This window comes from Propionivibrio sp., from assembly GCF_029255185.1.
Taxonomy (GTDB): domain Bacteria; phylum Pseudomonadota; class Gammaproteobacteria; order Burkholderiales; family Rhodocyclaceae; genus Propionivibrio.
In genome coordinates this window covers 1-48603 of the sequence record NZ_JAPUVO010000069.1, presented here as the reverse complement: position 1 = coordinate 48603, position 48603 = coordinate 1, and the positions used below count along the sequence as shown (strand labels likewise).

The 48603-nt window shown below is 57.3% G+C and carries 44 protein-coding genes, 1 tRNA gene and 1 pseudogene; 15 read left to right on the top strand and 31 right to left on the bottom strand.

Translation table 11 applies throughout. The features are described from left to right. Positions 1-223 precede the first annotated feature (223 nt). A complete protein-coding gene (locus tag Q1J43_RS03510) occupies positions 224-481 on the top strand; it encodes a hypothetical protein (protein WP_301100962.1) in 258 nt (85 codons plus the stop codon). 7 nt (positions 482-488) lie between these two features. Here the strand turns inward: Q1J43_RS03510 and accD are convergent, their stop codons facing one another. From accD to Q1J43_RS03410, 20 genes and pseudogenes are all read right to left on the bottom strand, one after another. Then, complete coding sequence (gene accD, locus Q1J43_RS03505; protein WP_301100961.1) at positions 489-1361, bottom strand: acetyl-CoA carboxylase, carboxyltransferase subunit beta; 873 nt, start codon at positions 1359-1361, stop codon at positions 489-491. Beyond that, positions 1358-2191 (bottom strand): tryptophan synthase subunit alpha, encoded by an 834-nt coding sequence (gene trpA / locus Q1J43_RS03500; RefSeq protein ID WP_301100960.1) that lies wholly within the window; start codon positions 2189-2191, stop codon positions 1358-1360. Before trpA ends, accD begins: the two co-directional genes overlap by 4 nt. 2 nt (positions 2192-2193) lie before the next feature. Then, a complete protein-coding gene (gene trpB, locus Q1J43_RS03495) occupies positions 2194-3402 on the bottom strand; it encodes a tryptophan synthase subunit beta (protein WP_301100963.1) in 1209 nt (402 codons plus the stop codon). A 51-nt stretch (positions 3403-3453) separates the two neighbouring features. Further along, positions 3454-4086: a phosphoribosylanthranilate isomerase gene (locus Q1J43_RS03490; RefSeq protein ID WP_301100959.1), complete on the bottom strand. Its 633-nt coding sequence runs from the start codon at positions 4084-4086 to the stop codon at positions 3454-3456. A 20-nt stretch (positions 4087-4106) separates the two neighbouring features. Further along, positions 4107-4898, bottom strand: a complete 792-nt coding sequence (gene truA / locus Q1J43_RS03485) for a tRNA pseudouridine(38-40) synthase TruA (protein ID WP_301100958.1) — start codon at positions 4896-4898, stop codon at positions 4107-4109. A gap of 9 nt (positions 4899-4907) precedes the next feature. Further along, positions 4908-5510 (bottom strand): CbiQ family ECF transporter T component, encoded by a 603-nt coding sequence (locus tag Q1J43_RS03480; protein ID WP_301100957.1) that lies wholly within the window; start codon positions 5508-5510, stop codon positions 4908-4910. A gap of 79 nt (positions 5511-5589) precedes the next feature. Beyond that, positions 5590-8667 carry a FimV/HubP family polar landmark protein gene (locus Q1J43_RS03475; protein ID WP_301100956.1) on the bottom strand — a complete coding sequence of 1026 codons (3078 nt, stop codon included), beginning with the start codon at positions 8665-8667 and terminating at the stop codon, positions 5590-5592. A gap of 161 nt (positions 8668-8828) precedes the next feature. Then, entirely contained in the window at positions 8829-9959 is a 1131-nt protein-coding gene (gene asd, locus Q1J43_RS03470) for an aspartate-semialdehyde dehydrogenase (RefSeq protein ID WP_301100955.1), read from the bottom strand. A gap of 33 nt (positions 9960-9992) precedes the next feature. Next, positions 9993-11057, bottom strand: coding sequence for a 3-isopropylmalate dehydrogenase (leuB, locus tag Q1J43_RS03465; RefSeq protein ID WP_301100954.1), 1065 nt, complete (start codon positions 11055-11057; stop codon positions 9993-9995). A gap of 10 nt (positions 11058-11067) precedes the next feature. Then, entirely contained in the window at positions 11068-11706 is a 639-nt protein-coding gene (leuD, locus tag Q1J43_RS03460) for a 3-isopropylmalate dehydratase small subunit (protein ID WP_301100953.1), read from the bottom strand. Positions 11707-11726: 20 nt separating this feature from the next. Beyond that, positions 11727-11855 carry an entericidin A/B family lipoprotein gene (locus Q1J43_RS03455; RefSeq protein ID WP_301100952.1) on the bottom strand — a complete coding sequence of 43 codons (129 nt, stop codon included), beginning with the start codon at positions 11853-11855 and terminating at the stop codon, positions 11727-11729. A gap of 10 nt (positions 11856-11865) precedes the next feature. Next, the gene (gene leuC / locus Q1J43_RS03450; RefSeq protein ID WP_301100951.1) at positions 11866-13272 is read right to left on the bottom strand and encodes a 3-isopropylmalate dehydratase large subunit; all 1407 of its coding nucleotides are present in this window, start codon (positions 13270-13272) and stop codon (positions 11866-11868) included. An 89-nt stretch (positions 13273-13361) separates the two neighbouring features. Beyond that, entirely contained in the window at positions 13362-14546 is a 1185-nt protein-coding gene (locus Q1J43_RS03445) for an MFS transporter (protein ID WP_301100950.1), read from the bottom strand. A gap of 39 nt (positions 14547-14585) precedes the next feature. Beyond that, positions 14586-14936, bottom strand: a complete 351-nt coding sequence (locus Q1J43_RS03440) for a DUF465 domain-containing protein (protein ID WP_301100949.1) — start codon at positions 14934-14936, stop codon at positions 14586-14588. Between the two features lie 19 nt (positions 14937-14955). Next, positions 14956-16041: a chorismate synthase gene (aroC, locus tag Q1J43_RS03435; protein WP_301100948.1), complete on the bottom strand. Its 1086-nt coding sequence runs from the start codon at positions 16039-16041 to the stop codon at positions 14956-14958. Between the two features lie 110 nt (positions 16042-16151). Next, positions 16152-17564, bottom strand: coding sequence for a tRNA lysidine(34) synthetase TilS (gene tilS / locus Q1J43_RS03430; RefSeq protein WP_301100947.1), 1413 nt, complete (start codon positions 17562-17564; stop codon positions 16152-16154). Then, positions 17533-18501, bottom strand: a complete 969-nt coding sequence (locus Q1J43_RS03425) for an acetyl-CoA carboxylase carboxyltransferase subunit alpha (RefSeq protein ID WP_301100946.1) — start codon at positions 18499-18501, stop codon at positions 17533-17535. The genes tilS and Q1J43_RS03425 overlap by 32 nt, the downstream gene beginning before the upstream one ends. Positions 18502-18580: 79 nt before the next feature. Further along, positions 18581-19198, bottom strand: a complete 618-nt coding sequence (locus Q1J43_RS03420) for a DNA-3-methyladenine glycosylase (protein ID WP_301100945.1) — start codon at positions 19196-19198, stop codon at positions 18581-18583. A 37-nt stretch (positions 19199-19235) separates the two neighbouring features. Further along, the gene (locus Q1J43_RS03415) at positions 19236-20468 is read right to left on the bottom strand and encodes a PLP-dependent aminotransferase family protein (protein ID WP_301100944.1); all 1233 of its coding nucleotides are present in this window, start codon (positions 20466-20468) and stop codon (positions 19236-19238) included. Positions 20469-20632: 164 nt separating this feature from the next. Then, positions 20633-20731, bottom strand: a pseudogene (locus Q1J43_RS03410) (IS200/IS605 family transposase); the annotation flags it as partial. A gap of 223 nt (positions 20732-20954) precedes the next feature. Between Q1J43_RS03410 and Q1J43_RS03405 the strand changes: the two are divergent. The 4 genes from Q1J43_RS03405 to Q1J43_RS03390 all read left to right on the top strand — a co-directional run bounded on the left by Q1J43_RS03405 (position 20955) and on the right by Q1J43_RS03390 (position 26029). Next, positions 20955-22535: an FAD-binding oxidoreductase gene (locus Q1J43_RS03405; RefSeq protein ID WP_301100943.1), complete on the top strand. Its 1581-nt coding sequence runs from the start codon at positions 20955-20957 to the stop codon at positions 22533-22535. A 44-nt stretch (positions 22536-22579) separates the two neighbouring features. Then, the gene (locus Q1J43_RS03400) at positions 22580-22813 is read left to right on the top strand and encodes an RNA-binding protein (protein ID WP_301100942.1); all 234 of its coding nucleotides are present in this window, start codon (positions 22580-22582) and stop codon (positions 22811-22813) included. Beyond that, the gene (locus tag Q1J43_RS03395; RefSeq protein ID WP_301100941.1) at positions 22813-23991 is read left to right on the top strand and encodes a hypothetical protein; all 1179 of its coding nucleotides are present in this window, start codon (positions 22813-22815) and stop codon (positions 23989-23991) included. The genes Q1J43_RS03400 and Q1J43_RS03395 overlap by 1 nt, the downstream gene beginning before the upstream one ends. Positions 23992-24094: 103 nt before the next feature. Next, positions 24095-26029, top strand: coding sequence for an LTA synthase family protein (locus tag Q1J43_RS03390; RefSeq protein ID WP_301100940.1), 1935 nt, complete (start codon positions 24095-24097; stop codon positions 26027-26029). 32 nt (positions 26030-26061) lie between these two features. Here the strand turns inward: Q1J43_RS03390 and cysB are convergent, their stop codons facing one another. Further along, positions 26062-27009 carry an HTH-type transcriptional regulator CysB gene (cysB, locus tag Q1J43_RS03385; RefSeq protein WP_301100939.1) on the bottom strand — a complete coding sequence of 316 codons (948 nt, stop codon included), beginning with the start codon at positions 27007-27009 and terminating at the stop codon, positions 26062-26064. Positions 27010-27113: 104 nt separating this feature from the next. Here cysB and Q1J43_RS03380 point away from each other — a divergent pair, with 104 nt between their 5' ends. The 6 genes from Q1J43_RS03380 (at position 27114) to cysN (ending at position 33178) form a co-directional block, all read left to right on the top strand. Continuing rightward, a complete protein-coding gene (locus Q1J43_RS03380; RefSeq protein ID WP_301100938.1) occupies positions 27114-27890 on the top strand; it encodes a sulfite exporter TauE/SafE family protein in 777 nt (258 codons plus the stop codon). 28 nt (positions 27891-27918) lie between these two features. Next, positions 27919-29646: a nitrite/sulfite reductase gene (locus tag Q1J43_RS03375; protein WP_301100937.1), complete on the top strand. Its 1728-nt coding sequence runs from the start codon at positions 27919-27921 to the stop codon at positions 29644-29646. Further along, positions 29639-30148, top strand: a complete 510-nt coding sequence (locus Q1J43_RS03370) for a DUF934 domain-containing protein (protein ID WP_301100936.1) — start codon at positions 29639-29641, stop codon at positions 30146-30148. Before Q1J43_RS03375 ends, Q1J43_RS03370 begins: the two co-directional genes overlap by 8 nt. Positions 30149-30152: 4 nt before the next feature. Beyond that, positions 30153-30875 (top strand): phosphoadenylyl-sulfate reductase, encoded by a 723-nt coding sequence (locus Q1J43_RS03365; protein ID WP_301100935.1) that lies wholly within the window; start codon positions 30153-30155, stop codon positions 30873-30875. Positions 30876-30983: 108 nt separating this feature from the next. Further along, positions 30984-31898, top strand: a complete 915-nt coding sequence (cysD, locus tag Q1J43_RS03360) for a sulfate adenylyltransferase subunit CysD (RefSeq protein WP_301100934.1) — start codon at positions 30984-30986, stop codon at positions 31896-31898. Then, the gene (cysN, locus tag Q1J43_RS03355; RefSeq protein WP_301100933.1) at positions 31898-33178 is read left to right on the top strand and encodes a sulfate adenylyltransferase subunit CysN; all 1281 of its coding nucleotides are present in this window, start codon (positions 31898-31900) and stop codon (positions 33176-33178) included. The genes cysD and cysN overlap by 1 nt, the downstream gene beginning before the upstream one ends. On the opposite strand, the gene Q1J43_RS03350 is transcribed toward cysN, so the two are convergent. Together Q1J43_RS03350 and Q1J43_RS03345 are read right to left on the bottom strand one after the other, a co-directional pair. After that, positions 33175-33423 carry a hypothetical protein gene (locus Q1J43_RS03350; protein WP_301100932.1) on the bottom strand — a complete coding sequence of 83 codons (249 nt, stop codon included), beginning with the start codon at positions 33421-33423 and terminating at the stop codon, positions 33175-33177. The two genes, cysN and Q1J43_RS03350, sit on opposite strands and share 4 nt — an antisense overlap. A gap of 10 nt (positions 33424-33433) precedes the next feature. Further along, entirely contained in the window at positions 33434-34027 is a 594-nt protein-coding gene (locus Q1J43_RS03345) for a CBS domain-containing protein (RefSeq protein WP_301100931.1), read from the bottom strand. Between the two features lie 170 nt (positions 34028-34197). On the opposite strand from Q1J43_RS03345, the gene Q1J43_RS03340 reads away from it, so the two are divergent. Then, complete coding sequence (locus Q1J43_RS03340) at positions 34198-34914, top strand: zf-TFIIB domain-containing protein (protein ID WP_301100930.1); 717 nt, start codon at positions 34198-34200, stop codon at positions 34912-34914. A gap of 29 nt (positions 34915-34943) precedes the next feature. On the opposite strand, the gene Q1J43_RS03335 is transcribed toward Q1J43_RS03340, so the two are convergent. The 3 genes from Q1J43_RS03335 to rnr form a co-directional block, all read right to left on the bottom strand. Continuing rightward, positions 34944-36248, bottom strand: coding sequence for an MFS transporter (locus Q1J43_RS03335; RefSeq protein ID WP_301100929.1), 1305 nt, complete (start codon positions 36246-36248; stop codon positions 34944-34946). A 27-nt stretch (positions 36249-36275) separates the two neighbouring features. Next, a complete protein-coding gene (gene rlmB / locus Q1J43_RS03330) occupies positions 36276-37016 on the bottom strand; it encodes a 23S rRNA (guanosine(2251)-2'-O)-methyltransferase RlmB (RefSeq protein WP_301100928.1) in 741 nt (246 codons plus the stop codon). Between the two features lie 64 nt (positions 37017-37080). Next, positions 37081-39381, bottom strand: coding sequence for a ribonuclease R (gene rnr, locus Q1J43_RS03325; RefSeq protein WP_301100927.1), 2301 nt, complete (start codon positions 39379-39381; stop codon positions 37081-37083). Positions 39382-39420: 39 nt separating this feature from the next. On the opposite strand from rnr, the gene Q1J43_RS03320 reads away from it, so the two are divergent. Then, positions 39421-39507: transfer RNA gene (locus Q1J43_RS03320), tRNA-Leu, on the top strand. Positions 39508-39722: 215 nt separating this feature from the next. Here Q1J43_RS03320 and truB read toward each other — a convergent pair. The 5 genes from truB to rimP are packed head-to-tail and all read right to left on the bottom strand — an operon-like array spanning position 39723 to position 45776. Further along, positions 39723-40631, bottom strand: coding sequence for a tRNA pseudouridine(55) synthase TruB (truB, locus tag Q1J43_RS03315; RefSeq protein WP_301100926.1), 909 nt, complete (start codon positions 40629-40631; stop codon positions 39723-39725). After that, entirely contained in the window at positions 40618-41019 is a 402-nt protein-coding gene (rbfA, locus tag Q1J43_RS03310) for a 30S ribosome-binding factor RbfA (RefSeq protein WP_301100925.1), read from the bottom strand. Before rbfA ends, truB begins: the two co-directional genes overlap by 14 nt. Then, positions 41020-43803 carry a translation initiation factor IF-2 gene (gene infB, locus Q1J43_RS03305; RefSeq protein WP_301100924.1) on the bottom strand — a complete coding sequence of 928 codons (2784 nt, stop codon included), beginning with the start codon at positions 43801-43803 and terminating at the stop codon, positions 41020-41022. A 20-nt stretch (positions 43804-43823) separates the two neighbouring features. Next, entirely contained in the window at positions 43824-45296 is a 1473-nt protein-coding gene (gene nusA, locus Q1J43_RS03300) for a transcription termination factor NusA (protein WP_301100923.1), read from the bottom strand. Between the two features lie 39 nt (positions 45297-45335). Next, complete coding sequence (gene rimP, locus Q1J43_RS03295) at positions 45336-45776, bottom strand: ribosome maturation factor RimP (RefSeq protein ID WP_301100922.1); 441 nt, start codon at positions 45774-45776, stop codon at positions 45336-45338. A gap of 1123 nt (positions 45777-46899) precedes the next feature. On the opposite strand from rimP, the gene Q1J43_RS03290 reads away from it, so the two are divergent. Both Q1J43_RS03290 and Q1J43_RS03285 read left to right on the top strand, forming a co-directional pair. Next, the gene (locus Q1J43_RS03290) at positions 46900-47928 is read left to right on the top strand and encodes a S8 family serine peptidase (RefSeq protein WP_301100921.1); all 1029 of its coding nucleotides are present in this window, start codon (positions 46900-46902) and stop codon (positions 47926-47928) included. A 101-nt stretch (positions 47929-48029) separates the two neighbouring features. Beyond that, complete coding sequence (locus Q1J43_RS03285) at positions 48030-48494, top strand: hypothetical protein (RefSeq protein WP_301100920.1); 465 nt, start codon at positions 48030-48032, stop codon at positions 48492-48494. The last annotated feature ends 109 nt before the right edge of the window (positions 48495-48603 follow it).

Sequence of the window (48603 nt, the reverse complement as noted above, 5' to 3'; positions counted from 1 at the left end):
GCAGCGCGTCGGGCAACATCCGGCCAGCCGTGCCAACGAACTTACGCCCCGAGTCTGGAAACAACTCTTCGCCGACAACCCGCTTCGCTCGCCTTTGCACAGTCTGCGCGCCTAGCCAATAACGCCCGATAGTTACCGGTTACCGGCCAGCGTCGCCGGCACGCTGCGCCTCACGGTCATTGCTACCGACCGCTATGGCCTGAGTGCCAGTAGCAGCTTTGGCTTGAGCGTCATCACGCTGTCCACCCCAAACAACAGCATTACCGTACAGTCAGGCCTTGCTGCAAACACCGGAACAGGGCTCGGCACACCGTTGCCGACGAACGCGACGTTCAAGGTCGATTGGCAGGGCAGCGCGCCGGTTCTAGGCAAGCCGGCCGATGAGGAGTGGCTGGTCGACTATCTTGGTGTGCGCCCGGCGGCCAAGAGTCTGGCGGAATTGACGGGGTTGGTGGTGAAGCTGGAGGGGGTGACGAGTTGAAAACGCTTCACGCCGCAGCCGGGAGTTTCTGCAGCATGGTCAGCAGTTGCGCCAGCTTGTCTTTCATTTCGCGACGGTCGACGATCATGTCGATGGCGCCCTTGTCGAGCAGGAACTCGGCACGCTGGAAACCCTCGGGCAAGGTCTGATGCACCGTCTGTTCGATGACACGCGGCCCGGCAAAACCGATCAGCGCGCCGGGCTCGGCGATCACCACGTCGCCGATGAAGGCGAAGGACGCCGAAACGCCGCCCATCGTCGGATCGGTGAGAATCGAAATGAAGGGTAGCCTGGCCTCGGAGAGCTTGGTCAGGACGGCGGAGGTCTTAGCCATCTGCATCAGCGAGAACAGTCCTTCCTGCATGCGCGCGCCGCCGGAAGCGGTGATGCAGATGAAGGGCAGGCTCTGCTCGACCGCAGCCTGCACGCCGCGCACGAAGCGCTCACCGAGCACCGACCCCATCGACCCGCCCATGAAGTCGAATTCAAAAACGGCAATGACCACCGGCAAGGTTTTCAGTGCGCCCTGGACAACCACCAGCGAGTCGGTTTCGCCGGTGCTTTCGGCAGCGTCGAGCAATCGCTCGGCATAGCGGCGACTGTCCTTGAACTTCAGCGAATCGACCGGCAGGACTTCGCTGCCGATTTCAAAGCGTCCATCAGGATCGAGCAGCAGTTCGATGCGCGCCCGCGCGTCGATGCGGTTATGGTGCCCACACTTGGGGCAGACATCGGCGTTTTTTTCCAGATCGGTCGCGTACAACACGGCCTCGCATGACGGGCACTTGCTCCACAACCCCTCGGGTAACGAGGACTTCCGTGCAACGCCGGTGTCATTGCGCTTGATCTTTGGCGGCAGGAGTTTGTTCAACCAGCTCACGGCCTTCCTCCAGCCAGAGAAGGCGCAGCGCTTGCATCGTCGATCCCGCATCGTAGTGTGGCGACCAGCGCGCGAACCCGAGCGCATACGCTGTCCTTGTCGGATTGTTCAATTTCCTCGATGATCCGGCTGCCGACGACGACGGCATCGGCGATTCTGGCCACCGATCCGGCCGTGACCGCATCGCGAATGCCGAAACCGACACCGACCGGAATACCCGTTTGGGCTTGAATCTCCGGGATGCGCGCGGCAACGGCGGCAACGTCAAGCTGGGCCGAACCGGTTACCCCCTTGAGCGAGACGTAATAGACGTAGCCGCTGGCCAGCGCCGCGACCTGCGAGATGCGTTCAGGCGTCGAAGTTGGCGCCAGAAGGAAGATCGGATCAAGGGCATTGGCACGCATCGCGCATGCAAACTCGATACTTTCTTCCGGCGGATAATCGACAACCAGGACGCCATCGACACCGGCAGCAAAGGCAGTCGTCGCAAAGTCATCGACGCCCATGGCCTCGATCGGATTGGCGTAGCCCATAAGGACCACCGGCGTCTGGTTATCGTCGGCCCGGAAATTGGCCACCATGGTCAGCACCTGGCGCAGGCTGACGCCTTTCTGCAAGGCGCGCTCGGAAGCGCGCTGGATGGTCGGTCCGTCGGCCATCGGGTCGGAAAACGGCACACCAAGTTCGATGATGTCGGCGCCGGCCTCGACCATCGTATGCATCAGGGTCACGGTCAGTGCCGGGTCGGGATCGCCAGCGGTGATGAACGGGATCAGCGCCTTGCGCCCCTGCGTCCGCAGGCGCTCGAATGTGGCTTGTATTTTTGACATGATTAGAGGGTGATTCCCGATTTTTCGGCGACGGTGTGCATATCCTTGTCACCGCGACCGGAGAGATTGACCAGCAGGATCTTATCTTTCGACAAGGTCGGCGCGAGTTTGGCGGCGTAGGCCATGGCATGGCTCGATTCGAGCGCCGGAATGATGCCTTCCAGTCGGCACAGGTTGTGAAACGCCTGCAGCGCCTCGGCATCGGTGATAGTGACGTATTCTGCACGTCCTGAATCCTTGAGCCAGGCGTGTTCCGGACCAACGCCTGGATAATCGAGACCGGCTGAAATCGAGTGCGTCTCGATGATCTGGCCATTCTCGTCCTGCAAAAGGTAGGTGCGGTTACCGTGCAGTACGCCGGGGCGACCAGCAGTCAACGACGCCGCATGACGACCGGTTTCTATGCCATCACCAGCAGCCTCGACGCCGATCAGACGCACATCATGGAGCGGAATGTAGGGATGGAAAATACCCATGGCATTCGAACCACCGCCTACGCAGGCAATCACGGCATCAGGCTGTCGCTCGCACTGAGCCTGCATCTGGACAATCGACTCCTGGCCGATTACTGACTGAAAGTCGCGAACCATCATCGGATAGGGATGCGGACCGGCGACCGTGCCGATGATGTAGAACGTGTTGCTAACGTTGGTGACCCAGTCGCGCATCGCTTCGTTGAGCGCGTCCTTGAGGGTTTTCGAACCGCTCTCGACCGCTACCACCGAAGCGCCGAGCAGTTTCATGCGGTAAACGTTGGCGGACTGCCGTTTGATGTCCTCGGAGCCCATGTAGACCACGCATTCCATGCCGTAACGCGCCGCCACAGTGGCGGTGGCAACGCCGTGTTGACCGGCACCGGTTTCGGCGATGACGCGCGGCTTGCCCATGCGTCGGGCCAGCATGGCCTGACCAATGCAGTTGTTGATTTTGTGCGCGCCGGTGTGATTCAGGTCTTCGCGCTTGAGGTAGATCTGTGCACCGCCGAGCAGGTCGGACCAGCGTTTGGCGTGATACAGCGGGCTCGGGCGACCGACGTAATGCTTCAGGTCGTACTCGAACTCGGCGATGAAGAGCGGATCACACCGGGCAAGCGCGTAAGCTTCTTTCAGTTCTTCAAGCGCGGGGATCAGCGTTTCGGCAACAAATGTGCCGCCATAGCGGCCAAAGTGACCACTGGTGTCAGGCAAGTCATAACGGGGGACAACCACGATTTCTCCTTGAGGCAGATGCAATGAAAAACGAACAGACGATCAAGATGCAGATCAATCGGTCGGCATCAACCCAGCCGCTCGCACGGCAGCAATAAAAGCACGAATCTTTTCAGCGTCCTTGATTCCCCTGCTCACCTCGACGCCCGACGAGACATCAACTGCCGCCGGCCGCACACGGCTTATCGCTTCCGCCACGTTGCCAGCATCCAGCCCGCCGGAAAGGATAATCGGCGTGCGCAACGCCGACGGTATCAGCGCCCAGTCAAAAATCTTACCGCCACCACCGAAGCCGTCAACAAAGGCATCCAGAAGAATCGCCTGCGCCGAAGGATAAGCCGCAGCGCATTGTACCAAATCCACCCCCGGCTTGACGCGCACCGCTTTTATGTAGGGGCGATCGAACTGCCTGCAATAGCGTTCATCCTCGTCGCCGTGGAATTGCAGCAGGTGGATGGGAAGTGCGGCCAGTGTTTCCTCAACCACTACCGGATCGGCATTAACGAAGAGGCCGACGATAGTGACCAGGGGCGGAACTGCGCGCGCCAATTCGGCGGCTTGCGGCAGATCGATAAACCGCGGGCTGGGTGGGTAGAAAACCAGGCCAATGGCGTCGGCACCGGCGTCCACAGCCGCATGCAAATCCTCGATCCGGGTCAGCCCGCAAATCTTGATGCGCGGTTTCATCGTTGACAAGTTCCTCTTGCTCAAAAGCCTAACGCGCCGGAAAAGAAGGAATCCTCGCTGACCGGCAACCGCCACTGCGATTCATACTTGACTCCCACCAAATACAGCCCGGCCGCAGAAAACGTCGGCGCAGCCAGACGGCGATCGCCCGCAGCCAGCAACTTCGCCATCCATTCGGGAGGATGTTTACCCTGCCCAATATAGACCAGACTGCCCACCAGGTTACGTACCATGTGCTGTAAAAAAGCACCAGCCTCGAAATCAAAAACAATCATTTCGCCGCAGCGTCGCACGCAAGCATAGCGCATCGTCTTGAGTGGTGATTTGGCCTGGCAATCCGCCGCCCGGAAGGCTGAAAAGTCATGCTCTCCGAGCAGCAATGCGGCCGCCTGCTGCATACGCCCGACCTCCAGTGGATGATGATACCAGCCGGCACGCCCATGCCAGACACCGGTACGCTGCAGCTGATTAAGCAACAGGTATCGATAGCAACGCCCGTAGGCAGAAAACCTCGCATGAAAATCGTCTCCGACCGGACGCGCCCAGCGTACTGAAACGGTGAGCGGAAGAAAGGTGTTGACGCCGCGCACCCAGGCACTCAGTGGACGTTCGACCAAGGTGTCGAAATGCACGACCTGACCCGTTGCGTGCACACCGGCGTCGGTTCGGCCGGCGCACACGACTTTGACCGGCGCCCCGGCGATCCGCTGCAAGGCGGCTTCCAGCACGTCTTGCACCGTAGGGGCCCCTGGCTGCTTCTGCCAGCCATGAAAGGCGCTTCCGTCATATTCCACACCGAGAGCAAATCGCATCCTGAACACTTACCTGAAACAACAAAAGGTCACCGCTGCAACGAGGAATACGCAGAGAAGATAATCGGACCGGCACAGCGACTGATGATTTATCTCAATCCGTTCACTCACGCCTGACACTGGAGCGTTGAGCAAGTCTCGCCAATCTCGAGGACGTGGCAGTGTTTCAACATAACGCAACACCAGCATGAGACGCACCACCCCCCGCTCCGAATCCAGCCCAAAATGTTGCAAGGGCTTGAGCAAGGTATGGGTGGCGGCCAGCAATTCGGGAAGTGGCATTGTTTCCAGAAAAGCAGCAACGGCAATCAGTACCAGCACCAAGCGCCCGAGATGGGTCAACGCTTCGCGCAAGCCTTCGTGGGTCGGCGCCGGGGCGCCGTGCCAGAGCGGCTCACCGGCAACACCCCAGGAAAAAATGATCAGCAGCGAGATCAGCAGCCAACGCGTCCGCCAAACAAGGCGCCAGCCACGCTTCAAAACATGCAATCCGCATAATGGCAGAGACAGAATGGCAGTGGCCAGCACTACGCCACTCATGCATTGCACGACGACGAGAAGCCATAACCAGACAAGTAGACGCGTCGTTGGATGAACAGTAAGGCGGGACATGGAGATGTCCAGTAGCACGAAATAAAAGGCCGCAGCCCGGGGAACGGAGCTGCGGCCAAGATCTTAGATTTGTAGCCGATTATTCGCCAATTTTGGCAAGAATAAGCTGTGCTTTTGTGCGTTGCGTAGCATCGCCCTCTTTCAGAACTTCTTGCAGAAGTTCGCGCGCACCCTCGAAGTCACCCATTTCCTCATAGGCTTTCGCCAGATCAAGTTTGGTCGTCACTTCTTCGCTGGCAACGACATCGGGATGCTGTGGGAGATCCTGCTCAACGACAACCCGCGGACTGATGAGAGTTTCTGCCTGCGCTATTTCAAAATTTGGATTGACTGCGGTCGACACCTGTATTCTTTCGAATGAACTATCCGGTGCAGGAAGGTCTTCAATCACGGGCGGCGGGGGCGGTGACGGAATGATGAGTTCAGGCTCTTTGAGGTCCAGATCGATTGAGGAGAGATCGAAGGACGACGGCTCAGGCAATGATTGTCCAAGAAAGGTCGACTCGGTCAGACTGACGTCAAACCGGACGCCAAGGTCGTCGTCTGACGCAGCAGCAAGTACGTCACTCGACATACTCCTTGTACCCACCTGAAATTCTGTTATCTCCTCCGAGCTTGGCTCGTTATCGATATCAAAATCAAGATCGGCAGGCTCATTCTTGGCTTCTACCTGAGGCGTTTCCGCTGTCGAAATATCTGGAAAATCAAAGTCAAGACCAACTGCCGGCACACTAGCAGTAATGTTTGAAACCAACGGGCTGTCGACCGCAAGATCAAAATCGAGAGCTGCCTCATCAACCACCGGTGCGGGCAGCTTAAGGGTGTCCGCCATCGTAGCCTTGGTACTGTCACTCTGGGACGTGGCCGAGGCTTTGTTGTCACCCCGTCCAAGGTCAAAATCAAGACTGGTCAGATCGGGTGCAGCGACGGGAACTGCAACGGGCTCACTGGTGCTCGCCACGCTGGCCGATTGTGACAATTCTCCTTGCGTGCTGACGGTTTGCTTCATCGCTTGGGGCGTAACAACCACGGTTGCATTTGCATCAAATGCCGCCGTGCCCGTTGGAACCGCTGGAGCCGCTGGAGCTTCTTGCGCAGACCCGCCAAACAGCGGATTGCCCGGTTCAAGCTTGAGGCCCATTGCGACTGCTTTTTCCCAGTCGGCGCCGACACCGCTGGTCTCGGTGTACAGATCGGTTGCCAGCGTCTCGAATTGCTGGAGATCCTTCCGGTTTGAATAAATCTCAAGCAACTTCAAATGAATGGCATAGCGCTTCGGATCTTTCTGCCGGGCTTCAACAAGGATTTCCTCGGCCTGGACATCGCGACCATAGGCCATGTAAACGTCGGCCTCAGCTACCGGATCAACCTCATCCGTATCGATACTGCCCGGTCCAGCCTGACTGAAATCGGTTTGTGCCGGCCCATGCGAGGTATCAACACTCTGCCCGCCTGTACTGCGGAAAATCGAGTTGGCCGTCAAGCCACTAAATTGCTGCGACAGGCTGCTGCCCAGCCCCAGGGGTGCCTCCCCCATGCGAGCACGCCGACGTCGAACCACGAAATAGGCGGCGATGATCGCCAGAATTCCGCCACCGCCGACCAGAAGAACCAGCGGGTTGTCGAGCAATCCGTCGACCAGACCAGGCTCCTCCGGGACAGGCATTAAAGGGGGCAACGGCTTGGCTTTCGGCGCTTCAACGGGCTTAACTGCTTCAACCGGCTTGGGCTCAACTTTCGGCTCGGGCTCGGGCTTAGGTTCGGGTTTGGCTTCCACAGCCTTGGCAACAGGCTCGGGTGGTTTCACCTCAACCGGCTTTTCCACGGGTTTCACGACAGCAGCCTCTACCACAGGCTCAGGCTTGGGAGGAGGCGCCACGATGACAGGTGCGGGTGGCGGAACTGGCGGTGCTGGGGGAGGCTTGACCTGCTCCACCGGCTTCTTCACTTCGGCCAGCGCGGCCTTTTCGGCAGCCTGCTTTTGCAATTCAGCAAGACTCTGATTTTTCAGCTCAACCAGTTTCTGCAAGTCAGCAACATTTTTCTCAAGAGTGACCAAGCGTTGTTTGGCCTCATTGAGCGCCTTCTCCTTGGCAATCTGGTCTTCTTCACTGCGCTTTGCTGCTGCAGCAGCCGATTTGCTAGCGGCCGTTTCCGTCGGTGAAACCTTCAGCTGATCCTTGGGCTCTGCAGCCGGAGTGGCCTTGTCATCGACTTTTGCCGTTATCTTGCCGCCAGACTCCTGCCTGGCTGTCGATTCCTTCACCGGGGTCTGTGCCGCAACACCCGCCAACTTGCTGCGGTAAGCATTCCAGTCGGATGACTGGGCAACAACAATTTTACTGGCATCCCCTGTGGAAACCGCTTCGACGGCTGCTTTCTCGGGCAGCGAAAGAATCTTGCCAGCCTTCAAGCGGTTCATATTACCACCGTCGAAAGCTTCCTGATTGGCGCGCAACAAACCCACCAACATTTGCTCCAGTGAGACGCCCTCCGGCTTGGTCTCGCTGGCAATTTTTCTCAGGGTATCGCCGCGTTTGACTTCACGAACATCCCGCCGCTCAGCCGGTTGTTGCACCGGTTGTTGCGTTGTTTCCTGCACCCGAACCTTGGCCATTGCCTTACTACGCAATTCGTCGTCAATCGGCGCCGGCATCCGCGTTACCGGTACCGGTGGCTTGCTGACCGAAAGCGCAGGCCTGACTATTGCCGGAGCAACGGGTGGAAAACCCTTGGCAGCGACTTCCGGCGGATCAAGCAGGAAGGTATATTCGCGAACCAAACGACCGGTCGGCCAGTTAAGTTCAAGCAGCATATCAACAAAGGGATCGTTGATCGGCTTGTCGGATGTCAGCCTGATGACGGATTGGCCGTTGGCACGCTTGTCCATGCTGAAGCGGATACTCAGCAAAGTCGTCGCGTAATCCAGACCCGCCTGTTTGAATGCATCCGGGGACGCGAGCTGCGCCTTCATGTCGGAGAGCTCTTCGCGCGTTGCGGAGAGTTCTATCTCGGCGCGCAGGGGTTGCCCCAGCGCCGAAAGCACGGCAATTTTACCCAGACCCGCAGCGTGCGCTGCCAGCGGAATTCCTGAAAGCACAAGACAGGATGCAACCGCCATTACGGAGGTACGCAATCCAAGATGTTTTGGTGTCATATCTGTTTTATTGGCCACGGCGCCACCCTGAGCGTCGAAATCGGAATTATTAAAATAACATCATGGGGTTAGCCATGCAAGCTAAACTTGCTTATGATGTGGAAAATAAAAGAAATAAAAAAACCAGCGTGCATACTCCGGTTTTCTTCCAAACAAATCAATCAGTTGTCAAGCAACAGGCGTAGCATCCGGCGCAGCGGTTCGGCAGCGCCCCACAACAACTGATCGCCAACGGTAAAAGCGCCAAGATACTCCGAACCCATTGCCAGCTTGTGCAGACGGCCAACAGGTACGTTCAGCGTACCCGTCACAACGGCGGGCGTCAGTTCGCGCTCGCTGATTTCGCGCTCGTTCGGCACCACCTTGACCCATTGATTGCCCTTGGCAATGATCTCGGACACCTCATCAAGCGGCACATCCTTCTTGAGCTTGATGGTCAAACCTTGCGCGTGGCAACGCATGGCACCGACACGCACACAAAGACCGTCGATGGGAATGCTGCCAGGCGTGCGGAACGGTGGGCGACCAAGTATCTTGTTGCACTCGGCACCACCCTTCCACTCTTCCCTGGACTGCCCCCCGTCAACCGGAACGTCTATCCAGGGAATCAGACTGCCGGCCAGCGCCGTATTGCGGAAATTTTTAGTCGGAAAGCTGGCCGCACGCATTGTTTCGGCAACCTTGCGATCAATGTCAAGAATGGCCGAGGCCGGATCGGCCAGATCAGATTTGACAGCGTCATGCAACGCACCCATCTGTGCAAGCAATTCACGCATATTTTGCGCACCGGCGCCAGAAGCGGCCTGATAGGTCATTGCCGAAACCCATTCAACAAGATCGCTCTGCAACAAACCACCCAGCCCCATGAGCATGAGGGAAACCGTGCAATTGCCGCCGATCCAGTTCTTTCCGCCTTTGCCCAGCGCCGCCTGAATAACGTTGAGGTTGACCGGATCAAGAATGATTACGGCATCCTTTTCCATGCGCAATGTTGAAGCCGCATCAATCCAGTGACCGTGCCAGCCGGTCTCACGTAGCTTCGGGAAAACCGCCTTGGTGTAATCGCCGCCCTGACAGGTGATGATGACGTCCATTTGCTTGAGCACATCAATCGACGTGGCGTCGTGCAAGACGCCGCCGTCCTTGCCACCCAGCGTCGGCGCCTGGCCACCAATCGCCGACGTCGAGAAATACACGGGATCGACGTAATCAAAATCGCCCTCTTCCACCATGCGTTGCATGAGCACCGAACCGACCATGCCACGCCAACCAACCAGCCCAACCTTCTTCATTTCAATTGCCCCAAAAAATCATCCAAATATGCATTACAAAGCCGCCAGAACGGCGTCACCCATTTCCTTGGTACCGACCCGCTTGGTGCCTGGCTCGTAGATGTCGCCAGTACGGTAGCCCTGGACCAGTACTTTCTTGACCGCGCCTTCGATACGCAACGCCACGTCTTCCATGGCAAAGGTATAGCGCATCATCATAGCCACCGACAGAATCGTAGCCAGTGGATTGGCTATGCCCTTGCCCGCGATATCAGGCGCCGAGCCGTGGCAGGGTTCGTACATTCCCTTGTTGTTTTCGTCAAGCGAAGCCGAGGGCAGCATGCCGATCGAACCGGTAAGCATTGAGGCTTCGTCCGACAGAATGTCGCCAAACATATTGCCAGTGACCATCACGTCGAACTGTTTCGGGTTGCGTACCAGTTGCATGGCGGCATTGTCCACCAGCAGGTGCGAGAGCTCGACATCCGGGTACTCAGACGCCAGTTCACTCATCACATCACGCCAGAGCTGTGTCGTTTCAAGGACGTTCATCTTGTCGACCGAGCACAGCTTCCTGCTGCGCTTGCGCGCCGCTTCAAAGGCAACGCGACCGATGCGGCGAATCTCGCTCTCGCTGTAGTGCATGGTATTGAAGCCGACACGCTGATTGATGCCATCCACTTCGCGCATCTCGATCCCGCGTGGCTGGCCAAAATAGATGTCGCCAGTCAGTTCGCGAACAATCAGGATGTCGAGACCGGCAACCACTTCGGCCTTGAGCGTTGAGGCATTGGCAAGCTCCGGATAAAGAATGGCTGGCCGCAGATTGGCAAACAGGCCGAGCTGCTTGCGGATGCCGAGCAGGCCGCGCTCCGGACGCTGCTCACGTGGCAGCACGTCCCACCTCGGGCCGCCCACCGCACCGAGCAGTACGGCATCGGCCGCCTGTGCCAGCTTCTGGGTCGCTTCCGGATACGGGCTGCCCGTGGCATCAACCGCACAACCACCAAGCAGCGCATTTTCCAACTCGAACCTCAGGTCAAGAGCCTTCAACACGCGCACAGCCTCGGCCATGATTTCCAGACCTATGCCGTCACCCGGCAAGACACAAATCTTCATAGCCATCCTCTTAGGCAAACAACCAGGGCTGCTCAGCGCGCCGCTGTTCCTCAAACGCATGGATCTTCTCGGCATGGCGCAGGGTCAAGCCGATATCGTCCCAGCCATTGATCAGGCACTCCTTGCGGAAGGCATCAACGGCAAAAGACAGCGACTTACCGTCTGGACGCACGACCACCTGCTTCTCCAGATCGATGATCAGTGTGTACCCCGGCGCCGCCAAAGCTTGTGCAAACAGCACATCGATCTCCTCAGCCGTCAGAACGATCGGCAGAATGCCGTTCTTGAAGCAGTTGTTGAAAAAGATGTCGGCATAGCTTTCGGCAAGAATCGCCTTGAAACCAAAATCAAGCAAAGCCCAGGGCGCATGCTCACGCGAACTTCCGCAGCCAAAGTTCTTGCGTGTCAGCAGAATCTGCGCGCCCTGATAGCGCGACTGATTGAGCAGGAAGTCTGGATTACGTGGACGCTTCGTGCAATCCTCGCCAGGCTGGCCAATATCCATGTAGCGCCACTCATCGAACAGGTTCGGCCCGAAACCCGAACGCTTGATCGATTTTAAAAACTGTTTCGGAATGATCGCATCGGTATCGACGTTGGCTCGATCAAGCGGTGCTACCAGCCCTTCCAGGCGAACAAACTTATCCATAGTTTCCCTTGCAAGTTGCCTTACTTGGCAACCCTTTCGATGGCCTGACCACCCTTTTCAATATCCTTGCCCACACCATGAACGGTATTGCAGGCGGACAGCGACGATGCAGAAATAATGACAAAAAGTACGAAAGCGAATTTATTCACGTTTATCTCCTCAAAGTAAGTCACGAACATCGGAAAAATGCCCAGCAATCGCAGCGGCGGCAGCCATTTCCGGGCTGACGAGATGGGTCCGCCCACCGGCACCCTGCCTACCCTCAAAATTCCGGTTTGACGTCGAGGCGCAGCGCTCCCCCGCTTCAAGACGGTCGGCGTTCATCGCCAGGCACATCGAACACCCTGCCTCACGCCACTCAAAACCGGCAGCCCGGAAAATTTTGTCCAACCCCTCATACTCAGCCTGTCGCTTGACCAGACCTGAACCCGGAACCACCAGCGCCAGTTTGACAGCGGACGATACTTTGCGGCCTGCGACCACCTTGGCCGCAGCGCGCAGATCCTCGATACGCGAGTTGGTGCACGAACCGATGAATACCTTGTCGATAGCAATCGCCGTGATCGGCGTATTGGCCTCAAGCCCCATGTAATGCAGGGCACGCTCCATTCCCTCACGGCGCGCTTGGTCTTTTTCGCTGGCCGGATCGGGCACCTTGTCACCAATGGCCACGACCATCTCAGGAGAGGTCCCCCAGGTCACCTGCGGCTGGATATCCTCGGCGCGCATGTCGAACACACAATCGAAGGTGGCGCCTTCGTCGCTGTGCAGCGTACGCCAGTAAGCCACTGCGGCATCCCACTGCTCGGCCTCGGGTGCGAAAGGACGGCCCTTCAAGTAATCGATCGTCGAGTCATCGACGGCGATGAAGCCCATGCGCGCACCGGCTTCAATGGCCATATTGCACAGCGTCATGCGCGCCTCCATCGACAGGGCGCGAACCGTGCTGCCGCCAAACTCGATGGCATAACCCGTACCACCGGCCGTGCCGATGCGACCAATAATCGCCAGCGCGACATCCTTTGCCGTCACGCCCTTGCCGAGCTTGCCCTCAACACGACAGAGCATGGTCTTCGATTTCTTCTGCAGCAGACATTGCGTCGCCAGCACATGCTCAACCTCGGAAGTGCCAATGCCCAGCGCCATACAGCCAAAAGCGCCGTGCGTGCTGGTGTGCGAATCGCCGCAGACGACGGTCATACCGGGCAACGTCACGCCGTTTTCCGGACCGATCACATGAATGACCCCTTGCCGCAAATCCTTGAACGGAAAGTAGGCCAAGGCGCCGACTTCGCGGATATTGGCATCAAGCGTTTCAACCTGCAGACGCGACACCGGATCCTCGATGCCGCGTTCCCAGAAATTAGTCGGCGTATTGTGGTCGGCCGTAGCAACGATGGAACTGGCGCGCCAAGGTTTGCGGCCTGAGAGTTTCAATCCTTCAAAGGCCTGCGGACTGGTCACTTCGTGCACCAGGTGGCGGTCGACATAAATCAGCGCAGTTCCATCGGCCTCTTCATGCACCACATGACTCTGCCACAGTTTGTCGTATAAGTTTTGGAGCATAGGTCGGCTATCCGAAAAAGTCTGGCTGAGCGACGGATTATCTCACGGCTGGCCTTGACTGTCAGCATGCACCAGAGAAGAAGGCAGGGTTAATGTTCAGTGTTCACAACGCACGAAACCCGCGTTTCGCCGACGTCCTTTTCCCGAACCCACGCCGCCACCAGGATCAACCCGAGCAGCGAATAAAGCGAACCCAGGGCAAAGGTCAATTCACCACCGAGATGATCCCAGGCCCAGCCGCTGATCAAACCACCGGCCAAGCCACCGGCACCGAACGACAGGCTGGAATACAGCGCCTGCCCGCGCGCACGGGTCCGCCCCGGAAACCAGCGATTGATTGCTGAAATTGCCGTTGAGTGAAAGGCGCCGAAAGTCAGTCCGTGCATAAGCTGCGTCAGCACCATCACGGCCAGCGTGTCCACGCCCCAGCCGATCATCACAAAACGCACGACAGCCACCGTAAAACTCGTCAGCAGGATAGTGCGCAGACTGAAGCGCCGCATCGCGCGCGACATGAAAAAGAATACGGCAATTTCGGCCAGAACACCGAGGGAGAACAAGGCGCCAACCATCGATTTTCTGTACCCGTGATCGGCCAGAAAGATCGGGTAAAAAATGTTCAAAGCCCCGTGCGCCGCCGCCATGGCAAAGGACGCGGCAAGCAGGGCACGGACCCGCGGCTGACGCAGAATTTCACCAACCGGCGGATGCTCTTCGGCGGGTAGGTGAAGCATCGTCTCGGGCATCAGCATTGAACAAAGCACAATGCCAACGAGCGTAACGATACTGACCCAGAGCAGGCTAATCAGGGGCAGATGATCGAGCAAGGCGCCGGCACCCATCACGGCAACGATAAACCCGACTGATCCCCAAAGCCTGACCCGACTGTAACGCGCCAAATTTTCCCGAAGATGATCGAAAGTCAAGGTCTCGACCAACGGCAATGCGGCGGCCCAGAAGAAGGAAAAAACCGTCATGGCCATCAGCAGTCCGTCAAAACGGCTAATGAAAAAGAAAGCTGAAAAGACAATCAGAGCCACCAGGCCGGTCATGCGGACAATCAGCAGCCGTTGCCCGAGCCGGTCAGCGAGCATCCCCCAGAGATACGGCGCAAACAGGCGCATCAACTGCATCTGCGACATCAGCAGTCCGATATCCCAGGCGGAAAAGGAAAGCGACTGAAGGTAAAGACCGAAGTAGGGGGAAAAAACGCCGATAAAGGCGAAATACGCGAAGTAGTAGGCGGACAGCCGCCAGTAGGGGAAGCGATGCATCCGGCGATTTTACCGGATGCATCGCGCGCAACGAGTAAATCAGTTGCTGTTCTTGTGTGCGACCAGCAGTTTGTACATCTTGTCCTTGAGCCTCACACGCACTTTCTTCATTTCCTCGATTGTAAAATCGTCCACCGGCACGTCTTCTTCTTCCAGACGTTCAACCTGACTGGTAAGGTTGTGATACTCGTCGAACATTTGGCTGAAACTGCTATCCGAGGTTCGCAATACTTGCATGACATCCAGAAATTCGGGGAACTCGCGGTGAAGCTCGTGATGGTCTACCTGCATGATCGTACCCTCTCTCTGATCCTGGCCAACCCACTGCACGGCCAGCGTGGTTACAAAATGACAGTCCTGATGACCTGTCAGGATGATGTAGCACCTCACTACAAAACTGTTTAACGCCTCAGATGCGCGGGGTAAGACAAAGCACGTCACTGCACTGCGCCCGCTGACGCAAGGCATGATCAATCAGAACCAGCGCCAGCATGGCTTCGGCAATCGGCGTTGCCCGGATGCCAACACAAGGGTCATGACGACCATGAGTCTCGACCACGACCGCTGCGCCGGTCAAATCAACCGAGCGGCGCGCCAGACGAATGCTCGACGTTGGTTTGATCGCCATGTGCACCAAAATGTCCTGCCCGGTGGAAATACCGCCGAGCACGCCGCCAGCGTTGTTCGACAGAAACCCCTGCGGTGTCATCTCGTCACCATGTTCGCTGCCCTTCTGCTCGATACTGGCAAAACCGGCGCCGATCTCGACCCCCTTCACGGCGTTGATTCCCATCATGGCATAAGCAATTTCGGCGTCAAGCCGGTCATAGACCGGCTCGCCCCAACCTGGGGGTACACCACTGGCCAGCACACTGATTTTTGCGCCCACCGAATCACCTGACTTGCGCAGCACATCCATGTAGGCCTCGAGTTGCGGAAGCAGTGCGGCGTTCGGCGCAAAGAACGGGTTTTTAGCAATCTCCCCGGCATCAACAAAGGGAATCTCGATCGGTCCGAGTTGGCTCATCCAGCCCTGAATCGTGACGCCGTAACGCGCTTTCAGCCATTTCCTGGCAATCGCACCGGCAGCCACGCGCACCGCCGTTTCACGCGCCGAAGAGCGGCCGCCGCCGCGATAGTCGCGAAAGCCGTACTTCTGTGTGTACGTGTAATCGGCATGGCCGGGACGAAACGTCTGAGCAATCTTGCCGTAGTCGCGACTACGCTGATCTTCATTGCGAATGAGCAGGCCAATCGGCGTGCCGGTCGTTTTCCCCTCAAAAACACCGGACAGGATTTCGACCGTATCGGATTCGCGGCGTTGCGTCACATGGCGCGAGGTGCCCGGTTTACGGCGGTCAAGTTCATTTTGAATGTCGGCTTCGCAGATATCAAGCCCTGGTGGGCAACCATCGACGATGCAGCCAATGGCCGGGCCATGCGACTCGCCGAATGAAGTTACCGTGAACAGAGTGCCAAAGGTGTTGCCGGACATGGTTTTCTCGGGAGCGATAAAGTGAGCGGAAAGTCTACCATAGCCCCACTGGCCGATGCCTTACTGATCGCCACGACCATCAAACCGAAACTCCCTACTCGACCAGTCCGCTAGCATAAAGACGCGGAGGGATAGCCCGGCTCCCAGACCGGCACAATACCCGCCTCGCCCGGTGCGCACGCGAACGCGGCTTCGACACCGAGTCCGCCGACCCAGGCCAGACGCCCACCGATCCACAGAAAAGGCAATCGCGTCCGCTCCCACGGCGGTATTGCCGCCTCCTGAAACAGCTTGCGCAAGCTTCTGCGCGGCCGCCTTGCATCGGGCTGCAAATGCTCCCCGCCCTGCCTGGGCCGGACAACGACCTCGCCATCAACGAACAGACTGCGGCGGATACCCGAACCCGTGCCCGACACAAAGCGCAGCCGCCCGCCCGCCCAGGGCAACTCAGATTCGCCAGCCCAGGGGCGGGCTGTGCCGGGTGCGTCCGGACCATGCCCGAGGATATGCAGTTCGCCGCGATAGACGTGGAGCACGCCATCGACGGTCGCCACGCAGGTTTCTGAAAACGAATCGGCCGTAGCCAGTTGGCGCAGCGCCTCATTGATCCAGCGCGTATCGGGTGCACGAAAACCTGCGGCAAGCCAGGCAAAACGCAAGAGGTTTCGCGCGCGGGGGGGGCTAAGCGCGTTGAAAGCAGCGAGGCCGATGCGCCCTGCCGGCGTCGCCAGCGCAGCGCAATCAATGGCCGCCAGATCGTCGAGCAGCAGGGCGCCTTCGGCAAAGTGGCCGGCGCAACGCGCCAGCGACTTTTGCGCTCCGGAGAATTTCTCTTCCAGTCGTGGCATCACTTCTCGGCGAAGAAAATTGCGCCGAAAGTGCGTATCGTCGTTGCTCTCGTCATCAATCCAGCGCAGTCCCTGTGCAACGGCGTAGTCCTCAATAAGTGCCCGCGGCACCTCAAGCAGTGGCCGCACCAGGATCGGCCCATGGCCCTGCGGACGTTCGGCAAGCATCCCGGCCGCACCGGCCATGCCGGCGCCACGCAGCAGGTTGAGCAGAACCGTTTCTGCCTGGTCGTCGCGATGATGCGCCAGCGCCAGCCAGTCCGCCGCGCAGTCGGCAAACACGGCATGGCGCAAGCGACGGGCGGCAGATTCAAGCCCCTCGCCACTGGCGCGCGGCACGTCAACGCGAACAATAGAGAGCGGCACTGTGCAGCACTGACAGAACTCGGCACAGAACCCGGCCCAGACATCGGCGTCTGGACTGATGCCGTGATGAACATGGAGGGCGGAAAGCGTGAACGCACTGCCTGTGGATAACCGCAGGCAACTGAGTGCATGCAGGAGCACAACCGAGTCGCGGCCGCCGGAAAGGCCGACGCACAGCCGCGAACGCCCTGGATTTGCTGCCAGCTGCGCTGCAATAAATGCTGAAAGAATGGTGGCGAGCGAATCTGTAGCACTCGCTTCGCCCACTGCGCAGCGGTCAGCGCAGCACTTGCTCTTTAGTGCGGCCATAGGCCATCAGACGTGCGAAGCGGGCATCAAGCAGTTCGCTGGTTGACAGGGCGCTCAACTGTTTCAGGCTTTCCTGAAGCGCCTTCTTGAGATTTAGCCCCATCGCCGCGTAATCGCGATGCGCGCCACCGAGCGGTTCATTGACGATCTTGTCGATCAATCCAAGCGTTTTCAGACGGGAGGCGGTGATGCCCATGATTTCAGCCGCTTCGCTGGCCTTCTCGGCGCTCTTCCAGAGAATCGAGGCGCAGCCTTCGGGAGAAATCACCGAGTAGGTCGAGTATTGCAACATCTGCACCACATCACCGACACCGATCGCCAGCGCGCCGCCGGACCCTCCTTCACCAATCACCGTGACGATAATCGGCACCTTCAATTCGGTCATCACATAAAGATTGCGCCCGATGGCCTCGGACTGTCCGCGCTCTTCAGCATCGATACCGGGATAAGCGCCCGGCGTGTCGATGAAAGTCATTATCGGCAGAGCGAATTTCTCAGCCAGACGCATCAGACGCAGTGCCTTGCGGTAGCCCTCCGGGCGCGGCATGCCGAAGTTTCGGTACAGCTTCTCCTTGGTGTCATCACCCTTCTGGTGACCAATAACCATCACCGACTGGCCATTGAACCGGGCCAGTCCGCCAACAATCGCGTGATCGTCGGCAAATACCCGATCGCCATGCAGTTCTTCAAAATCGGTAAAAACGAGGTTGAGATAATCGAGAGTGTGAGGACGCTGGGGATGACGCGCAACCTGTGAGATTTGCCATGGGGAAAGCTTGGCGTAGACGTCCTTGGTCAGGATCTGGCCCTTTTTTTCAAGGCGGGCAATCTCTTCGGAAATGTCGACAGCCGAATCATCCTGCGCAAAACGTAGGGTTTCGATCTTGCCTTCAAGGTCAGCAATTTGCTGTTCAAAGTCGAGGAAACTGATTTTCATCAAGCTCAGGCCGGTTCTGGAACGGCGCTCATTTTAACCCAACGCCGGCCCAAAAAGACGATGCGCATAAACGTAGAGATCAGTATTCGACCGGCACCGGATCAAGGCTGCGCCAGAGATACCAGGTAGCCACCGAGCGCCACGGCCGCCAGCGCTCACCGTACCTGGCCAGAATTTCTCTGGGCGGGCGCGTGCCCTCAAAATAGTGCAGGGCAACGGCCTTCTGCAGACCGATGTCATCAAGCGGGAAAACGTCGGGACGCAACTGGTTGAAGATCAGGAACATTTCTGCAGTCCACACGCCGATGCCGCGCACTGCCGTCAGTTCGGCAGTGATTTCCGCATCACTCATTGATGACCAGCAGTTCAGATGAATCTGCCCGCCGCTAAAGTGGCGAGCCAGGTCGCCCAGATACTCGACCTTACGTGCTGAGAGGCCGCAACTACGCAGGGTGTCGTCTGCGCTGGCCAGTACCACGGCCGGAGCCATTACCGGCAAGGCCGCGCAAAGGCGCGACCAAACGCTATCGGCGGCTTTCACCGAGATTTGCTGACCAACGATGGAGCGCGCCAGCGTGACGAATGGGTCGCCGCGTGATACCAGCGATACCCCTGAATAACGTTTGATCAGGCCGGCCATCACCGGATCGTCCTGCGCCAGTTCGGCAGACGCTTGTTGCCAGTAATCTGGGATCATGACGCCATTGTAAAATCAATCTGAGAGCAAACCGCATCTACAGCCTGGCGCGAATTACTCCGGCCAGGCGCTCGACACCCTCTTCGATTCGCGGTGGCGGCACGGTGACAAAGGCCAACCGAAGCGACTCGATAACCGGGTTGGCGGCATAGAAAGGAGCCCCCGGAACAAAGGCCACATTCAACTCAACGGCGCGGTTCAGGATGACCGATGCATCCATTCCACGAGGCAGTTCAGCCCACAGGAACATGCCGCCACGCGGCGTGTTCCAGCGCACGCCTTCGGGCATGTGATGGGCCAGTGCTGCCAGCATGGCGTTGCACTGCTCACGGTAGAGCTTGCGAATCGTCGGAATATGCGTATCGAGAAAACCGTCCTTGATCACGTCATGGACCGCCATTTGCGAAAGTGTTGCGGTGTGCAGATCGGTCGCCTGCTTGGCCTGGACCAGCTTGCTGCGCAGGGCCAGAGGCGCAATCACATAGCCCAGGCGCAGGCCCGGCGCCAGCACTTTCGAAAAGGAGCCCATATAGACCGTCCGTTCCGGCGCCAGCGAACGAATCGATGGAGGCGTTTCGCCATCATAGGAAAGTGCACCGTAAGGGTCATCTTCCAAAATTAGCACATCGAGTTCACGCGCACGCTCGGCCAGGCGATAGCGACGTGCTTCAGACAATAGACGCCCGGTCGGATTCTGGAAATTCGGCAGACAGTAAAGGAATTTTGCTCCGCGCATGGAATCAGTCAGCGCATCGGGCAGCAGACCATCCTCATCGGAGGCAATCGAGACGAACTTCGGCGAGAACAACGAAAAAGCCTGCAGGGCGCCCAGGTAAGTCGGGGTTTCGACGAGAACGGTGTCGCCCGGATCGAGCAGTGCCTTAGCCAGCAGATCCAGACCCTGCTGGGAGCCGGAAACCATCAGCACTTCATCGGGCGAAACCGGCGCCTGCAGCGTGCTGACACGCGCCGCAATCCACTCGCGCAGCGGCGCATAGCCTTCCGTAGTGCTGTACTGCAGTGCCTCCCGTCCGTTTGCGGCAAGTACCCGGTCGATGGAGGCACGCAGTTCCTCAACAGGAAAGGTCGCTGGCGCCGGCAGTCCGCCAGCAAAGGAAATCACTTCGGGACGTTCGGTGACCTTGAGAATTTCTCGAATGGCCGAACTCTGAATCGCTCGCGCTCTTTCTGAAAACAGGCGGTTGAAATCAGGAGCGGGGATTTGAGCTGCAGGGGCTATATTCAGGAGTTGAGCGGCGGTGTTGGTCATGGTCATCAATCACTGGAAATCGATCTAGCGCCGGGATTGCTGCTCCCAGCCTGGCTCACCAGTCTACGCTTTTTTGGTCGCTGACAAAATATGACGCGTAAAAATTCCAAGTTGCATAGTCAACAAAACGCCTACCCTTTGACTGGATTCGAACACAGGACAGGAATGGCTCCAAAAATAAGCTTCTTTCGCCTCTTCGGTATAAAAACTATGTGATATTTGCAATCCCATTTCGTATGACAAAGACTCTGGTACTCTCTCATCTGATTCTCCTAACTTTTGATCGAGTCAGAAGAATCAGGCCGACCGTAGCGCTCGGTCAAACCTAGGGAGTCCCCCGGCAAAGCCGGGAGATTACCTCATTTATTCATGTGCTACAGAACCGGACAGTTCTAAAAACCCGCGACAGCCGCTTGCAACGTCGGGAACAACTCGATAGGATTAGTCGCATCGGTCCAATTGCAGTCACCGTCGAGGTAGGTAAAGTTGAACACTCCATTTGCAAAAAACGACACGGAAATCCAAGTCGGTCAGCTAAAAGACTTTCTCGGCGAAACTATTGCGCTCCTGGGCATAGAACATGTGCTCACCGATCAGCTTCGCATTGTGGAGAAAACCAAAAACAGCCTTTCTTACTCAAAAACTGTTCCAGCAATCATTTACCCCCAGAACAGCCAGGAGGTGAGCACCATAGTCAGCTTGGCTTCTGAGCATGGCATCAAGCTTTATGCGATCAGTCGGGGACGAAACATCGGGTATGGTGAGATAAGCCCTCCCGGTGACGGACAAGTCGTCGTCAGCTTGGAGAGAATGAGCAGGATTCATGAGTTCGACCCACAGGCTGGCGAGGTCACCTTGGAGCCCGGAGTTTCGCAAGAACAGCTGTGTAAATTTTTATTCGATCAAGGCGATCGTTGGATCGCTGATGTTACCGGGGCCCCACCCGATTCCAGCATAGTTGGCAACGCGCTCGATGGAGGTTTTGGGCATACTGCGCTGGGAAACCACAGAGAACACATTCTCGAGGCCGAGGCCGTTCTTGGCAACGGAAATACCCTGCGTACGGGAAGGTTTCCGGGATTGGGACCCAACCTGGCACCTTTGCTCATCCAGTCCAATTTTGGCATCGTCACCTCCCTTCGCATTCCTTTGTTGCGCAAGCCAGAAACAATCGTCACCTTCCTCATTCATTTCAAAAGTAAAGAAAGCTTTATATCTGCGATACCCTTAATCCAGGAACTAAGGCAGCTCGGTGTGATGCAAAATCTTTTGCATGTCGCGAATGCGACACGAATATTTATGTCGACCCATCGTTTCCCCCCCCATTTATCGAGGGAGGTTGTACTCTCTGATGCTGATTGCCAGACGATGATGAAATTTTCTCTGATCAAATCACCACTTTGGGCCGGGGTCGGTGCTCTTTATGGCACCAAGGTGCAAGTCAATGAGTCCATTCGGATTTTAAAATCACGTCTTAAGGGAATCGGAAAAATACAGACTTTCTCTGACCGAAAATTCAAGCTAATGAGAGGGGTTGCCAAATTCGTGCTTTGGAGATCGCCCAAAACACTCAGAGAAATGATTGGACGAATTGACTCGCTTGAGTCTGTTCACCGTCTTTGCCAGGGAATTCCCACCGAGCGCCCCCTCGAACATATTCACTGGAAGGTAGGAAAAAAGTCCGATCTGGGTCTTATTTGGATTGGACCAGTCATCAAAGCAGATGAAAAATCAGCTTTGCAGCTAATTCAGATTCTGAAGCCGATTTTTGCAGAATTCAAATTTGAAATGCCGATAACCATGACTTTCATTGACCATGCTCACCTTGTCTGCATTTTAAATATTTGCTTCGACAAATCGTCCGCCGAAGAAGCTGAAAGAGCCCATCGGGCTTACAAAGCGATCGATTTGACGTTGTCCGCCAATAATGTTGAAAGGTATCGCAAAGGAATTCTTTTTCAACAATCGGGTATTCCAGAGGGCCGGCTGGAAACGATCAGGCGCTTAAAATTAGCCCTGGATCCGGAAGGAATCATCGCGCCAGGTCGGTATGGTATTTGTTCTTAATCACGCCGATCATCCCCGTCAACACGCCGCAGCTAAGGAGGATTATGAAAACAGTTTTCATTGGAGCTCTCCCTTTTCGGGCCACTGAAGAATTCATTCACGACCTGATCCAACCCTATCGTCCCGATGGCCCCATCGAGATCTTTGCGGACTGGAGTTATCCTACTTTCGAGCCCTATGCACTAGTTAGTCTCGACGATGCCGAGCGGGCTGTGGACGAATTGGATGGACGAAAATTCGGCGCAACACATTTGCGCGTACATTTAAGGGGCGAATAATGGCTAAGGTTGATCAACAAATCGTAAAAGAAATTCGATCTTTTGACTTTGTTGCACAAAGCATATGGCCTTTTATCCGCTGGATATTTCGAGGAATGATCGCCCCACGCTGTACCCAATGCGTGATCTCTTCCCGCGTTCCCTATGTCACGCTGACCAATGGCGTTTGCAATCTGTGCACGGATTACAACAAAAGCCTGAACGAAGAGGAGCAGGCGTGGCGAGAAAAGTATGTTGCCCACCAAGTGAAAGAATTGGACGAGCTCCTTAAGAACTACCAGGGCAAAGGCCGCGGTCGTTATGATGCCATCGTCTTGTTCAGTGGCGGCCGCGACAGTATTTTCATGTTGAATCGCCTACGCCGCGACTATCCTGGACTCAGACTATTGCTGATGACCTGGGACAACGGTTTTTACAGTGCAGTATCCCTCGATCGTTCTCTTGAAGTCGCACAAAAACTGGACATCGACCACATCCGTTTCAAACCAAGTTCGACGGTTTATAAAACCCTTTACCGCTATACCTTGCGTAACGTCGGTCAAAAAGGGAGTTATCAAACCGTTGACCGCCTTGACGGCACGCTGAACCAGTTTTTGGGGTTCTACTACGGCTACTTGATGGATATTCCTCTGGTTCTGGCCGGTGTGGATTTCGCACAAGAGCAGATTATGCAATTTCATACCTATTATGAAATGCCATTTGAGGATATGTGCTCGCGCACTCTGCTAGATCGCATGGAAAGACGGTCGGGATTCAAGATTAAAGATATTTTCTCCGAAGAAGATCAAAAGTTGTTTTGGGACGGAACTGGAAAAGAACGTGGCAAAATCCCCCGCTACATTCTACCGCTGGTCGCCTGGAGGCCAGACAAAGGCTCCGTTGAAGTTGACCGCGAGATCGGGCACCTTCTCCCCAAGAAAGACTCTTCACCGATTATTACCAATAATCAAGTGCTCGCGGTTATGACGGCTATTGATATAAAAACCATCGGTTACTGCAGCTTTGAGCCCGAATTTTCAGAAATGATCCGCTTCCGAGAAAACGATCCGGTCTACTGGCGGAATATCTTCGAACTTGTTGAACTCGCCGTAAAAAGAAGGTTTCTTCTTGAAACCATCATTGTCAAGGTTCTCAGAAAATTGGGGTTGACGCCCCAGGAGGTCCGACTCGGGGAATGATTTCACTTGGAAGGGGTAACTACTCGGAAACGTGACACAAATAATGCTGGAGCTGGCGCGTTTCGAGTAGCATTCACCCTTTTTAGCACTGGCCAACCCCCCGATGATCTTTTCCCGGATTTTCCGCCAGCGCTACGCCGTTGCCGCGTACTTGGCGCTGGCGCTGTGTCTCGTTTCATTTCTGACCCGGATCGTCCTATCCATGCGACCGGATGTCTCAGGTGGTGGGCAGGAGTTGGCCCTGTCATTTTTGATCGGCAGCACCTACGACCTGGTCACCGCGCCCTTTATGCTCGCCCCATTGATGCTGTTTCTGGCCCTATTGCCGAACCGGGTCGCGTGCTGGCGCTTGCCCCGGCTGCTGATCAGCCTGGGAATTCCCGTATCGGTTTTTCTGCTGCTGTTCACGGCAGTTGCCGAGTGGATTTTCTGGGATGAATTCGCCAGCCGTTTCAATTTTATCGCCGTCGACTATCTGGTCTATACGCACGAAGTCATTGGCAATATCTGGCAGAGTTACCCGGTAGGGAAAATTCTGATTGGGTTGGCGCTGGTCTCGCTGCTCGTGTCTTGGCCGTTGATCCGTCGTTGCTGGACATCATCTGCTCTACCCCTGAGCTGGACGGGCCGATTAACCGGGATTCTGCTGGCCATCGCGCTGCCCATTGCGCTTTTTTACGGCGTCTCATCGACCGCCAAAAACCGTTTTTCCAACGATTCGCTGAACGAACTTGCCGGCAACGGCTTCTACGAATTTGCCGCAGCGGCACGTAATAACGAAATGGATTACATGCGCCTCTATGCCTCCCTGCCAGAGCAAGAAGCGTTCGCCATCATGCGCGAAAAACAATCGCAAACAGCCGACTCCTGGCGTTCGCCTGACCTTGAAGACAGGCAGTATGCCATTCGTGCCAAAGGCGCCGAAAAGCATCTGAACGTCATACTGATCAGCGTTGAAAGTCTCGGCGCCGAATTCATCGGCGCCTGGGGCGACCCGCACGGCCTGACCCCGCGAATCGACCAGCTCACCCGTGAAAGCCTGGCCTTCGGCAAGGTCTATGCCACCGGCAACCGGACGGTACGCGGCCTTGAGGCGCTGACCCTGGCCATCCCGCCAACACCCGGACAATCCATCGTCAAGCGTCCGAACAACGCCCAGCTCTTCTCGCTCGGCAACATCTTCGAAAATAAAGGTTACGACACGGCCTACATTTACGGCGGCTACGGCTACTTCGACAATATGGAGGAGTTTTTCAGCAACAACGATTACCGTGTCATCGATCGCAAGGTGATCGCGAAGGAAAAGATTCATTACGAAAACATCTGGGGGGTCGCCGACGAAGACCTGTTCGATCAGGTCATTGCGGAGATCGATGCCTCGTTGCAGAAATCGAACGGCAAGAAGCCGGTTTTTGCACACGTGATGACCACCAGCAATCACCGCCCCTATACCTACCCTGACGGGAGAATAAACATTCCTTCAGGCACTGGCCGCGAGGGCGCAGTCAAATACACCGACTGGGCGATCGGCCACTTCATCGACGAAGCAAAAAAGAAACCTTGGTTTGCCGACACGCTTTTTGTCATCACCGCCGACCATGGCGCCAGTGCCCGCGGTACCGGAGAAATCCCGATCGATAAATACCAGATCCCCGTCCTCTTTTACGCGCCGGCGCACATCAAGCCGCAATGGATTGATCGCCTGATGTCGCAAATCGACATCTCGCCGACGCTGCTCGGGCAACTGAATTTCAGTTATGACAGCAAATTCTTCGGGCAGGATATCTTCCGTCTGCCACGAGGCGCGGAGCGCGCCTTCGTGGCCAATTATCAGTCGCTAGGCTACCTGCGCGACGGTCGGCTGGTCATGCTTTACCCACGGCGCAAAGTGCAAATCTCCGGCAATAAACACGCCGGCTCACCACGTACTGATCATCCGCTCGATGAAAAAGCGCTGCAACGCGAGGCCGTCGCCTGGTATGAAGCTGCCTCACTGGCCTTTGGCCGCGGCAAGTATCTGGGTGAGAAAAAGAAGTAAGGCTCAGTCCCTTGGAGTGACGACCGGCTGGATCAAAGCTGATACTCATCACCCGCTCCTGGACCGGCCATCGCCATGTCGACGGCCTTTTTCGACAATTGTGATGCGAACAGTTCAATGAAATCATATTCGTACTGGCGAATATAGGTTCCCCGCCGCAAACCGATGCGCGTCGTGTTCGAGCCAAAGAGATGACCGACATCCATGGCCTGTAGGCCGACATCGCGCGCCGGGTCATACGCCATGCTGGCGATGATTCCCAGCCCGAGGCCAAGATTTACGTAGGTCTTGATCACATCTGAATCAAGCGCCGCGAGAACGACATTCGGCGTCAGTTGCGCGCGTTCAAACGCCTTGTTGATGAGCGAACGGCCGGTAAAGGCTGGATCGTAGGTGATCAGCGGCCAGTTCGCCAGCGTATTCAGCGAAATTGATCGTTCGGCGAGAATGGGATGCCCGTCCGGTGCGATAACGCTGTGTCCCCACTGGTAGCACGGCAGCATGACCAGTTGCGTAAACTGGTCGAGTGCTTCGGTGGCTATGGCGATATTCGCCTCACCCTTGAGCGTCCATTCGGCGATCTGCGTCGGGCTGCCCTGATGCATCGACAGACGAACCTTCGGATGACGCTCGATGAAGTTCTTGACCACCAGAGGCAGTGCGTAACGGGCCTGGGTATGGGTTGTCGCAATCACCAGGCTGCCGGAATCACCACCGGCATATTCCTCACCGACGCGCTTGATGTTGTCGGCCTCGCGCAGGATGCGCTCGGCAATTTCGAGCACCCGCTTGCCCGGCTCGGTAACGGCGGTCAGACGCTTGCCACTGCGCTCGAAGACGACCACACCGAGCTCATCTTCGAGCAGCTTGATCTGCTTGGAAACGCCCGGCTGCGAGGTATAAAGCACCTCGGCGGCCTCCGAAACATTGAGTCCACAGCGACCGACTTCGACGAGATAACGCAGTTGCTGTAACTTCATCTGCAATCGTAATAACAAATAGTTCTAGCAATCTAACCGAATATTCTTTTTCCATCAAGCCATCGACTGATACCATGCGCTCACTCTGATTAGTGCGGTGCATCATGGATTGGCTCTATACCCTCTCAGGCTTTGTTGTCGGCGCCATTGTCGGGCTCACGGGCGTCGGTGGCGGCTCGCTGATGACCCCCTTGCTGGTGCTTATTTTTGGCATTCATCCGGCAACTGCGGTCGGTACCGACCTGCTCTATGCCGCCCTCACCAAGGCCGGGGGCACCACCGTTCATGCCAAAAAAGGGCACGTCGATTGGCGCATCACCGGCCTGCTGGCCAGCGGCAGCATCCCGGCCTCGCTGCTTACGATCTGGGCATTGTCCTACCTGCCCAAGCAGAGCGACGCGGTGACCCACATCATTTCGGTTTCACTTGGTATTGCACTACTGCTGACGGCCTGTGCCATTGCTTTTCGCCAAAAACTACAGCGCTACGCGCTGACTCACGCCGAAGATTCGGCGCATACGAAGTTTCAAGCTCCGATTACCGTGGTAGTCGGCGTATTGCTCGGTACACTTGTCACGGTTTCTTCGGTCGGCGCAGGCGCTCTGGGTGTGGCGGCGCTTTTCTTTCTCTACCCCAAACTGCCCACCATTCGCATTGTCGGTAGCGACCTCGCCCACGCCGTACCGCTAACGCTGATTGCCGGACTCGGACACTGGGCCATCGGCAGCGTTGATTGGTCGCTGCTGTGCAGCCTCCTGCTCGGTTCATTGCCAGGGATCTGGCTGGGCAGCCACGCCTCGGCCCGTATCCCGGACCGCTTTTTACGTCCCCTCCTGGCCAGCATGCTGCTGTTGATCGGCGGCAAACTGATTACCTTGTAAAGACCGTACAAGATTAAAGGAACATCCCATGTATCGCTATGACAGCATTGACCAGCAGTTGATCAACGAACGCGTTGCGCAGTATCGCGGCCAGATCGACCGTAATCTGGCCGGCGCACTCTCCGACGACGAACTACGCCCCCTGCGCCTGCAAAATGGCCTGTACATCCAGCGCCACGGCCCGATGTTACGCATCGCCATTCCCTACGGCATGCTCAGCGCCACACAACTGCGCAAGCTGGCTGAAATTTCCCGCCGCTATGACCGCAGCATTGGCCATTTCACAACACGCCAAAACATGCAACTTAACTGGCCGAAGTTTGAAGAGACGCCGGAAATTCTCGGCGAATTGGCGAGTGTCGAAATGCACGCCGTACAAACCTCCGGCAACTGCATCCGCAACATCACCACCGATCAGTTCGCCGGGATCGCCCCGGACGAACTGACTGACCCGAGGCCCTACTGCGAAGTCCTGCGCCAGTGGTCAACCTTCCACCCGGAGTTTGCCTATCTGCCGCGCAAATTCAAGATCGCTGTCAATGCTGCCGCGCAGGATCGTGCGGTCATCCGCGCACACGATGTGGGGCTGGAAATCGTGAGCAATGCTGCCGGCGAAATTGGCGTCAAGGTCTTTGTCGGCGGTGGTCTGGGCCGCACGCCGGTGATTGGCAAGGTCATCAATGAGTTTTTGCCGCGTCGGCATCTGCTCTCCTATCTTGACGCCGTACTTCGCGTTTACAACCGCTACGGCCGCCGCGACAACATGTACAAGGCACGTATCAAAATTCTTGTCAATGCACTTGGCATAGACGAATTCAAGCGCCAGGTCGACGCCGAATGGGCGCACTTGAAGGATGGCCCGACGACGCTGACCGATGACGAATTTGACCGTGTCGCCCGGCACTTCACCCCGCCCGCCTATGTCACCCTGCCTGCCGACGACCTCTCTTTCGCGACTGCGCTCAAGGACGATAAGGCTTTCGCCGCCTGGGTCAAGCGTTGCGTGCATGCGCACAAGGTCAGTGGTTACGCGGCGATCACGCTTTCGCTCAAGGCGCCCGGCGTGGCTCCCGGCGACATCACCGATACGCAGATGGAAGCCGTTGCCGACCTCGCCGACCGTTTCAGTTTTGGCGAATTGCGCGTCACCCACGAGCAGAATGTGGTGCTTTCCGATGTCAGAAAAAGCGATCTCTACGAGGTCTGGAAAATCGCTCGCGCCAACGGGCTGGCAACGCCGAATATCGGTCTGCTCACCGACATGATCTGCTGCCCGGGCGGCGACCTGTGCGCGCTGGCCAATGCCCGCTCAGTGCCAATTGCCGACGCCGTGCAGAAGCAATTTGATGATCTCGACTACCTCTACGATATCGGCGACATTTCACTTAACATCTCGGGCTGCATGAATTCCTGCGGCCATCATCACGTCGCCAACATCGGCATTCTCGGCGTCGACAAGAACAGCGAAGAGTGGTACCAGATCACCGTCGGCGGTCAGCAGGGCAACAGCACGACGATCGGCAAGGTGATTGGCCCGTCCTTCTATGCCGATGAAGTACCACAGGTTATTGCAGCGCTGATCGACGTCTATATCGAACAGCGCACAACCAGCGAACGCTTTATCGACACTTTCCTGCGCCTCGGCCTTGCACCCTTCAAGCAGCGCGCCTATGCCGGGCGCGACAAACGGAAAATAGCCGCCGCCGAAAGCGCAGAAACGGAAACTGCCCCTCTCACGAAAGTCGCTAATGCCTAAGATCATCAAGAACGGTCAAATCGTCGACGACGGCTGGCAAGTCCTCAAGCTTGCCGACGATCAAACGGTGGAATCTATTGCCATTCCCGAAGACCCCGTCCTGCTGCCGCTCGCCGTGTGGCTGGCGCGCCGGGAAGACATTCTTTCGCGCGGCGTACCGCATGGTGTCTGGCTGGATAGCAGCGAGGGGCCGGAAGCCATCGCCGGCGACCTCGAACAACTGGCCGTCATTGGCGTCAATTTTCCGAAGTTCACCGACGGCCGCAGCTACTCGACCGCCCGCCTGCTGCGCGAACGCTACGGCTATCGCGGCGAAATCCGCGCCATCGGCGACGTGCTGCAGGACCAGCTGTTCTTCATGAAGCGTTGTGGCATTGATGCCTATGCCTTGCGCGCGGACAAAGACAGCAACGCCGCCCTGGCCAGCCTGCGTGACTTCAGCGAAACCTACCAGGCCGCCGTCGACCAGCCACAACCCCTCTTTCGCCGCCGCACCGTCTGAACCCATGAGCACAAACATCGACCTCAAGGACCCGGCACTGCTGGCGTCGGTTGCAGAAAAAACGGCAGCGGCCCGCACCCTGCTACGGCAAATCGTGGATAACTACTCGCCGGCCGTTTTCGCCAACAGTCTGGGCGCCGAAGACATGGTGCTGACCGACCTCATCACCAGTGACAAACTCGATATCGACATTTTCTCGCTCGATACCGGTCGCCTGCCGCTGGAAACCTACGACCTGATTGCCGAAGTCAAAAAGCACTACGGCCTCACGCTCAAGCTGTATTACCCGCGCCACGATCTCATCGAATCCTATACCCGCGAGAACGGTATCAACGCCTTCTACGAGTCGGTTGAACTGCGCAAAGGCTGTTGCTACGTGCGCAAGGTCGAACCGCTGCAACGCGCGCTGGCCAATAACAAGGCGTGGATCACTGGTCTGCGCGCGTTGCAGTCGGCAACGCGTGAAGGCTTGCCGATCCAGTCTTTCGACGAAGGCAACAGACTCGTAAAATTCAACCCGCTCGCCGACTGGAGCGAAAAAGACGTGTGGGCTTATATCAGGTTGAACAAAATCCCGCACAACGCCCTGCACGACAAGTTCTACCCAAGCATCGGCTGCGCCCCCTGCACGCGCGCCATCACCCCCGGCGAAGACATCCGCTCTGGCCGCTGGTGGTGGGAAGCACCGGAATCCAAAGAATGCGGATTGCATGTTAACAAGGCTTGAACCTCTCTCAACGCAGAGATCGCAAAGAAAAACAGCTCTTGATCTTCTCTGCGATCTCTGCGCCTCTGCGTCCTCTGCGTTGAAAGCGTTGTTTTTTGAAAGTAATTGATGACAACTCTCACCAAACAAACCCTCTCCCACCTCGACTGGCTCGAATCCGAGGCCATTCACATCATGCGCGAGGTGGCTGGCCAGTGCAGCAATCCGGTGCTGCTCTTTTCCGGCGGCAAGGATTCGATCTGCATGTTGCGCATTGCCGAGAAGGCCTTTCGCCCGGGCAAGTTTCCTTTTCCACTGATGCACATCGACACCGGCCACAACTATAAGGAAGTCACCGATTTTCGCGACAAGCGCGCCGCCGAACTTGGCGAGCGCCTGATCGTGCGTTCGGTTGAAGATTCGATGGCGCGCGGTACGGTCGTGCTCAAAACGGACGACGAATCGCGCAACAAGCACCAGTCGGTGACCCTGCTTGAAGCGATCGAGGAATTTAGCTTCGACGCCTGTATCGGCGGCGCGCGCCGTGACGAGGAAAAAGCGCGTGCCAAGGAGCGCATCTTCTCCTTCCGCGACGAATTCGGCCAGTGGGACCCGAAGAACCAACGCCCCGAACTTTGGGATCTCTACAACGCACGCAGCTTCAAGGGTGAAAACATCCGCGTTTTCCCGATTTCGAACTGGACTGAATTCGATGTCTGGCAATACATCGAGCGCGAAAACCTCGAACTGCCATCGATTTACTTCGCCCACCTGCGCCCCATCGTTCGTCGGCAGGGTGGCATGCTGCCGGTCACCGAGGTAACACCGGCGCGGCCCGGCGACACCATCGAGCAGGTGCAGGTACGCTTCCGCACCGTCGGCGACATAACCTGTACGGCACCCGTCGAATCGGCTGCCGACACCATCGCCAAGATCATTGCCGAAACGGCGACGACGACCATCACCGAACGCGGCGCCACGCGCCTGGACGATCAAACGTCGGATGCGTCGATGGAACAACGCAAGAAAGAGGGTTACTTCTGATGTCCGCCATGGAAAAAATTCCCGCCATAGACAATGGCCTGCTCCGCTTCCTGACCTGCGGCAGCGTCGACGATGGCAAGAGCACGCTAATCGGTCGCCTGTTGTTTGATTCCAAAACGATTCTTGCCGATACCCTGCACGCCATCGAGCGCACCTCGAAAAAGCGCGGCATGGACGCCATTGACCTGTCGCTGCTTACCGACGGCCTGCAGGCCGAGCGCGAACAGGGAATCACCATCGATGTCGCCTACCGCTACTTCACCACCGGCACGCGCAAATACATCATCGCCGACGCACCGGGCCACGAGCAGTACACGCGCAACATGGTCACCGCCGCGTCGACCGCCGATCTGGCCATCATCCTCATCGATGCGCGCAAGGGCGTGTTGACGCAGACCCGACGTCACTCCTATCTCACCCACCTGGTCAATATTCCGCATCTGGTCGTAGCCATCAACAAGATGGATCTGGTCGACTACTCACAGGAGGCTTTTGACCGGATCATGGCCGACTATCTGGCCTTTGCCGCCAAGCTGAACATCAAGGATGTACATTTCATCCCGATGTCGGCGCTCAACGGTGACATGGTCGTTGAGCGCGGCGAGCGGCTCGACTGGTATCAGGGGCCGACGCTGATTGATCTGCTCGAAGCGGCAAGCACCTCGCACACCGATCACCAGGAAAGCTTCCGCTTCCCGGTGCAGTACGTCTGCCGCCCGCAGGACTCGGCCAACCCCGAGCTGCACGACTATCGCGGTTTCATGGGGCGTGTCGAATCGGGCGTGGTGGCCATTGGCGACGCGGTCACCGTGCTACCTTCCGGTCGGGAAACCCGCGTCAAGGATATCCAGATCAATAGCACGTCGTTAACGCATGCCTTTGCCGAACAGTCGATCACCCTCCTGCTCGACGACGAGATCGACATCTCGCGCGGCGACATGATCGTCAGGACCGGCGAACTGCCGCAGTTTACCAAGCAGATTAACGCCATGCTCTGCTGGCTCTCCGAATCGCCGCTCGATCCGCGCCGCAAATATCTCATCCGGCATACGACGCGCGACAGCAAGGCGATGCTCGCCGGCATCGAGTTCCGCATGGACATCAATACCATGGAGCATCAAGCCGCCGAGAAACTGGCGATGAACGATATCGCCAAGGTCAGCTTCAAGCTAGCGCAACCGATTTTCGCCGACAGCTACGCCGAGAACCGTGGCACCGGGGCCTTCATCGTCATCGACGAATCGAGCAATAACACGGTTGGCGCGGGGATGATCCTCTAATTGTTGGCGGCTTCTTCGGCCTTCTTCCTGCTCTGCTCTGCCTCAGTCATGGCGGCATTAATGTTGGTTTTCAGTTTGTCCATGCTTTCCTTGGCCTGTTTGGCTTGGTCTGCTTGAAGTTTGCCAACGCTTGCCGCCGTGCCAACACTTTCAAGGCCACAGCCAAAGAGAAAAAAGATACAGGTCATCAAAAACATATTTCGCATGTGAACACCCTTCTTTGGGTTGCGGAACACCTCGGCCACATTCCAAGTTTTAGCTACTTCCCAGCGCCGAGGTAATTTCGGCAAAGGTCTGAGCGACCTCAAAGATCGGAATCGCCACGCCAAGTTGGCGGGCGATCTGTGTTGCCGAGAAAATACCGCGCACCACCTCCCCGCCCCGCAGCTTGTCGTAATCGATCACCAGCGCATGTTGCCGCCCATTCGCCTTGAGCGTGGCGAGAATGGAGCCGACCTCGGCGTGTAGCACCGTGTCGATATCAAGCACATCAATGTACTGCCGGGGAACCATGAGGTCGCCAACAACCAGATCGCTGAACTTGGCCCCGCGTCGTTCCTGCAATAGCTTGACCGGTTTTTCGCCCATTGTGTCGCGCGCCGAAAGCAGGCCTTCGATCAAACCATCGTCGCTGACGACCAGCAGCAGCCGTACTCGGCGTGCAATCATTTGCTGCGTGGCCCGGGCAACGCTCTCGCCGGCACTCACCGTGGCCGCCAATACTTGCCGCAGATCCGTCATGACTTCGATCGCCGGAGAGTTTACCAGGGTCGGTTTTGGCGCATGGGCATCGGCTGGCAACCAGACAACACCTGGTTTCATCTTGGACATCGGTAGTGGTTTGTGCATGAATTTCTCCATTCAGTATCGACTTCTGTTGCCCGCCAGCGTCAAGCGCCATCCTGGCACGGTACCCCAGGCTGAAAAATTGCGGCTTGTGGGATAATGGTTTCGTTTTCCGAAATAACGTTCGCATACGACAGCAGAACCCGACTAAGGTGCCCACCTTTGAGCCCGCAATGAGTTTCACGCCGCCAACAGACATCTCCGCCTGCCCATCATGCGCCCAGCAGATGACACGACTGGACCTTGCGCAACGAAACTTTGGCACGCTGACGCTTGATCTTTGCTTCCCCTGCCAGGGGATATGGTTCGACGCTTTCGAGAGCGAACAGATCGCTCCAAGTGGAATCATCGATCTGTTCAAGCTGATCCACACGCACCGCGATGATCCGCGCCGACAACACGCAGCCACCCTGCACTGTCCGCGTTGCAAGAGAACGCTGATGGCCCAGCTTGATCTGGTACGCAGCGGTCATTTCACCTATCATCGCTGCCCGCATGATCACGGCCGGTTCACCGCTTTCGCCCAGTTCATGATCGAAAAGGGCTTTGTCCGGCAGCTCGCCCCCGCCGAGATCATGGCGCTGGCCGCTCGCATTGGAACCATCCATTGCACTGGTTGCGGGGCTCCGGTGGACATCCGCACGGAAGCTGCCTGCAGCCACTGCGCTGCACCGATCTCGATTCTTGATCCCGACGCGGTCGAAAAGGCGCTGGCGGACTACCAGAATAAGGAATACACGCACACCCGTCGCGACCCTGAAGCACTGGCTGACGCGCTGCTGGCCATCGAGAAGCAGCGCCAGCAACAGAAAATCGTCCCCGAGAAGGGAACGCTCATTGGCGACCTATTCCTATCAGGCGTTGGGATCGTTTTCGATTTTTTTCCGTAATCGACGCGCGTGTGCTGCTAAATGCCCGTCTATCTCAGGCGTCCTGCAGTCAGTGGCTGCCAGGTATTTTGACAATTCGTTTCTCGGATACGCCACGAAGCAATAGCCCCGACCGCCGCCGTCGCAACCAGCAGCAACAGGCCGGCATGATAATCCGCAGGGGTATAGAGGTGCGCACCCGAACTGCTCACCCCGCCTGCCCAATGCAGATCCATCACCCAGCCAAACGTGGGTTGCAGGATCGCTCCGGCAAGGAAACCGCCCATATTGGTAACGCTGGTCGACATGCCGGAGAGCAGCGGCGGATTGACCTCCTTGGCACACGCCCAGGTCAGCGTGAAAGTAGCGGTCAGCAGCCCCATCAGAAAGAACAGGGGGTACGTAATAACCAGCGGTAGCGCGACGCTGTAAAGCCAGACCAGCCAGACCAACACATACAGATGGGAGCCCACAATCAGCAATGGTTTGCGTCTTCCCAGTCGATCGGAGAGCGCGCCAATAGACACGCAGCCCAGCGCAAAGCCGGTGAAGTACAAACTGACGTGACTGGCTGCAAGCGCACGTGTCATCCCGTACGCCTGGGTAAGAAAAGGCGTCGCCCAGAGACCACCAAAGGCAAAAAAACTGCCGCTAATGCCCAGGTTGACGCAGGCTGCGGGCCAAGTGGCACGATTTCTGAGGACCTGAAGCAGTCCGGTCAACACCAGTGTGCGATCAAAATGCGGTTTTTTGATCAACCCCTCTGCCGAAACGTCCGGTCGATCACGCACCAGCACCCAGCAGGCGATGCCAAGGAGTAGGGACAAGCCAGCCAGCGCGACAAAGACACTGCGCCATCCGGTGGCTTGTGCCAGCGACGACAGCGGCGAACCGGCCAGCACCGAGCCCAGATTGCCGACCAGCATGCTGACGCCGACGACGCTTGCAAAGCGGCTCTCGTCAAACCACAGAGCAACAAATTTGAGCATGGCAATGAAGGTGACCGAGACCCCAAGACCGACCAGGGTGCGCCCGATCAATGCCATTTCCAGCGTCGGTGCCATGCCGAACATGAGACTCCCGGCAGCACCGACAATACCGCCAAAAAGCAAAATGCGGCGCGGCCCCAGGGTGTCGACAAAGATCCCGGTCGGCACTTGCATGACCGTGTAGACATAAAAATAGGTCGATGCCAAAACACCGAGCGACGAGGCGTTGGTGCCAAATGCGAGTGCCAGATCCTGAGCAATGCCCGCCGGCGCAAAGCGCTGGAAAAACGAGATGACGTAGGCGGCGACCACAACGGTCAGTGCCATGTTACGGCGGCGACGCTGGCGCCGGTCAAGCTCAGCCATGAAAACATCCTCCCAGATCAGCACCGATCAGTTCCCGCGCCGTCGCCTCGCCTCATACAGGCAAACGCCGGTGGCCACCGAGACGTTCAGGCTCTGCACCGATCCGAGCATCGGAATGGTCACCAGTTGATTGCAGTTTTCGCGCGTCAGACGGCGCATGCCATCACCCTCGGCGCCGAGTACCCAGGCAGTAGCCACCGGCCACTGCACAGCGTAAAGATCGTCCTTGGCGTCTGCATCGGCACCGACAACCCAGATTTCGCGCTCTCTCAGCTCGCGCAGGGTGCGCGCCAGATTGGTCACGGTGATGTAGGGCACGCTCTCTGCAGCCCCGCTAGCCACCTTGATGGCCGTTTGCGTCAGCCCGACAGCCCTATCCTTGGGAGCGATCACGGCATGGGCGCCAACGGCATCAGCGACTCTCAGGCAGGCACCGAGATTGTGTGGATCCTGAATACCGTCAAGCACCAGAAGGAAAGCAGGTTCTTCCAGAGTATCGAGCACATCGTCAAGGGTGACATGACGCGACTCGCCGGAAACCTTGGCCACCACGCCCTGATGACGCGTATCACCACCGGCCATTCCGGCGAGGCGTTTGGCATCGACCGGAACAACCTTGACCGCATGCAGTTCGGCGTGACGCATCAGATCACGTGCCCGCGCATCGTGGCGATCCGCATTGATAAAAATTTCAAGAATGGCGTCGGGCTGATGACGCAGCTTGGCGATGATGGCGTGAAAACCGTGAATGAAGCGAGTCTGTGACATGAATTATTCTCGAACGTAGGAATGAGGTGAACGGGAAGCGCCGCAGCGCCTCCCGGCAAAGGCATTACGACGCCTTGTGACGCTTTTTCGCGGCAGGCTGTTTCTTGCCAGCGGCGACCGGCTTGGGCGCCGATTTTGCCGCACGACCTGGAAACGGCATTGCCGCAAGCTTCGGCACCGGTACTCGCAGCGAGGCTGGTGGAGTAGCGAGGACAAAGTCAATACGACCGGTCTCCAGATCGGCACGCACCAGTTTGACCTGCAAGCGATCACCCAGACGATAGCGCTGGCCGCTGCGCTCGCCGAGCATCTGATGCTTGACGTTGTCATATTGAAAGTAATCCTCGCCCAGTTCGGAGACATGCACCAGGCCCTCGACATAGACCGAATCGAGCGCCACGAAGACGCCAAACGGCACCACCGAGGCAATCGTCCCGGCAAACTCCTCGCCAATGCGGTCGCGCATGTAATAGCACTTGAGCCAGTTATTCACATCGCGTGTGGCCTCGTCGGCACGCCGCTCGGTCATTGAGCAATGCATGCCGATTTCGTCCCACTTGCCCGGCTTATAATTTGTGCCATCGAGCACCGACTTGATCGAACGATGCACCAGCAGGTCAGGGTAGCGCCGAATCGGCGACGTGAAGTGGGTGTAGTGCTCGTAGGACAGGCCAAAGTGGCCAACATTGTCTGGGCTGTACATGGCCTGGCGCAGCGAGCGCAACATCACCGTTTGCAGCAGTTGGGCATCCGGGCGCGGCTTGATTTTTTCAAGCAGCACGCCGTAGTCCTTGGCCGTCGGACTCTCGCCACCCGGAAGCCCCAGGCCGAATTCCTGAAGGAAGCTGCGCAGACCTTCGAGCTTCTCCGGTGTCGGGCCTTCGTGCACCCGATACAGACAGGTCTGCTTGTGCTCCTGAAGAAAGGCCGAGGCACACACATTGGCCGCCAGCATGCACTCCTCGATCAGGCGATGTGCATCGTTGCGGTGAACCGGAATGATGTTGTCGATCTTGCCCTGCTCGTTGAAAAGCATCATCGTCTCAATCGTCTCAAAATCGATCGCCCCGCGTTTGTGCCGCGCCTTGAGCAGAACCTGGAAAAGCGCGTACAGGGCCTGCAACTGCGGCTGCAGGGCGCAGTGAATTTCACTCTCGGGTTTTGCCGCCGCAGAGAGCCAGTTCCACACCTGGTTGTAGGTCAAACGCGCCCGGGAACGGAAGACCGCCGGGTAGAAATTGTAATCCTTGATTTCGCCGCTGTTGTTGATGTCCATATCACACACCATAGCCAGGCGCTCGACATCGGGGTTTAATGAACACAGCCCGTTGGAAAGTTTCTCGGGCAGCATGGGAATCACCCGGCGCGGGAAATAAACCGAATTGCCACGCTCCATCGCCTCGCGATCAAGCGCCATACCAGGCCGCACGTAGTGGCTGACATCGGCAATCGCCACCACCAGTCGCCAGCCGCGGCCCTTTTTCTCGGCAAACACGGCGTCATCAAAATCCCTGGCCGTCTCGCCGTCGATGGTTACCAGCGGCAGATCACGTATATCTTTCCGACCGGACCACTCGGATTTCTTTACCTTGTCTGGCAAGGCCTTTGTTTCCTCGACCACCTTGGTCGAGAATTCGAAAGGCAGATCATGTTTGCGCAGCGCAATTTCGATTTCCATTCCCGGATCGGCATAGTTGCCGAGCACTTCGACGATGCGCCCGATCGGTTGCGAATGACGGTTGGGTTGCTCGATGATTTCGACCATCACCACCTGTCCCGATTTGACCTTGGTTTTCTTGTCCGGCGCGACGAGAATATCCTGATTGATGCGCCGGTTTTCGGGAACGATGACGGTAATGCCATGCTCGACCAGCACCCGGCCAACGACCATCCGATTGGCGCGCTCGAGCACCTCGACAATGCTACCTTCACGCCGTCCTTTGCGATCAAGACCGATGACCCGCGCCAGCGCGCGGTCGCGATGCAGCACCTTGGACATCTGTTTGGCATCGAGAAACAGGTCGTCACCGCCGTCATCCGGAACGAGAAAGCCGTAACCATCGGCATGCCCTTCGATGCGGCCGGCGATCAGGCTGGCGAGTTCGGGAACAATGTACGCATCCTTGCGGTTGCGCATCAGTTGCGCCTCGCGCTCCATGGCGCGCAAACGGCGCTGGAACATCTCGCATTCATCCTGATGAATGTCCAGCAATACACACAGTTGCTCGAAGCTGACCGGCTTTCCCTGCTCTTCCAGAACCTGCAGGACATATTCGCGCGATGGTAGCGGTTGTTCGTATTTGGCGACTTCACGCTGAAAGTGGGGATCGTTTTTTCTTGTTTTAGATAGTTTTTTGATTGACATTTTCTAATGTTCCTTTAGAATTCGCGCTTCTCTGGAAATGCCCAGGTGGCGAAATTGGTAGACGCGCTAGGTTCAGGTCCTAGTGGTGGCAACACTGTGGGGGTTCGAGTCCCTTCCTGGGCACCAACGAGACCAACAACAAAATAACGCAACACCCCTCATAACCCCGTCAGCCATAGGCTTTCGGGGTTTTTTATTGCCCTTACTGACACGCCGAGGTGTCCTGCAATGGTACCCGAAAATCTGAAACCTTCGACACTCAAACAGGGAAGCCAGGACAATTGCATCAAACCCGCTCGAGCCTGCGCCACAGCTACCGCAGCCTAACGTCTGACCGGAGCTCAGGCACAGACCAAACGGCGCGGCCTCACCGAACCTGAAGCATCCGCCTCACCCAGACCGAGCAGGCGATTGGCGCCATAGACCCGGCACTTTCCCGGCATCGCCACGCCACCGTCCGGAATGTTAACCGGATTTCCGTGCAAAAACCGTAGCGTACTCTTTTCATCGATATGAACTGCCGGAAGACTCTGCAACAAGACATCAGGCGCCAGCAGCAAGCGGGCTCGATCTTCTTCGGGAAGTTCAACGAGCTGATCCAGGCTTACGGCATCAGCACTGCGCAAGCGACCCACAGCAAGTCGTCGCAAGGCAGTCAAGTGGGCGCCGCAGGCGAGAAAATTGCCGATATCCTCAGCCAGCGTACGAATGTAGGTTCCTTTGCTGCAACAGACACGCAGACGGCATCGGTCTCCCGAAAATTCGAGCAGCAGCAATTCGTGCAGGGTCACCGCACGCGCTTCACGTTCGACTTCAATGCCCTGCCTGGCCAACTGATAGAGGGGTTTTCCGTCGCGCTTGAGCGCTGAATACATGGGCGGAATCTGGCTGATCGGACCAAGAAAATGGTGCAATGAGGCCTCCAGCTCAGCTTGCCCAAACTGCACCTGACGACGCAGCAGGACAGTGCCCTCGACATCGCCGGTATCGGTCGTCACACCGAACAGAAGTTCAGCCTCGTAGGTTTTGTCGGCTTCAAGAAGATCGGCCGAGAACTTGGTCGCCTCGCCAAAACACAGCGGCAGCAATCCGCTGGCCAGCGGATCAAGGGTTCCGGTATGCCCGGCCTTGGCCGCTGAAAAAAGACGGCGCGCACTCTGCAACGCCGAATTGGACGTCATGCCGCTGGGCTTGTCGAGCAGCAGCACGCCGTCGACACGTTGCCAACTGCGCTTGCTACCGGCCGTCAAGATCGGTTTCGGGCGTGGGGTCAGATGTTCCCGAAATCGCCACCGCCTCCTGAATCAGTTTCGAAAGGTCAGCGCCGCGTTCGAGCGATTGATCAAAAACGAAATGCAATTGCGGTGTCATGTGAATGCTAATGTGCTTGCCCAGTTCGCGGCGTAAAAAGCCGGAGGCTTTCTGCAAGCCGGCCATCACCTCAGGCACGTGTTCACTCCCCGCCAGGGTACTGAAAAATACCTTGGCATGGGCATAATCAGCCGTCACTTCAACCTCGGTGATGCTGATCATCCCGACGCGTGGGTCCTTAAGCTCAGCACGAATCAGTTCCGCCAGTTCCCGGCGAATCTGTTCTGCGACCCGGTCCTTGCGGGAAAAACTCTTGTTGACCGTCACTTACAGCGTCCTGGCGATTTCCGTCACGTCATACACCTCGAGTTGATCACCTTCCTCGTAGGCGTTGAAGTTCTTCAGTGACAGACCACACTCGAAGCCGGATCGGACTTCCTTGACGTCATCCTTGAAGCGCTTCAGCGACTCAAACTCACCGTCCCAGATAACCACGTGGTTACGCAACAAACGAGCACGTGAGGAACGCTTGACCAGGCCTTCGAGCACGTAACAACCGGCAATCGTACCGATCTTGGTGGCACGAAACACCTGGCGAATCTCGACCAGACCGGTAATCTCTTCGCGTTTTTCCGGTGATAGCATGCCGGAGAGCGCCGCTTTCACCTCATCCACCGCATCGTAAATGATATTGTAATAACGGATATCGACGCCGACACTCTCAGCCGCCTTGCGTGCCCCCGCATCGGCGCGCGTGTTGAAGCCGATAATGACGGCCTTGGACGCCTGCGCCAGATGCACATCGGATTCGCTGATGGCGCCCACCGCACCGTGAATGATGTTGACCTTGACCTCGGCCGTTGAAAGCTTCTGCAAGGACTGAACCAGCGCTTCCTGCGAACCTTGCACGTCGGCCTTGATGATCAGCGGCAACATCTTGACTTCCGCCTCAGTCATCTGGTCAAGGATGGTTTCGAGATTGGCTGCCTGCTTCTTGGCCAGTTTGACATCACGGAATTTACCCTGGCGAAAGAGTGCGATTTCACGCGCCTTGCGCTCATCACCAAGCACCACGGCTTCCTGACCGGCAGATGGCACATCCGAGAGTCCGAGAATTTCGACCGGAATCGACGGTCCGGCTTCCTTGATCATCTTGCCGTTTTCATCGAGCATGGCGCGGATACGACCGAACACCTGACCGGCCAGCAGCACGTCGCCCTGACGCAGCGTACCGGACTGAACCAGCATGGTGGCCACCGGGCCGCGTCCCTTGTCCAGACGCGCTTCGATAATCAGGCCCTTGGCCGGCGCATCCTTGGGCGCTCTGAGTTCAAGCACTTCGGCCTGTAGCAAAACATTTTCGAGCAGTTCGTCGATGCCAACGCCAGTCTTGGCGGAAACGGAAATAAAGGGCGCATCACCGCCGTATTCTTCCGGAATAACCTGCTCGGCGACCAGCTCCTGCTTGACCCGCTCGAGGTTGGCTTCCGGCTTGTCGATCTTGTTGACCGCCACAATGATCGGCACTGCCGCTGCTTTGGCGTGGTGAATGGCCTCTCGAGTTTGCGGCATGACACCGTCGTCGGCAGCAACAACCAGAATGACCAGATCGGTCGCCTTGGCGCCGCGCGCACGCATCGCCGTAAAGGCTTCGTGACCTGGCGTATCGAGGAAGGTCACCATGCCACGGTCGGTTTCGACGTGATAGGCGCCAATATGCTGCGTAATGCCACCCGCTTCACCCGAGGCCACCCGGGTACGGCGAATATAGTCAAGTAGCGAGGTCTTGCCGTGATCAACGTGGCCCATAACGGTAACCACCGGGGCGCGGGGTTCCTGCGGCGCATCCTTGTGCGCCGACTCGTCAATGAAGGCATCCGGATCATCAAGCTTGGCGGCGAATGCCTTATGGCCCATTTCCTCAACGATAATCATCGCCGTTTCCTGGTCCAGCACTTGGTTGATGGTCACCATTGAACCCATCTTCATCAGAGTCTTGATCACCTCCGTGGCCTTGACCGTCATCTTGTGCGCCAGATCGGCAACCGAGATGGTCTCGGGTACGTGCACTTCGTGCACCACCGCTTCGGTTGGCGCCTGGAAGGAATGCGCTTCCTCGGACTCAGAGCCACGACTGCTGCGCTTGCCATGCTTGTTATCACGCCAGCCAGCACCACCGATTGCCCCACGGGTCTTCAATCCCTGGCGCTTGTTGGCACCCTCGTTTTTCCACTGCCCCTTCTTCTCGGCGGCCTTCTTGTCAGCCATACCGGGCTTGGCTGCCGGTTTGTGCAGGGTTTTGTCTTCAACCGGTTTTTCGCTCGCCGTCTGTGCGGCAACCTTTTTCGCCGCTTCAGCCACGCGGGCGGCAACCGCCTTCTCTTCGGCTTCGATTTTCAGGCGTGCCAGAGCAGCGATACGCTGCTGTTTCTGCAGGTACTCCGCTTCCTGGTGTGCACGCAGTGCCGAGTTACGGCGTTCTTCCTCGGCACGAAGTTTTTCCTGTTCTTCACCAATGATCGAAGCGCGAGTCACCACTTTTCTGGTGACAGCCCGGGCTTCACCAGCGGGTTCAGACTTGGCCCCGACCGCGTTCCTGGCCTTCCCCTTCCCTGCTGGCTTGCTCTTCACATCGACACGCGGTGCTGCCACAGACTCCGATTCAGGTGACGCCTCAACGATAGGCTCCAGCGCCACTTCAACAACGGGGTCTGCGACTAGCGGAACGACTGGCTCGACAGGGGTAACAATCACCGCTTCCGGCGTGACGACCGGCGCTTCAGGTGCAACGGGCAGATCGGCACGTTCAGGCGAATCACGCTTGACCAGAACCCGTTTCTTGCGAACCTCAACCTGCACAGTGTGCGACTTGCCGTGCGAGTCCTGCGACTTGATCTCGCTGGTTTCCCTGCGCGTCAAGGTGATCCTGGTTTTGGCCTCGCCTTCACCATGCGAACGGCGTAGGTACTCGAGCAGCCTGGACTTGTCCTGTTCGGAAAGAAAGTCATCAGCCGTACCCTTACCAACACCAGCTTTGTGCAACTGCTCAAGCAGCGCACTTGCCGGCATTTTAAGATCGGTGGCTAATTGGGCAACACTTGTCTGCGCCATGTGGGGATCCTCTTTTCTACTTACTCGAACCAGTGCGCGCGCGCCGTGGTGATCAGTTTTTTGGCACGATCAGCATCGATACCGGTCATTTCAGTGAGTTCGTCGACAGCCAGATCAGCCAAGTCGTCGCGCGTTTTGACACCGTTACCCGCCAACTTGCCCGCCAGCAACTTGTCCATCCCGTCAAGGCTGAGCATGTCCTCGGCCACTTCACCGATCTGTTCTTCAGTAACGATGGCTTCGGTCAACAATACGTTTCGCGCACGATCACGCAATTCCTGAACAGTCGCCTCATCAAAGGCCTCAATCTCGAGCATTTCATGCATCGGCACATAGGCCACTTCTTCCAGCGTCGAAAATCCCTCGCTGATCAGAATGTTGGCGACTTCCTCATCGACATCGAGCTTTTCCATGAATAGCACGCGAATTGCCGCAGACTCGGCTTCGACACGTGTCTGCGACTCTTCCTCGGTCATCAGATTGATTGTCCAGCCGGTCATTTCGGATGCCAGGCGAACATTTTGCCCGCCACGACCGATAGCAATCGCCAGATTGTCTTCATCAACAACAACGTCCATGCTGCGCTTGTCTTCATCAACGACGACCGAAAGCACCTCGGCCGGTGCCAAGGCGCCAACGACGAACTGCGCCGGATCAGCCGACCAGAGCACAATATCGACGCGCTCACCGGCCAACTCATTGGTCACCGCAGTAACCCGCATGCCCCGCATGCCAACACAGGTGCCAATCGGATCAACACGCTGATCATTCGACTTGACGGCAATCTTCGCTCGCATGCCGGCATCGCGCGCTGCCGCCTTGATTTCGAGCAGACCGTCATCGACTTCCGGCACCTCCATTTCGAAGAGCTTGATGATGAACTCGGGCGCTGTGCGCGAGAGAATCAATTGCGGGCCGCGGGCAGCGCGGTCGATGCGCAGCAAAAAGGCCTTGATACGATCACCAACGCGCAGATTTTCACGCGGAATCATCTGGTCGCGCGGCAACAACGCTTCAATTTTGCCTGCCTCGATGATGGCGTTACCGCGTTCCATGCGCTTGATGGTTCCGGTAACAAGATGCTCCTTGCGCTCCAGGAAATCATTGAGAATCTGATCGCGTTCGGCATCGCGGATTTTCTGCAAAATCACCTGCTTGGCCGCCTGCGCGCCAATTCGCCCGAAATCGATCGGCTCCAGCGCCTCCTCGAGGTAATCGCCGATTTCAACCTCGGGATCCTGCTTCTGGGCTTCGGACAACGGGATATGCTGCGCCTCGTGGATGAAATCTGCGTCGGCAACAATTTCCCAGCGACGGAAGGTCTCGAAGTCGCCGCTTTCGCGATCAACCACAACACGCACGTCCGCTTCGTCATCGACGCGCTTTTTGGTCGCTGACGCAAGGGCCAATTCGAGTGCACCGAAGACGATGTCTTTGGTCACGTTTTTCTCGCGCGCCAGCACATCCACCAGCAGCAAAATTTCGCGGCTCATATTCTCACTATCCCCTTAAATCCAGCCTGGTCATCATCTCTAGTCGAACTTTGGAACCAGCCGGGCCTTGTCGATATTGCCAAGATCCAGTTCCACTTCGCCCGTATCAATTGTCAGGCGCACCCTGCCGTCCTGCAGACCGTGCAGGACGCCGTTAAAATTACGTCGACCACCCACCGGGAGTCGTAACCTCAGATTGATCTGCGAACCCGCAAATCGCTCGAAATCCACCGGCTTCTTCAACACCCGATCAAGGCCGGGTGAAGAAATCTCCAGGCGATCATAATCGACGTTCTCAACTGCCAGCACGCGAGACAACTGATTGCTGACCAACGCACAATCCTCGACATCGATGCCGCCCGATTTATCCGGTTTGTCGATGAAAAGACGCAGCACACGACCACGCGGACTCTGTTCGAGGTCCACGAGCTCGTAACCGAGACCGGTTACGGTGGTATCGATAAGATTATGCAAATCCATAGCTACAAATAAAAAATGGGCGAAAAGCCCATCCCCGAAAAAATTGCCCCCTGAGGGGCGAGCGGAAAACCGTCGGAGTATAACGAGATTTTTGGCCGGCGTAAATCACTAAGCGCGAAGTCAAGGGATCGCAACTCAGAAATACAATTGTTAATTTATGCAATTGAACACTAGTTGGGCGCGCATGACAAAATCATGACCCAAAGCTGTCGCAGTCGAAGGCATTGCCCGTGGATTGCCGCGTTGCCAACTGCGGCGGCATGCTGGGCGGCCGTCGTTATCCTGCCGCCTGGTTGGCTGACGCACTTGCGTCGCCTTACAGTTGTCAGGGACGCTGGCCCGCGGCCACGTCGCTATGCCGGTCAGCAATGGCCGAGCGTTTTGCCGTCCTTCGCCCAATAAATCTAGCTGGCCTTATTGCTTGGGGTGGCCGACAGTCCGGAAACTCTCGCGCACGAAATGGCGCACGTCGTTCTGTGTGTCTTTGCGACTGCTGGCATCGATCCGGTAACGGCCAATGGCGAGCCATTTTGTTACTTGCTGTCACAACTTCTGGTCGATGCCAGACGGTGATTGCCTAGAAGAACTGCTTGGCGAAGTTAGCGATGGCGATCAGGATCGGCTTTGACGCGTTTCCACGCCATCACCAGTTGCGCTTCACTTCGTTCGCTGTGATCAACTTACGGCGGGACTCTCTCCCGCAAGAGTGCGCCCATGCTGGGCGCACAAAGCAAAGGCCCCGCTTTTCGGCAGGGCCTTAGACGCTACGCCGGATTGCAATCTCCGGTGCGCAGTGGCCCCTTTCGAGGGCTTGATGCCTGATGCCGAAACAGAACGGGTACAGACAAATGAAAGCCGAAGTTGCGCGCGCGCCGGAATCTGTGGGGATTGAGATGACACCTCACTGGAGTCCGGTCCGTGAGAGCCGTTCAGTTCCTAGCAAGGCGCTTGGGTTAAACACCGCGCAACAAATATGCTAATATCATATTTTGATCTTGTTGACACGCTTTCGGCCACAAAGTAGATTCACGGTCGAGTAGCAAATCTGCCGGAACGTCGCAATGCCGTGTTGTTACCCGTTAGCTGCCTTGCGCCCCAATTTCAACGTGTTGAGGAAATCGAGATGAATCGACCGAACGCAATGCTTTTACCGGCAGCTGCGGCTGTCCTTTCCGTCGCCGCAAGCCTGAGCGCCCATGCCGCCGATCCGGGCCTCGCGCCCTGGCTGGCCCAGATGGGGGAAACCAGCGCCATTCTCTCGGCGGCCAACTGGGGCAAGGGTCAGGTGCTTGGCGTGGTTGATACGGGAATCGTCGCCAGCAACCCCGTCTTTGCCACCGGCCAGGTGTCCGCCGCGCTCAGCTCATGCGCCGCGACATCATTCAGATGCTCCAGCGGGGCGCTTGACGACAACGGTCACGGCACCGCAGTCGCTTCGATTGCGGCAGCCAACAAACCCAGTCCCTATACCTACCGCTATGCCGGTTACACGGTTCTGGCCAACAGTTACATCGGCGTCGCCCCCAATGCCAACATCGTTGCCGAGAAAGTACTCAACAGCAGCGGTTCGGGCTACAACACCGATGTTTCCAATGGCATTAACAAGGCAGTGGCGGCCGGCGTCAGCGTCATCAACCTCTCGCTGACCTACATGGCGACGCCCGACATCATTGCCGCGATCAATAACGCGGCTGCCAAGGGAGTCTTCATCGTCTGGGCCGGCGGCAACGATGGCAAGGCGCTGCTCGCCAATGCCAACACCAGCGGGCTGACCTCGACAGCGATTAGCCATTTGGTGTTCGCCAGCGCGCTCGATACAACGGCCGCCAAGGCCGCATCATTTAGCAACAGTGCCGGTACCGGGGCACTGGTCAGCACCACGGGAAGCAGGACAGCCTATGCCAGCCGCTGGATTTCGGCGCCTGGGGTCAATATCCTGGCGCCCGGAATTCAATACGGGCCGGACGCCATGGCGATATGGTCCGGCACCTCGATGTCCGCGCCGTTGATCAGTGGTTCGCTAATGCTTCTCGAGAGTGCTTGGCCGATCCTGAAAACCAAAGGCACTGCGGCTAATCTGCTGCTTGGCACAACCACTGATCTCGGGGCCAAGGGCGTTGACGCCGTCTACGGGACAGGTCTGGCAACCTGACAACAGCCTTTCAGCCCGTCGGTGCCCTGTCGATCACTCAGGCCAACGGTAAGAATATCGCCGTATCGAGCCTGTCGGGATCGATGCTTGCCGGCGGCGCCTTGGGCAATTTGTCAGCGCTTCAGTCAAAGCTGAGCAATTACACAGCCCTCGACACCTACCTGCGCAACTTCACGGTCAACCTGTCTGGCTTGATCCAGACCAAGCCGACAGCGGCCACCTTGAACCCCTTGCCGTCAAATCGGAATACCGGCGTCGCCGTCATGAAGCTGATCGATGGCGGCGAAGTTTCGACCTGGCAGTCGCCAAGCACCAACTTTGTCGACCGCCTGGGCGTTTTCTGGAATGCGGATGCGCAGCCAGCGACCAACACCGGCTACATGTCATTCACCAATAGTGTTGGCAGCACGTTGTCCATGGGTTACGGCATACCGAGCCAGTTTACGTTTTCGAAGGCGTTGTACGGCGACAGCGACCTGTCGCTGATGGCCAGCGAGTTGAGCGCGACAAACCTCTCGGACCTGGCGCAGGGCGGTCAGATACCACCGGCAAAGCCGGTGGCTTGAGATTGTGAGCGCCTCAAAGGCGCCCATGAAACCTTGAGCCGCCCTTGGCGGCTTACCCCAGTTCGAGCTTCATCTGATCGTACCGCTCGTCTTCGTCCTCCTGATTCCG

Bases quoted from the DNA above. Each gene is read 5' to 3' on its own strand.
- infB (WP_301100924.1), bottom strand. From the start codon at position 43,803: ATGGCGCAGACAAGTGTTGCCCAATTAGCCACCGATCTTAAAATGCCG.
- Q1J43_RS03290 (WP_301100921.1), top strand. From the start codon at position 46,900: ATGAATCGACCGAACGCAATGCTTTTACCGGCAGCTGCGGCTGTCCTT.
- rnr (WP_301100927.1), bottom strand. From the start codon at position 39,381: ATGTCAATCAAAAAACTATCTAAAACAAGAAAAAACGATCCCCACTTT.
- Q1J43_RS03370 (WP_301100936.1), top strand. From the start codon at position 29,639: ATGCCTAAGATCATCAAGAACGGTCAAATCGTCGACGACGGCTGGCAA.
- rlmB (WP_301100928.1), bottom strand. From the start codon at position 37,016: ATGTCACAGACTCGCTTCATTCACGGTTTTCACGCCATCATCGCCAAG.
- nusA (WP_301100923.1), bottom strand. From the start codon at position 45,296: ATGAGCCGCGAAATTTTGCTGCTGGTGGATGTGCTGGCGCGCGAGAAA.
- Q1J43_RS03365 (WP_301100935.1), top strand. From the start codon at position 30,153: ATGAGCACAAACATCGACCTCAAGGACCCGGCACTGCTGGCGTCGGTT.
- Q1J43_RS03475 (WP_301100956.1), bottom strand. From the start codon at position 8,667: ATGACACCAAAACATCTTGGATTGCGTACCTCCGTAATGGCGGTTGCA.
- cysN (WP_301100933.1), top strand. From the start codon at position 31,898: ATGTCCGCCATGGAAAAAATTCCCGCCATAGACAATGGCCTGCTCCGC.
- Q1J43_RS03445 (WP_301100950.1), bottom strand. From the start codon at position 14,546: ATGCATCGCTTCCCCTACTGGCGGCTGTCCGCCTACTACTTCGCGTAT.
- leuD (WP_301100953.1), bottom strand. From the start codon at position 11,706: ATGGATAAGTTTGTTCGCCTGGAAGGGCTGGTAGCACCGCTTGATCGA.
- tilS (WP_301100947.1), bottom strand. From the start codon at position 17,564: ATGGCCGCACTAAAGAGCAAGTGCTGCGCTGACCGCTGCGCAGTGGGC.
- Q1J43_RS03335 (WP_301100929.1), bottom strand. From the start codon at position 36,248: ATGGCTGAGCTTGACCGGCGCCAGCGTCGCCGCCGTAACATGGCACTG.
- cysB (WP_301100939.1), bottom strand. From the start codon at position 27,009: ATGAAGTTACAGCAACTGCGTTATCTCGTCGAAGTCGGTCGCTGTGGA.
- Q1J43_RS03390 (WP_301100940.1), top strand. From the start codon at position 24,095: ATGATCTTTTCCCGGATTTTCCGCCAGCGCTACGCCGTTGCCGCGTAC.
- Q1J43_RS03380 (WP_301100938.1), top strand. From the start codon at position 27,114: ATGGATTGGCTCTATACCCTCTCAGGCTTTGTTGTCGGCGCCATTGTC.
- Q1J43_RS03490 (WP_301100959.1), bottom strand. From the start codon at position 4,086: ATGAAACCGCGCATCAAGATTTGCGGGCTGACCCGGATCGAGGATTTG.
- rimP (WP_301100922.1), bottom strand. From the start codon at position 45,776: ATGGATTTGCATAATCTTATCGATACCACCGTAACCGGTCTCGGTTAC.
- Q1J43_RS03400 (WP_301100942.1), top strand. From the start codon at position 22,580: ATGAAAACAGTTTTCATTGGAGCTCTCCCTTTTCGGGCCACTGAAGAA.
- truA (WP_301100958.1), bottom strand. From the start codon at position 4,898: ATGCGATTTGCTCTCGGTGTGGAATATGACGGAAGCGCCTTTCATGGC.
- Q1J43_RS03375 (WP_301100937.1), top strand. From the start codon at position 27,919: ATGTATCGCTATGACAGCATTGACCAGCAGTTGATCAACGAACGCGTT.
- Q1J43_RS03415 (WP_301100944.1), bottom strand. From the start codon at position 20,468: ATGACCAACACCGCCGCTCAACTCCTGAATATAGCCCCTGCAGCTCAA.
- asd (WP_301100955.1), bottom strand. From the start codon at position 9,959: ATGAAGAAGGTTGGGCTGGTTGGTTGGCGTGGCATGGTCGGTTCGGTG.
- Q1J43_RS03395 (WP_301100941.1), top strand. From the start codon at position 22,813: ATGGCTAAGGTTGATCAACAAATCGTAAAAGAAATTCGATCTTTTGAC.
- Q1J43_RS03345 (WP_301100931.1), bottom strand. From the start codon at position 34,027: ATGCACAAACCACTACCGATGTCCAAGATGAAACCAGGTGTTGTCTGG.
- Q1J43_RS03425 (WP_301100946.1), bottom strand. From the start codon at position 18,501: ATGAAAATCAGTTTCCTCGACTTTGAACAGCAAATTGCTGACCTTGAA.
- leuB (WP_301100954.1), bottom strand. From the start codon at position 11,057: ATGAAGATTTGTGTCTTGCCGGGTGACGGCATAGGTCTGGAAATCATG.
- Q1J43_RS03340 (WP_301100930.1), top strand. From the start codon at position 34,198: ATGAGTTTCACGCCGCCAACAGACATCTCCGCCTGCCCATCATGCGCC.
- Q1J43_RS03420 (WP_301100945.1), bottom strand. From the start codon at position 19,198: ATGATCCCAGATTACTGGCAACAAGCGTCTGCCGAACTGGCGCAGGAC.
- trpA (WP_301100960.1), bottom strand. From the start codon at position 2,191: ATGTCAAAAATACAAGCCACATTCGAGCGCCTGCGGACGCAGGGGCGC.
- cysD (WP_301100934.1), top strand. From the start codon at position 30,984: ATGACAACTCTCACCAAACAAACCCTCTCCCACCTCGACTGGCTCGAA.
- aroC (WP_301100948.1), bottom strand. From the start codon at position 16,041: ATGTCCGGCAACACCTTTGGCACTCTGTTCACGGTAACTTCATTCGGC.
- leuC (WP_301100951.1), bottom strand. From the start codon at position 13,272: ATGCTCCAAAACTTATACGACAAACTGTGGCAGAGTCATGTGGTGCAT.
- Q1J43_RS03480 (WP_301100957.1), bottom strand. From the start codon at position 5,510: ATGTCCCGCCTTACTGTTCATCCAACGACGCGTCTACTTGTCTGGTTA.